A 57,671-nucleotide genomic window follows, 5' to 3' on the forward strand; every position below is an offset into this window, starting at 1 on the left:
TTTTTTGAAGATGTGCTGCAACTATTTTTTCTCGAAGATCGACAGAGTATGACTTCATTTAGAGGTATTTATATTTTAATTTATTGTACCTCATAACAGACGCAAGTGCTGTATTTATTTAGTCGCTAGTTTAATTTGTGCGATCGCCACTAGCAACTTTAGATCACAGCAAAACCCAACATGATCATAAAATCAAGCTGGGTTTTACAAAATTTAACTAACCTAACTATTTGGCGGTGTTGGTTCCGGTGGTGTTTCCGCCGGGGGAGCAAGCACCGCATCAGGCGCAATTTCTTCGACAGGGATGGGTTCTTTATTTTCGTCCTCTGGATGTGCTTGCGCGGCTTCCACCAACTCCGGGGATGGGGGATGGGGTGGAATGACTTCGGGAACCGCCTCCGTTACAGGTACTTCTTCAGGCGCAGTTTCGGGGATGGGTGTAGTTTTGTCAACAATCTCCACAGCAGGTTTCTCTGCTGGTACATTTTTACTGACTGGTGGTTGGACTTTGTTTTTTACACCGCCAAAGGTGCTACTCAAACTTTGTTGTAATTTGCCCAGGCGTTCTGGAAGAGATACCTTTGTCACCTGTGCTTGCAGAGAAGTTTTTACGGCTTCCGAACTGGGTACAGGCGTTTGTTGTAATTGTGGTGTGACTTGGCGACGCAGTGATAAAGTTTGCCAACCAAACCAGAGCAAAAGAGCCACACTCGCCACATGGCCTAGTAATAATCCGCCGCTAATATGGGGGGCAAACACCCATAATACTAAAGCGTAAAACAGCCCAATGCCACTCCAAATAAAATCATTCTTGCGATGGATTTCGGGAAAAAAGAACGCCGATACGTAGAGTAATAAACTACCAATACCGACCACCAAAGCTAGGACGTATGCCAGCATTTTTGGTTACTCCTTAACTATTTGTTATCAGGTATTAGGGACTGGATACGGGAAAATTTATCTTAATTTAAGGAAAAATTATTCTGAATTTAATCCTTTATCCCATCTGCCTAATGCCTAAACTAGATACTCCAATTTTGCAAATTTTGCAGCACAATTGTTGAATTAGATACAATTTAAAACTTGTTATATGTGATGTTAGTTCTGAGCTTTTAGCAATCACGGTAACTCTTAATGTCTTCTTTAGGGGATAAGAGAAACTCTCGGATTACCCTAAAAGATGAAAGAATCTGCAAGAGTTAGCCAAACTAGTTATGACACTACAAAGTTTTGGTGTGATTGGATTAGCCGTTATGGGCGAGAATATCGCTCTCAACGTGGAACGTAATGGTTTTCCAATTGCAGTATACAACCGCTCCCGCGAGAAAACCGATGCTTTCATGGCTGAACGTGCGCCAGGAAGGAACGTTAAAGCGGCCTTTACCTTAGAAGAATTCGTTGCAGCACTAGAACGTCCTCGCAAAATTCTAGTGATGGTGCAAGCTGGTAAACCCGTGGATGCGGTGATTCAACAGCTAAAACCTTTGCTGTCCGAAGGCGATATCATCATTGATGGTGGCAACTCTTGGTTTGAAGATACCCAAAGACGTACCGAAGAATTAGAACCCCTGGGTCTACGGTTTCTCGGTATGGGTGTGAGTGGTGGTGAAGAAGGCGCATTAAACGGCCCTTCTTTGATGCCTGGTGGTACCCAAAGTTCCTATGAGTATCTCTCACCAATTTTCAACAAAATTGCTGCCCAAGTTGATGACGGCCCTTGTGTGACCTACGTCGGCCCTGGTGGTTCCGGTCACTATGTGAAGATGGTACACAACGGCATTGAGTATGGTGACATGCAGCTAATTGCTGAAGCCTACGACTTGCTGAAGAATGCTGGTGGACTTGACCACAATCAACTTCACGAAGTGTTTGCTGAATGGAACACCACCGACGAACTCAATTCATTTTTGATTGAGATTACAGCTAATATCTTCCCTTACATTGACCCAGACACCAGTCTACCTTTAGTAGATTTGATTGTAGACGCAGCAGGTCAAAAGGGTACTGGTCGTTGGACTGTACAAACTGCGTTGGAATTAGGCGTTTCTATTCCTACCATTACAGCAGCTGTAAATGCTCGGATTATCTCTTCAATTAAAGATGAACGGATAGCCGCATCCAAACAACTCACAGGCCCCAGTGGCAAATATAGCGGTACTACCAAAGAGTTTATTAACAAAGTCCGGGATGCGTTATATTGCTCCAAGATTTGTTCTTACGCTCAAGGGATGGCGCTGCTATCTACTGCTTCCAAAACATATAACTGGAATTTGGATTTGGGCGAATTAGCTCGGATTTGGAAAGGTGGCTGTATTATTCGCGCTGGCTTTTTGAATAAAATTAAAAAGGCATTTACCGAAAATCCTGCATTGCCTAACTTGCTCTTAGCTCCTGAGTTTAAGCAAACAATTCTAGACAGACAAGCAGCTTGGCGGGAAGTTATCATTACTGCTGCTCAACTGGGTATTCCTGTCCCAGCTTTTAGTGCATCTTTAGATTATTTTGACAGCTATCGCCGCGATCGCTTGCCCCAAAACCTCACTCAAGCACAACGCGACTACTTCGGCGCACATACCTATCTGCGTCTCGACAAACCCGGTTCTTTCCACACAGAATGGGTTCCCATCGAAGAAGCTAAAAAGTAAACTTTCACTTTTGAGTATGTTGTGAAAGTTTAAATTGCTGTCTGTGGCAAATTAGAAAGTGACTCTGAAATTTCAGAGTCACTTTCTTTTGGTGTCTATAGGAATACGGTTTGATTCTTGAATCAAATAAATTCAGAAATCAAACCGGATTCCTATATTTACTCATAATGTGTCCACATCCGAATTATTTTGACTACTTGCTCAGATTCAATGATTTCATATACTAATCTATGCTGTATATTTATCCTGCGAGAATAAGCACCTATTAAGTCGCCAACTAACTTTTCATAAGGTGGAGGATTTTGCCAAGGGTTTTGTTCAAGGATGGCGAGTAATTCCTCAGCTTTTTCTTTCAAGTTACTAGCGGCTAATTTTTTTGCATCTTTTTGTGCTTGCTTTGTGTAAACTAAACGCCAACTCACCAATTCAATTCCTCATTGCATTCTTGAATAGGAGTTGCTAGTCCTTCTTTGATAGATTCTCGCATTCCAGGAACAGATAACAAGTAGAGAGTTTCTTGAATTGCAGACCAATCCTGTTCTGACAGCAGAATAGCATTACCGCGATCGCCTTGAATAATTACAGGTTTACCTTGTTCTGCAACTTGGTCGATTAGCTGTTGCAACTGTTTTTGAGCTTCGTTGACAGGAAGCGAAGACATGATGATGTTTTTTTTGAAAATCACTTTATTTTATTTTATCTACAAACAGCGATCGCCTACCGCAAAACCATCACACAACTAGATCACCGACTTATTGAATAAATCAACGAACAATCAAGGGTTTTGGCGAGGGTATAGGGGTGTACTGATTCAAAATCCTTACATCTCAAATCCTTTCACCCTTTCACTTAATCTCTACAGATAATCTTTGTGCGTAAGTCCTGAAAGATAGTAGACAATGCCTTGTAGTCAATGCAACACTCGACGAATCTTTCCATTCCATACACCTTAACCCACAATCCTTTGTTAGTTAAGATTCCCACACATGCAGAAAATAAAACATCTGTCAATACTTAACATTTGATTTTTTAGGATATCAGTAGTCATGATTTTGCCAAGGTTGATGCCTTACACCTTTGTACATTTTTGTAAACTATTTTTAACAAAATGTTTAAAACTTTATGTAATAAAAAAATTAAATAAATAAGTTAAGAACTTTCAAAGAATAACTTATGCAATTTATTGATATATTGTGAGACAAGTTACAAATTACGTTGTGTGCAATTTTGTCTTTCGCTGACTACTCGACTAAATCAGCATCCCGCAAAGTCTCTTCTGGTTTGTTTTCTACAAATTGGAAACACAGCAGGAGTGCGGGTGCGGAAATGTAAGCGAGAACGCGCATTTCCATAATTAAACGGATGTAAACGAGAATAACCTCTTACTTTCTGCAAATTAGAGAGTTTTTACTGAGGCTACAAAGGTTTAGCGAGTCAAGAAGAATAGATAAAAGAAATTTTTTCATCCAACGAGGGCGCAAGCGCCAGGATATGCACTCCTGAGCATGAACAGCACTGGTGAGAAACCAAGTGTTAATTAAAGAAGCACTGCTACCCTTTGGCGAAGACGACCTCTAACAACAAATTGTGCCTAACTTTCTCCTCTAGTGATGGGGGTGAAAAAATGGTGAGAGGAAGTTGCACAAAACGTGATTTGATAAGTAAAAAGAGTGACATCTTGGAAGGATAGATATGTCTTACGCTCAAACGAAGACTCAGTCAAAAGCTGGGTATAAAGCCGGGGTTCAAGATTACAGACTAACTTATTACACACCTGATTACACACCTAAAGATACGGATCTTCTGGCGGCGTTCCGTGTTACACCCCAGCCTGGAGTTCCCTTTGAAGAAGCAGCTGCGGCTGTAGCGGCTGAGTCTTCTACTGGTACTTGGACAACCGTATGGACAGACTTATTAACCGATCTAGATCGTTACAAAGGTCGTTGCTACGATATCGAACCAGTTCCTGGCGAAGACAACCAGTTTATTGCCTACATTGCCTATCCTCTGGATCTCTTTGAAGAAGGCTCCATCACCAACGTTTTAACCTCAATTGTAGGTAACGTATTTGGTTTTAAAGCTTTGCGGGCATTGCGTTTAGAAGACCTTCGCTTTCCTGTTGCTTACATTAAAACCTTCCAAGGGCCTCCTCACGGTATCCAAGTTGAGCGTGACAAATTAAACAAATACGGTCGTCCTTTGTTGGGTTGTACAATTAAGCCCAAACTAGGTTTGTCTGCTAAGAACTACGGACGCGCTGTATACGAGTGTTTGCGCGGTGGTTTGGACTTCACCAAAGACGACGAAAACATCAACTCTGCACCATTCCAAAGATGGCGCGATCGCTTCTTGTTCGTGTCTGATGCTATCAGCAAAGCACAAGCAGAAACCGGCGAAATCAAAGGTCACTACCTCAACGTGACTGCTCCTACCTGTGAAGAAATGCTGAAGCGGGCTGAATACGCTAAAGAACTCAATCAGCCCATCATCATGCACGACTACCTAACAGCAGGTTTCACCGCTAACACCACCTTGGCTCGTTGGTGTCGTGACAACGGCGTTCTCCTGCACATCCACCGCGCGATGCACGCAGTAATCGACCGTCAAAAGAACCACGGTATCCACTTCCGTGTATTAGCTAAAGCCCTACGTTTATCTGGTGGTGACCACATTCACACCGGTACAGTTGTAGGTAAATTGGAAGGTGAACGTGGTATTACAATGGGCTTCGTTGACCTGTTGCGGGAAAACTACGTCGAACAAGACAAGTCTCGCGGTATCTACTTTACCCAAGATTGGGCTTCTCTACCTGGTGTATTGGCAGTTGCTTCCGGTGGTATCCACGTATGGCACATGCCCGCACTAGTTGAAATCTTTGGTGATGACTCCGTACTACAATTCGGTGGTGGTACACTTGGACACCCTTGGGGTAATGCTCCTGGTGCTACTGCTAACCGTGTAGCGTTAGAAGCAGTAGTCCAAGCTCGTAACGAAGGCCGCAACTTGGCTCGTGAAGGTAACGATATCATCCGTGAAGCCGCTAAGTGGTCTCCTGAATTGGCTGCGGCTTGCGAACTGTGGAAAGAAATCAAGTTCGAGTTTGAGGCAGTTGATACCGTCTGATCATCAAGTAAAAGGTAAAAAGTTAAAAGGTAAAAGAAATCTTTTTACTTATTACTTTTTACTTTTAACTTAAATTTGGGCTGGGTCAAGCATGAATCTCAAGCAAATTGCGAAAGATACAGCCAGAACGCTCCAAAGCTACCTGACTTATCAGGCGCTAAGGACTGTACTGGCACAGCTAGGCGAAACGAATCCACCATTGGCAATTTGGTTACATAACTTTTCCGCAGGAAAAGTCCAGGATGGAGAAGCTTACATTAAACAACTTTTCCAAGAAAAGCCAGATTTAGCTTTGCGGATAATGACAGTCAGAGAACACATTGCCGAAGAAGTTGTTGAGTTCTTACCAGAAATGGTTCGGACTGGTATTCAGCAAGCTAATACAGAACAACGCCGCCAGCACTTAGAACGCATCACGCAGCTGAGTTTATCTAACCCCAGTCCTGAATCAGAACAACAGAGTTTTTCCGATCCTGACTGGGATAACTTAGCCAGTTAGGAAATTTCCAAGCCGTCACAAAATAGCAAACAGTTATCACCAGTTATGCAAACCCTACCAAAAGAGCGCCGCTACGAAACCCTTTCTTATCTTCCCCCCCTCAGCGATGCTCAAATTGAAAAACAAGTTCAGTACATTCTGAGCCAAGGCTACATTCCAGCAATTGAATTTAACGAAGTTTCTGAACCCACAGAGTTCTACTGGACACTGTGGAAGCTGCCTTTGTTCGGTGCTAAAACCACCCGCGAAGTATTAGGCGAAGTTCAAGCTTGCCGTTCTCAATATCCTACTCACTACATCCGTGTTGTAGGTTTCGACAACATCAAGCAGTGCCAAGTCCTCAGCTTCATTGTTCACAAACCCAACAGATATTGAAAAAGTTACAGGTAAAGGATAAAAGTCCTGATACCTGAGTTGATGAAATTTAAAAAAGAGAGGTAAAATAACAACCTCTCTTTTTTTTGGCTAATACATCACATTCAACTATGCTGTTTGTTGTGTACAATTTCTCTAAAAAGATAAAAGCGGCACAACTGACAGCAGTAATAGCAAAAAATACTGAAAAATATTTGGCACTAGTACAGGTCGGCTTAAATAAACAGACTATTTGGAATTCCTAAAAGGCTTGTGGTATGGTTATTATTTATTTTTACTTTTGCCTTTTTGTACTAGGGCGATTACTCAAATTAACTCTAAAGAACATATACTAGCTTCCAAAAATAAGTTTTTGCTGAAATAGTTCGGTTGTCTGAGAGATAAAATGTCAGAATGCTAGGGTAAGGGCCAACTTATTTTCTCAAGTTTGAGGAAAGTGCTATGACTACTACATTGATAGAGGCTAGTTCTATCGAGTCAGTGTTAGGTAAAGAAGCAGAAGACCTGCTGAACTACAAAGCCAAAGTTTCTCAAGATTTATTGCATTTACCAGGGCCAGACTTTGTAGATCGAGTTTGGTTAAATAGCGATCGCAATCCTCAAGTGTTGCGGAATCTGCAACAACTTTATTCTACAGGTCGTTTGGCAAATACTGGTTATCTTTCAATTTTACCTGTTGACCAAGGCATTGAACACTCGGCTGGAGCATCTTTCGCGCCAAACCCGATATACTTTGACCCAGAAAATATCGTCAAATTAGCAATAGCCGGTGGTTGTAATGCTGTTGCCACAACTTTAGGAGTATTAGGCATTGTCTCACGCAAATATGCCCACAAAATTCCGTTTATTGTCAAAATTAACCATAACGAACTCTTAACCTTTCCCAACCAATTTGATCAAGTCTTATTTGCTAGTGTCGAACAAGCTTGGAATTTAGGTGCAGTTGCTATAGGCGCAACAATTTACTTTGGTTCCGAACAATCAACTAGACAAATTCAAGAAATTAGTCGTGCATTTGAACGCGCCCATGAATTGGGTATGGTGACTATTCTTTGGTGCTATTTGCGGAATAATGCTTTCAAACAAGATAAAGATTATCATCTGGCGGCTGACTTAACTGGACAAGCAAATCATTTGGGTGTAACCATTGAAGCCGATATTATCAAACAGAAATTACCTGAATATAACAATGGTTATGGTGCAGTTGCTAAAGCTACAGGTGAAAGTTACGGCAAAACAAATGAGCGAATTTATACAGACTTAACCACTGATCATCCCATAGATTTAACTCGTTATCAAGTGTTAAATTGCTATGCTGGCAGAGCAGGCTTAATTAATTCTGGTGGCGCGTCTGGTAAAAATGATTTTGCGGAAGCAGTACGCACTGCTGTGATTAATAAACGGGCTGGTGGTACTGGCTTAATTTCTGGACGTAAAGCTTTTCAGCGTCCATTTGAAGAAGGTGTGAAACTCTTTCACGCCATTCAAGATGTTTATTTATCACCAGATGTAACTATTGCCTAAATTTAACCAATAAGATTCTTAATTAAGGAAGGTGAATATTTATCACCTTCCTTTTTATATACAGATAATTAGCCTAGAGGAAGACGTTAATCGCAATTAGTATTTTTAGCATTTAGGCATTTGTTTCAGACATAGGAGAATTTTTCCATGCTAAACATTCCAAGCCTTCTTCGTCAGTTAATTAGCAAAATAGCAGTATTTATCCTCGCTGCTTTGGTGATTTTGATTAGCTTACCGAGTAATTCTGTGTTGGCTGATGGCTATTATTCTGCAAAAAATCATAAAGTAGAAACAGCACCGCCTTATTACACTGCTAAAGACCGCAGAATAGGCAGAAATGAACCTAGTAAACCTTATTACGCTACTAAAGAACGTCAACATTCACAAGCTACCAGAAATTATGAAGATTCCCTCAGAACTGGTAAGCGGGAAAATGAAGTGCGACTGAGAGATTTAGAGACAAAAAATCGTTAAATTAAATCAAACAATAGAGATGTGAATTGTCATACCATTTCACTTTAAAAATGATACAGACATGAAAGCAGCGCCTCGACTTCTCCTGACGGAGACGCTGCGCGAACGCTCGGTACAAGTCTCTCGGCGACCGGAATCTGAGTTGCAGAGGAAGTGATTTGTATCAGTAATTTCGTGAATTGGTATCACATCTCTATTTGAAAAATTTAATTATTTTTAAATAAACTCTTTCGGTGTATCAAAAATAGCTAAATTTACTGATTGATGATATCTCTAGGTGGATATTGCCAGTATCCTTAGATAATATCATAAATGTGTTTCTAGACAATTTGGTTTTTCAGAAATCAAATATGATTCCTATACTATTTCTTAATCAAAACGTAATTTATCGGTTGTTAAAGAGAGGTTGTATACAAACTTTCTACAGGGTTTATTGAGTGTAGTTTCTTATAGAATTAGTATTATCTATCCCTTCCTCTAAAGCCTAGAAACGCAAAGTATGTTGAGAGCCAATGCTGCTCGCTGCATCTACCCAGTTATGAATCTGAAATTTCCTGAGTAGACAAGAAATAATTTTTGGTAGCGAGATTTCTGCTATGAATAAATATTGTCGTGACCAAGCTAGAGATGAACTTTGGTTGATGATGGGAGCAGGAGCAGCAGCTGGAATTGCTGGTGGAACTTTTATGATTGGTGTAGTTACGTTTCAAGCTGGTTTAGCTGGTGTACAGGCGGCTGTTGTTAGTAGAATTGCTCAAGTTTATGGTGTGAATTTAATTCCTGCTAGTGGCGCTGGCGCAACAGCAGCTGCAATCATCGCAATGGGTGGTGGACAAGTTTTATTTGAGATGGGCGGTATGATTGCAGGGTGGGTTCCTGGTATTGGACAAGTTGTGCAACCTGTAATTGGGGCGACTGCTGTGAAGGTATTTGGTGAAGTTGCTATTACTTATTTTGAAAATATGTATCCTAATAAAATCTACAGCCAAAAAATCTTCTAGGCTGTGTGCTTGATTGTCATTTTGCATCCCTAGTAAGCTGAATAAGCGATCGCATTTAGCTTATTCAAACAAATGACATTAATTCTAGCCCTTGATTTTGGTGGTACTAAGTTAGCCGCAGCCGTAACTCAACTTGGTTCGCGTCAATGGTTGCGTTATGAACGTCGTCTCTCACCCACAGGTGCTAATGCTACCACTGATTTAGAAATTATGCGATCGCTCATCTATAATTTACTCCAAGGTGAAACTCCCACAGCTATTGGTGTTAGCTTTGGCGGCCCTGTAGACTTTACTACAGGCACAGTGCGACTTTCGCATCATGTCCCTGGCTGGGAAAATCTACCTCTCAAACACTTGCTAGAACAAGAATTTGGTGTACCTGCTAGTGTAGATAACGATGCTAATATTGCAGCTTTGGGTGAACATCGCTTTGGTGCTGGTCAAGAATACGATAGCTTGTTTTATATCACCATCAGCACTGGTGTAGGCGGTGGTTGGATACTGAATGGTAAACCTTGGCGTGGTAACGCAGGTATGGCTGGTGAAATTGGACATATAGTAGTTAATCCTGCGGGGCCAGTATGTTTATGTGGTAAACAAGGATGTGTAGAAAGACTAGCATCAGGCCCTTATATGGCTCAAGATGCCAAAGAATATTTATTAAAACCAGCAAATCACTTTTCAGGTAAACAATTACGTAGCTTAGTCAATGACGATTTAGATTTAATCACTGGCAAAATCATCAGTGACGCGGTGGCGCAAGGTGATGAGTTGGCAATTAATATTTTGCAAGGTGGCGCTTGGGCTTTGGGTGTGGGTATTGGAAATGTAGCGAATTTGATTAACCCACAAAGGTTTATTTTAGGCGGTAGTGTAACCAAAGCAGGAGAACTTTGGTGGAATACTGTAGAGAAAACAGCCCGTGAAACCGCCTTACCAGAAATAGATTTTGAAATTCTTCCGGCGGCTTTGGGTGATGATGCACCACTTTGGGGTGCGGTAGCTTTAGCAGAATTAGAAATCAGGAGTCAGAATTGAATTTTTTGGTTTACCTATGAGCGCAAGGAAAAGCTTGTAAATCAAAATTTTGGCAATATGTCTATTAATTTTTGATTCTGTATTTTTCTTTAATGTCTGAATAATTTTCTCAATATCTGCCCAGGATAAGCTACAACATCACAAAGCCGAGGAAAAAATACTGGCTCAATTTCCACATCTGCCATAATTCTTTCTAGTTCACGATCACTCAGTGGTTCTTCCCATAATCCATGTTCTACAAGATTATTAGCATGAAAAATGATGCGATCGCGCAAAAAATTTAACTGCTCATTCCGTGGTGCTGCGGGTACATGAATAGTCAAGGGAAAGTTGCCAAAGAAAACCACTACTTTCCCTAAGCGGTGCTTCTGCATATACTTAAGATTTTTTCAACTAGTTTAGGATGTATTTTGAATAGCCACTATTTTTCTTATAACTTTGTTGCATTTTTTTAACATCATCATAAATACTGCAAAAATTGAAATAATTAAGACCTTTGCAGAAATCGAGTTTACAGTGATGCCAGACACCCAGTCTAGGCTAATTTATTTAAGTAATGAGAATGGGTAATGAGTAATGAGTTAAGACTTACGCAATAACTCTCTCAAACGCTTATAACTTTGTTTCCTATCCTGCGGGTTCGCCGTTAGGTATTCTCGTAATACCAATTTTATGTAAATCTGCACAGTATTTTACCCCTCCCTAACCCTCTGACAGGTGTAGGTTTTTTACGTTCTGCCCCAAAAATCTTGATTTAGGGTGTAGGGGTGTAAGGGTGTGAGGGTGATGAAACTCTGATTAAATCGTGATTTTTAGAGTCGCTACTCATCACTCTGTTAAAAACCTACACTTGTGAGTCCCTAACCCTCCCCTTATAAAGGGGAGGGAACTAGATTGTCTTATTTCCCCCCTTTCCAAGGGGGGATTAAGGGGGGTAATTGATTTTTATATGCGTCTTCATATTAAATTGGTATAAGAGTAGTATTACTTACTACTCATTACTCAGCATAATTCTTGTCTATAAAACAGATGATTTATTTTCTGTTTCTTGAATAAATGATTCAAACTGATTATTCGGTGTCCATTGAATTGCACCATCGCGTCCAGTGAGAAAAATTTGGGTTGTGTTTTTATTGAGTTCATTCATAATTTTTGGCTCAAGGTTAGTAGAGGTAGCAATAGCTACTTTTGGCTGAAACAATTTAATTAAATCTTTCAAAGCTTCCGGCGTACACCACAATACTTGAGGACTAGGTAAACTGCCAGATTTAGCTAATCTTTCTATTTCTTGAGGTTCTACATCACCTACTAGTAACCAAGTTTGATTTTGAATTTGTAAATATAAAACAGGTAATTTCTCTTTAATTAATTGAGCAACTGTTAAACCTGTAACTACTTGTTGTCCTGGAACAACAGTTTGATAAATACCTTGATGCTTTTGAATTGCTTGTTGAATTTCTTGATTTGTGGGGTTAGTCTCTGGCTTAAGAGCATATTTGTAGAAATTTTTGATGGGAATGGTTTGGACTACTTCTAACCAAGCATTATTATCGTTATTATCAAAATCACTAGCGATCGCCCAGTCAACTTTATTCACGCCTTGCTGTTGCAAAAATGGTACAATTGTGTAACGTCCAGTACCTTCATCACCACTGTTAATTAAGGTGACATTGCCTTTATCTTGAATGACAACAACTGGTTCTGAACCAGCTTCTAACACAGTAATCCGAAATAATGTATTTGCGGAATGCCAAGCGGGAACGAGTACTAAACCAAATATCATTAGCCCAGCAAACCACCAGCGTTTTTGCCACCATTTAACTAAGCAAACTAAAAGAATCAAAGCATAAACGCCTAACATTTGCCAAGTTGAAATACTCCCCACGACTAATGAGTTTCCTGGCAAGTTACTAAAAAATTCTACCAACTGAATGAGCCAGTTGCTAGGATATTGCAAGACTCCAGCCAGAATACTACCAAGATTAGATGATGCTAATGCCGCGATCGCACTCATAATCCCACCAATACTAATCACGGAAATAAATGGTGTAGTAATCATATTCAGCAACAAACTATAAGCCGGGACTACACCAAATACTGCAAGTTGGACAGGTAAAGTCCAAATTGTGGCGGCTAAAGGTACAGCAATTAAAGATGCGATCGCAGGTGGTAGCCAATTCAATTTTTCTGTGATTGCTGGGACAGTGACAATTAATCCTAATGTGGCTAAAAAACTCAGTTGAAAACCCAAATCCCATATCCACAAAGGATTAAATAACAATAATAATGTTGCGGCTAATAAAAGCGAACCAAACTGTTTGACTTTCCTATCTAATAACAACCCAACTAATGCCGCACCACCCATAATTACGGCTCGTAATACCGCAGGTTGAACCCCTGATAAACCTAGAAAAATCATTAAACCTAAAAAACCGAGTGTAAATTGAATCGCCTTATTTGTGCGTTTTGTTAGCTGTAAAATTACACCCAAAATTAACGAAGTTTGAAACCCAGATGCAGCCAAAGCATGAGCCATTCCAGCTTTGACAAATAAATCCCGAATATCATAAGGCAAATCAACCGCTTTACTACCCAAAACCATTGCACTCACCAGCGTTCCTGCGGGAATGCCTAAACTTTCAACAAATGATTTTAAAATTTGCTCTCGAACTTGCCACCATCCCCATGTATTCTCATCATTGACAATATTGATTTGCCTTCCAATCAAACCAGCAAATGATCCTTCTTGTTTGAGATACTTTTGAAAGTCAAACGCACCAGGGTTAGAAGCAGCTTTTGGTTTATATAAAATCCCTGTGACAGCAATTTCTTGCCCAGGATGTAAGCCAGTTGCTTGCAGCAGTGGTAAAGTTACATACAATTTACCTGTAACACCTTTTGGTACACTGGCTGGGCCATTGCCATTTTTAATTTCATCTAGCTGAGTTGCTGCTAACCACAATTGTCCCCGTTGACTGCGAGTTAACCGGGGACTAGTTTCTACTTCACCGCGCACAATAAATAATTGTTCTTGATTCGCCACATTATCGGCAGGGACAAATTGACTAATATCTTTGACACTGGGTTGAGGCGATCGCAATTGAAAATAAAAGGTTGCTAACAATCCTACCAAACCAGCAACTAACCAAGCTCGCGGATGAGGGAATGATTGCCAAATATTGGGTGTAGCTTTACTTTTGCTGACAATGCTTTCTTTGGGTTGCGGCTGTGTGGTGCGTTTTCGCAAAAAAACTGCCCCCACTATCGCTAAAATTAAAACCCATACCCCACCCCAAGGAACAGCTGTAAACAACAACCCAAAAATATAACCAAGGCAAATAATCACACCACTCGTCTGAAGCATAAGACAATTCAAACTCTCAACTGGCAGCACTCAAATATTGATGCTTTTGGTGAAGTATAGTTTATTAGATTCATACAAACAAAGCCCGCATTTGCGGGCTTCGTGTATCTAAACTAATAAAATTGGCGCAATGATGGGAAAAATTAAGGTATAAAGTGTCAGGATTTTGAATACCTATACCCAATCTCAACCGATTAAATTAACCCCAACACACCGTGAATAACCAATAGCCCCAAAATTCCGCTACCTAAATAGGCATGAGTAGTACGTAAAGCAGGTTTATCACCACCAAAGCCACCTAACGAAAGTAAACTATTAATTAATAAAAGTATTAGTACAAGCGAACCTGTCCAAAAATGGGGACTTTCAAAAATTGGGTGATGCTGCATCACTAAAGATAAAACTCCACCAGGATAACCCGCAGCTAAAAAGAAAAACATCCAAGGCGCTAGGAGACGATGACTCATCCGGTTGTTAAAAGACTCATCTTTATCCTGCGCCAGCCTCCCGCGCCAGCCAGTCCATCCAACATAGCTACCCATCACTAACACAACAATTCCCATCATCACAGGATGTCCCCATTCCACAATCGGTTGGGGTATTCCCAACGAACGGAACCAAGCCGCAAGAGGTTCTAGAGCTTCGCTGACATTAATCATAATATCTTCAACATTTTTTAAGGATTACAGTAACTTTTTTATCACACTTTTAAGTATTGTAAAAAATAATTAATATTTTTGAAGGGCAAGAGCGATCGTACTTCATCTAAACTTCTGTTGCGCTTGAAACTTTTGATAAGCTTAATTATATTTATACGCTTGTGTGCAAATCCAATGATTCTTTCAAGTTAGCGATCCCCTGCATCTGGGCATTTTGCCTAATCTCAATATTGATATAAGTAGAAGAACTAAATTAAACCTAACTTGCGATTAACGGGTTTCGGCTCCGCTCAACCCTCTTTTAGCCAGCATAATGAGCATTGAGCGTTCGCGTAGCGTCTCCCTTGGGGAGAAGTCGAAATGCGTCTTCTAAATTATGCTGTCTATCTACTTAGTCATATCAATGATATTAGAAATTCTTCTCAGTTGTTATTAGTTACTTTGGAGTAATTATGTACCCAAAATGTGCTGTAACTTTAAAAAATCAATAATATTGCTACGGTCTGGTTCTGTCCATGTTTCGAGAAGTACTTTGACAATCTCTCTTGTATCGTGAGTATCTGCTTCTAATAAGCCAGCAATACCTAAACAAGAAATGGAAACTGTACCAATTGTTATAGCAGTCCGGTTTTTAGAATCGTATATCTGCTTTACAACTATGGGAATAAGTTCTTTATTGTCACCAGAAAGCCGCGCAAGAATAAACAATGCACGTCCTCTCTCCAACAACAAACCATTTTCGAGTATTTCTAATAATTTCGTAGTAGGAAATTGATAAAATTCATCATTATGTAAAAAACTTTTATCTTTCATTTACTAAATATCCTTAACGCCTCTGTATCATTAATCCCAGAATTTTTGATCCAGTTATAACTTATCAGGCAAGCACATACAAAGCTAAGGCTTGAAATCTTTTTCTGACTTCATAAGTTATTAGAGAAAAATAAATGTAGGTTGGGTGGAACGAAGTGAAACCCAACAATGACTCCACTAATCCGGTAAAAAATCTTCATCTAAACATTCATCCGTAGTAAATGGAGATTCTACGGGAAAATTCTCAATAGATAAACCAGTTTCATCACTAGCTTGCTTTCTGGCATCTTGATAACAATCAGTAAAAACTTCCTGAAAATATGATTTTAAACTAGGACTATCCTTAAAAGTCCTTGTCAATCTGCGGCGATGTTCTCTGATAGTTCCTTTCCAACTATTAGAGCGTTTTTCTGGCTGATATTTGTATTTTAATAGGTGCATTAATAAAACAACTAAATTACTCTCAAGTGCGCGTTTTTCACTTCTCCCCATACTTTCAATCTCTTCAATAAGATTTTCTAAGTCAACATCAGAAAATCTGCCTTCTTTTAGTTGTTTAACAGTTGTCTCTATCCACAAATAAAAATCTTGGTCGTAAAGACGCGAGTTGGTAAAAACTTTTGATTGAGGCGCAGTCATCAGATTTTTTCACCTCTATAGTTTAAGTTCACAAGCTGTAAAGGTATTGTAGTAAAAGGATTCCTGGATAAAACAAACTTTATATGACCTCTGTTGATTCTAGCAAGCATACAAAAGCCAAAGCCTTAAAACCCGGTAGCCGTCGCCCTGCCAAAGAACTGTGCAGCGAATGTGGGCTGTGTGATACATACTATATTCACTATGTCAAGGAAGCCTGCGCGTTTATCACCCAGCAGATAGACACGCTGGAAACCCAAAGCCACAGCCGTTCTCGGAATCTCGACAACCCCGAAGAACTCTACTTTGGCGTGCATCAAGAAATGATGGCAGCCCGGAAACAACAGCCCATCGAAGGCGCACAATGGACGGGGATAGTTAGCAGTATTGCCATCGAAATGCTAAATCGTGGCTTAGTCGAAGGCGTAGTCTGCGTTCAAAATACCAAAGAAGACCGCTTCCAACCCATGCCTGTGATTGCTCGCACCCCAGAAGAAATACTGGCGGCACGGGTAAATAAACCAACACTCTCTCCCAACCTTTCTATTTTGGAAGAAGTAGAAAAATCCGGGATGAAGCGACTATTAGTCATTGGCGTTGGTTGCCAAATTCAAGCACTCCGGGCAGTAGAAAAGAAACTCGGTCTAGAAAAGTTATACGTCTTAGGTACACCCTGCGTAGATAACGTCACCCGCGCCGGACTGAAAAAATTCTTAGAAACCACCAGCCGATCGCCTGACACAGTAGTACACTACGAATTCATGCAAGACTTCCGCATTCACTTCAAACACGAAGACGGCTCAATTGAGAAAGTCCCCTTCTTTGGCTTAAAAACCAACCAACTCAAAGATGTCTTCGCCCCCTCTTGTATGAGTTGCTTTGATTACGTCAACTCCCTAGCCGATTTAGTCGTTGGTTACATGGGCGCACCCTTCGGCTGGCAGTGGATTTTAGTGAGAAATGATACAGGTAAAGAAATGCTGGACTTGGTAAAAGACCAGATAGACACTCAACCTGTAATGTCCCAAGGGAACCGTAAAGAAGCCGTACAACAAGGGATTCCGGCTTATGACAAAGGCGTAACCTTACCGATGTGGGTAGCAAAAATGATGGGCGTAGTCATTGATAAAATCGGCCCCAAAGGTTTGGAATATGCGCGGTTCTCCATTGATTCGCACTTTACCAGAAATTACTTGTATGTGAAGCGGAATCATCCTGAGAAGTTAGAGGCGCATGTGCCGGAGTATGCTAAACGGATTGTTGGGGAGTATAAATTACCGGAGTGATATTTCACGCAGAGGCGCGGAGGCGCAGAGAGTTTTTTAGAGGTTATTAACTACGCGGGATATTCCATCTTTGATGAGTGTGACGTTGAAGTTGATGAGTAATCCGACTCGTTTATCAGCAAGGCGGAGGTAAGTAAGTAGTTGCTTTTTGTGTACTGGATGAACCGCTTCTACCGATTTGAGTTCAACAATCACCCGATCCTCGACTATCAAATCAGCACGGAAGCCTTCATCCAAATACATACCTTCATAAATCACCGGAATTGCTACCTGTCTACTAACCTTTAACTTTCGCCTCCGTAACTCAAAATCCATAACCGACTCATAAACAGATTCCAGCAACCCAGGCCCCAATGTTGTGTGAACCTTATAAGCAACATTCACCACAGCACCAGTAATCTCATTCTCAATCATTAACTCTCTGCGCCTCCGCGTCTCTGCGTGAGACAATCCTAACTCATGTAACTTCAAGCACTCCCAACTGCTTCAATTGCCGCTTCTAATGCGATCGCTACATGAGTCCAATGAGTCCCCCCTTGGCAATAAACTATATAAGGCTCCCGCAACGGCCCATCCGCCGAAAATTCCAAGGTACTCCCCTCAATAAATGTTCCCCCAGCCATCACAACTTTACTCTCATATCCCGGCATAGCATCAGGTATGGGGTCAAGATAAGAACCCACGGGGGAATTTTGCTGCACCGCCTTACAAAAAGCGATTAATTTTTTCGCTGAACCCAGTTTAATCGCCTGAATCACATCTCCACGCGGTGCAAGGGGCGCAGGATTCACCGGATAACCAAGTTTGTCAAAAACATAACCAGTCAAGAAAGTTCCCTTCATCGCCTCACCTACCATCTGCGGTGATAAAAATAAGCCTTGGAATAACAAGCGATTTTGGTCAAAAGTAGCACCACCATAACTACCGATACCGGGGGCTGTGAGGCGACAGGCGGCAGCTTCTACCAAATCAGCCCGACCAGCTACGTAACCGCCTGCGGTAACAATTGTCCCACCAGGATTTTTAATTAAGGAACCCGCCATTAAATCCGCACCAACTTGGGTGGGTTCTTGGGTTTCGATAAATTCGCCGTAGCAGTTATCCACAAAGCAAACAGTATCAGGATTTTGCTGTTTGACGATATGCACAATCTTGGCGATATCCGCAATTGATAAGCTAGGCCGCCAAGAATAGCCGCAAGAACGCTGAATTAAAACTAAACGAGTGTTATGATTAACGCTATTACTTAAAGCTTGCCAATCGATAGTTCCTCCTAAAGTTAGCTCCAATTGGCGGTATTTTATGCCAAACTCTATAAGGGAGCCTTGGCCTTCACCCCGTAACCCAATCACTTCTTCAAGCGTATCGTAGGGAGAGCCGACCACTGCTAACATTTCATCACCAGGACGGAGTACACCATAAAGGGCGCAAGCGATCGCGTGAGTTCCCGATACAAACTGCACTCGCACGGCTGCGGCCTCTGCACCCATTACTTCCGCAAAAACTTTATCTAAAGTTTCTCGTCCTAAATCATCATGACCGTAACCACTCACACTGGCAAAGTGGTGCGCTCCTACGCGCTGATTACGAAAGGCATCCAGGACTCTTTTTAGATTATGCTTGACCTGAGCGTCAATTCCAGAAAAAATCTCTAACAGTGCCTGTTCTGCTTGCCGCATCTGTTCCAAGCTGTTCATTATTTCCTCATTAAATAAAAAATTATAAATGTGCGGATTGTGCGATCGCGCAGATTAGGCTGAACAATTTCAACACAGGTTACTGCATGACAATTGCTACTTCAACTAAACCTCAAATCAATTGGGTGAATACCCTATTTTTCGTTGGTCTACACATCGGCGCGTTATTTGCCCTTGTTCCTAGCAACTTTAGCTGGACGGCAGTTGGTGTGGGTTTATTACTTTACTGGATAACAGGTGGTTTAGGAATCACCCTAGGTTTTCACCGCCTTGTTACTCACCGCAGTTTCCAAACGCCCAAATGGTTGGAATATCTCTTGGTATTCTTCGGGACATTAGCCTGTCAAGGAGGGCCAATAGAATGGGTAGGGACACACCGCATTCATCATTTATATTCCGATACTGACCCAGATCCCCATGATTCCAATAAAGGCTTTTGGTGGAGCCACATGGGTTGGCTAATTCACAAATGCCCTGCTCATGCTGATGTTCCTCGCTTTACCAAAGATATTGCCGAAGACCCAGTTTATCAGTTTTTAGAAAAATATTTTATTCTCATCCAATTTGCTCTAGGTTTTCTCTTGTTGTTTCTAGGCGGTTGGCCATTTGTCATCTGGGGAATTTTTGTTCGCATTGTCTGGGTTTATCATTGCACCTGGTTAGTGAACAGTGCTACCCATAAATTTGGCTATCGCAGCCATGAATCTGGCGATAACTCAACTAACTGCTGGTGGGTAGCCCTACTAGTTTTTGGTGAAGGTTGGCACAATAACCACCATGCTTTTCAATACTCAGCCCGTCACGGTTTGGAATGGTGGGAAATCGATATGACCTGGATGACAATTCAGTTTTTGCAACTCTTCGGTCTAGCCAAAAATGTAAAACTTGCAGACAAAAAGTCGTAATTCGTTTATCATTTGTCATTAGTTATTGGTTTGCCAATGATTAATGACAAAGGTATTTCTAATATCCATTAGTCAAATATTTTTGGGTTTTAGATTATTAGATGTTGAATTGACCTCATAGATAAATTGGTGATTTTACCATGACACACTGTTGGTCAGTTCTATCTAAAAGCTACTTACTTCTGTGCTTGGGTAGCTAAAGTTGCTATAATCCAGAGCGTTAATTCAAAGATTTTTACTACAAGTTACTTTGATGTGACTTGGTGGAGGAGTTTGTTGTTTTTTAGGTTTTCATGACTACATCAATCATCAAGACGCAAGCCACAAATAAAGACCTTAGTAATTCCCAACTAAGGCTCAAAGATATTATCAAAACTTTGCCAAAAGAATGTTTTCAGCAGAATAGACGTAAAGCTTGGACACAGGTTTTCTTCAATGTTTTGATGGTGGGTTTAGGCTACTATAGTTTGGCAATTTCTCCCTGGTTTCTATTGCCTCTTGCCTGGATTTTTACAGGGACTGCTTTAACAGGTTTTTTTGTAATTGGACATGACTGCGGTCATCGTTCATTTGCCAAAAAGAAGTGGGTAAATGATTTAGTAGGGCATATATTTATGATGCCCCTGATCTACCCTTTTCACAGTTGGCGAATCAAGCATAATCATCATCACAAACATACCAACAAGTTAGATGAGGATAATGCTTGGCATCCCATCCGACCAGAAGTTTTTACCAATTGGGGTAACACTCGTCAATCTGCTTTTAAATTATTCATGAAAAAGCGGCTGTGGTGGGTAGGTTCCATTGGACATTGGGCGGTTGTGCATTTCGATTGGCGCAACTTTAAAGTTAAAGACCAAGGAAGTATTAAACTTTCAGTTGCTGTAGTTGTGGTTTTTGCAGCAGTTGTGTTTCCTACCCTCATTGCTACAACTGGGATTTGGGGATTTATCAAATTCTGGTTTATACCTTGGATGATATACCATTTCTGGATGAGTACCTTCACCATTGTTCACCACACTTTCTCTGATGTGCCGTTTGACAAAGCCAGCAAATGGAATGAAGCAATGGCGCAGCTATTCGGGACTATTCATTGTGATTATCCCCGGTGGGTAGAGTTCCTGTGCCACGATATTAACGTCCACGTCCCACATCACATTTCTACTGCTATCCCCTCTTATAATTTACGCCTAGCGTACAGCAGCATTAAAGAAAATTGGGGAAATTATTTGCATGATGAATTTAAGTTTTCTTGGTCTTTAATGAAACAAATTACAGACCAATGTCAACTTTATGTGACTGATGAGGGTTATCAAACTTTTAACGAATATTACGCAGGTAAGTAAACCAAAATTCAGCTAAAATCTCGCTGAATTAATCTCAGATCCTCAAAGTAGAGCGAAGAGATTATTTGTCTGCACATTAAAGATTTCTGGCAATTCTCTATAAATTTTAGTTATTGCTCAGTGAATTGCCAGATATTTTTGTCTTGCGTCTATATCAGCATCGCAAGTATCCCAAAGGGGAAGGAAAACCTCTAAAACAGTTCGACTTTATTTTTTATCAAAGAACCAAGTGCAATCAACTACTATCCCGTTCGACAGTTCTCGTGCAAATCAAGCTTCTGAGGATGCAACTAAACTGCCATTTACTCTCCAAGATTTAAAAGCTGCTATCCCAGATGAATGTTTTCAACCCAACGTCAGTAAATCACTGTTTTATTTCTTTCGTGACATTCTGATTATTGGTTCACTTTATGCAGTGGCGCATTATCTTGATTCTTGGTATTTTTGGCCTTTTTTCTGGTTAATGCAAGGCACAATGTTTTGGGCTTTATTTGTTGTTGGTCATGACTGCGGACATCAATCTTTTTCCAAGCATAAATGGCTCAATGACTTAATTGGGCATTTATCTCATACTCCTATACTAGTGCCTTATCACGGCTGGCGCATCAGCCATAGGACACATCATAAAAATACTGGTAATATTGATAATGATGAAAGCTGGTATCCTGTGAGTGAATCACAGTATAAAGAAATGCCTTTGGCACAGAAAATAGGTCGATATTATTTATTTTTATTGGCTTATCCAGTCTATTTATTTAAGCGTTCTCCCAACAAAGAAGGTTCGCACTTTTCACCAAGTAGCTCACTTTTCAAGCCCTCAGAAAAATGGGACATTATTACTAGCACTGCACTCTGGATTGGGATGGTAGGTTTGTTAGGGGTACTCACCTATCAATGGGGTTGGATGTGGTTGTTTAAATACTACGCTATGCCCTACATCGTGTTTGTGATTTGGTTAGATTTGGTAACATTTTTACATCACACTGAACCTGATATTCCTTGGTATCGTGGTGATGATTGGACTTTCCTCAAAGGTGCAATTTCGAGTATCGATCGCAATTACGGTTTGGTTAATCATATCCATCACGATATCGGTACTCACGTTGCCCATCACATCTTCTTGAATATTCCTCACTACAACTTGTTGAAGGCTACTGAAGCCATCAAACCTGTAATGGGTGAATATTACCGCAAGTCTGAAGAACCAATTTGGAAGGCTTTATGGCGTTCTTGTGTTAGCTGCCATTTTGTCCCTGACACTGGTGGAAAGGTTTATTACACCTCTAATCATCATTAAAGAACAATAGCCACTCTCACGAAAGTGCAAGATGTGAGTTATGAGGCAATACAGTTAGTGAAGGTTTCGATCCCCCTATACCCCTTGAAAATAGAGGAAGTACAATCAAAGTTCCTCTTCAAAAGGGTGAATTAGGGGGATATTTATAATTTAAATTTCACTAAGCATCGAAACTTTGTATTAAATTTAATAGCAACGTGACAGAAGTCTTTGACCTGTATGGGATTGTATAAAAATCAAACTGGCTGAGTCAAATGAAGAGAATATTCAGCGCGATCGTTGTAATCATTTCTATTATCGCGCGACTTGATGGCGATGAAGTTTCTTGACTTGCTTTAGTTAACAAATATCGTGCTTCTACGGGTGCTTGTTCTTCTTCTAAGGTAGTTAAAACCATCAGTGCTACCCACATAGGTAAAGAGCGAATATCTCCTAATTCATCTAAATACACCCGATGCACTTGTTCACCGTTCAACAATGAGCGATGGGGATGAGTATTTGTTTGCTCAATATTGCGTGATGGATAAATTATCACTGCTTGCCAATCAATAAATCGGGTACTATTACGGTAAAAATATAACGATGATTCGGCAAAAACTCTTTTATACAGATGTTCATCTCTTTGAAACTGCACCTCACAGAAATACACAATTCCTGCGCCTTCAGATTCTGGTGGGAGAAAGCGAAAAGTTTGTGGGGAAGGTTTCCTTCCACAAAACTTTTCAAGACAACGCCATCGATTTCAAATCTAGGTTCTTTAATAGCCACGGAATCAAACCGATAACTTTGAGCATTATTGGGAGGATGTTGCAGTAGCTCAAATAACAAAGGTGGGAATTGTTGAAATAGTTTATAAAATATCGAGTCTCGTCGCATAAAGAATTTTAATAGTTACTGGAAAAATATTTATGTATCTAGATGTTGTATGAGAGTAAGTTATTAGGTTTACATTGATAAATTTCTGATTTTTATCTATGTATCTCTGATACTATCTGGAATTAATTATCCTCTGCGTAAAAAATTTATTAAAATTGTTTGTATTTTTAACAACGAATTTACTTCAGTAAAATTATTGAAACTCTTATATTTCCGCAGAGATGACTAAATTTTTCAGCAAAAATAAACATCAGCTTTTAGGATGATTTTCTAAATTTAATTGTTTGGTTTAATGGGGCGAGTGTTCTGTTTCCGTTGAGGTTAAGTTCATAATGAAGGGAAAATCTCTGTCGTTGATTGGTACAGCTTTGACTTTGGCTTTGAGTGCTAACGTTGCAGTTGCTCAATCCAGTAAATCCCCAATTGCTCAGTCCAGTAGCCCATCCACTAGTTCACCAACGGAAATTCAATTGTCACCAGAAGGTTTAAAAATTCTGTGTGAACGTTTCCCCTTAAATTCCCGTTGTCCCAACGGTCAACCACTTACCCCAAGTTCTTCTGGTACTACCACCGTACCCGAAACACAGCCTTCTAGCACCACAACCAGCCCAGACAGTACAACAACCACACCTGAGTCAACACCTAACAGCACAACAGTACCTGCTGAACCTACAACTCCTGGCAGTACAACTGCACCAGATTCCACAAATCCTACCAATACAATTCCCGCACCTGGTAGCAGCACACCAGAATCTACAACTCCTGCACCAGATTCCACAACTCCTAATCAAATTACACCAGCCCCAGATTCTACAACCCCCGGTAGCACTACTACACCAGAATCTACAACTCCTGGCAGTGTAACTCCTGCACCAGAATCTACAACTCCTAATCAAATTACACCAGCCCCAGATTCCAGCACTCCTGGTAGTGTAACTCCTGCACCAGAATCTACAACTCCTGATAGTGGTGTTCAACCAGGTTCGACATCTCCTTCCAAGTAAAAATACAAAACTTGGTTAGGGAAATTTCTTTATAAGAGAGAGTGCTAGGCGATCGCACTCTCTCTTATAATTTTGGCAACTCAAAACAAAAAGTAACGCTGCGCCATTGGTAAAACTGTTGCAGGTTCACAAGTCAGCAATTCGCCATCAGCCCTGACTTCGTAAGTTTCTGGGTCTACTTCAATGTGTGGTAATGCGTCATTTAGCTTCAAGTCACCTTTACTTAATTGGCGAGTTCCAGTCACCGCCACAGTTGATTTTTGTAATCCCAACTGATGGGGAATTTCTCTTTCTAAAGCTGCTTGGGAAACAAAGGTGAAAGATGTTGCATTCCTCGCACCCGCAAAACTGCCAAACATTGGTTGTATATGAACGGGTTGGGGTGTGGGAATACTGGCGTTAGCATCACCCATTTGCGCCCAAGCTATCATTCCACCTTTAATCACTATCTCTGGCTTGACACCAAAAAATGCAGGTCGCCACAAGCATAAGTCTGCAATTTTTCCGGCTTCTACAGAACCGACATAATCAGCAATTCCATGTGTAATGGCTGGGTTAATAGTGTATTTTGCTACGTATCTTTTGGCGCGTAAATTATCTGCTTGGTTATCTCCCTCTAAACTTCCCCGTTGTACCTTCATTTTATGGGCAGTTTGCCAAGTACGAATTATTACTTCCCCTACTCTCCCCATTGCTTGGGAGTCAGAAGAAATCATACTAAACGCCCCTAAGTCATGCAAAATATCTTCGGCGGCGATGGTTTCTCGGCGAATGCGCGACTCCGCAAAAGCCACATCTTCGGCAATGCTGGGGTCGAGGTGATGACACACCATCAACATATCTAGGTGTTCATCTAAGGTATTGAGAGTGTAGGGACGGGTGGGATTTGTCGAAGAGGGGAGAACATTTGCTTGACCGCAGACTTTGATAATATCGGGTGCATGTCCGCCACCTGCGCCTTCGGTGTGGTAGGTATGAATGGCGCGGTTTTTAAAGGCGGCGATGGTATCTTCCACAAACCCGGCTTCGTTGAGGGTGTCGGTGTGGATGGCGACCTGCACATCATATTCATCAGCCACACTCAGACAAGTATCAATGGTGGCGGGAGTTGTTCCCCAGTCTTCATGCAGTTTTAAACCCATTGCACCAGCTTGTACTTGTTCTGCTAATGCTTGGGGTTGACTGGCGTTACCTTTACCTAAAAATCCCAAGTTCATCGGAAAAGCATCAGCAGCTTGTAACATCCGGTAAATGTTCCAAGGGCCGGGGGTGCAGGTGGTGGCGTTGGTTCCGGTGGCGGGGCCAGTTCCACCGCCAATCATGGTTGTGATTCCAGAGGCGATCGCCACTTCAATTTGTTGAGGACAAATAAAATGTATATGGCTATCAATTCCGCCCGCCGTGAGAATCATTCCCTCTCCAGCTAAGGCTTCAGTTCCAGGGCCAATAATAATATCTACGTTGTCTTGAATATAAGGATTACCCGCTTTCCCAATTTTAAATATCTTGCCATCTTTAATGCCGATGTCTGCTTTGACAACTCCCCACCAATCAAGGATTAACGCATTGGTAATGACTAAATCGACAGCACCATCGGCGTTAGAAATCGGCGATTGTCCCATCCCATCACGAATCACTTTACCACCGCCAAACTTCACTTCATCACCGTAGGTAGTAAAGTCTTGTTCAACTTCGATAAACAATTCTGTATCAGCCAGACGGATGCGATCGCCTACAGTCGGCCCATAGGTTTCTGCGTAGGCGCGGCGAGACATTCTGTAACTCATAACTAATCCTGATAATTATTTTTTATTCCCATCTGAAACACTCCAGCTACTGAAGGCAGATTTGAGTTTTAGGGTATATAAACTGAGGTGGGTTCAATTCCTAATTCGCTGCGCCATTGAGATAGGGGTTTATCCCAACCTTCTTCCCATTTTTGGGCTATGAGGGGTTTAGCTTTGGCTCCCATACGATAGCCTATAGCAATTTGTGTTAATAAATGATCCATTTGTTCTGGTGCATTAATTAATGTTCTCATTAATCCCCCTGCTAAGAGAATGATCGGTAAGGGGATACGAATTTGAGCTAAACAAAATGCTTGTAATCCTAATTCACCATTGACATCAAAGCTTAATCCTGTAACTACATGCCAAATATCATGAGTTTGTCTGAGGCGATGCAAGATATAGCTGGTGTCATCTGTGATTTTTAAACCCCGATAGTAATTGGGATCAAAGCCTGTATCTTTTATATATTTGGCAAAAGCATATCCTAGTGAACCTTCAGGACATTTGCCGATCGCTTCCATATCTGGAGGTGGTGCAATATAACGTTCTTGAATAATTTGTGCTACTTCTGGTTTTGATTTGATATATTCAATTGCTAATTTAGTCGCTTTGATGTTAATCATTCCATCTTCAATATCTGGAGTTGCATCAGCACGACCAGGATCTATAAATAGAGTAATTGCACCTTTTAATGTGTTTAAAAATTCTAGATTTAACCCGCGTAAATCTTTTAAAAACATCTGACCCTGCCTTTATGTATTTGGTATTAAGGCATGAAAGCCTTAACTATAATTGGCCATTTACCTTAGCATTAAAACCGTAAACTTGCCGGCTACCAGTAAAGGGTATTAAAGTGACTTCCTTTTCATCCCCTGGCTCAAAGCGTACTGCTGTACCAGCCGGAATATCAAGGCGCATTCCTTTGGCTTGTTCTCTATCAAAAATTAATGCAGAATTGACTTCATAAAAATGAAAATGTGAACCTACTTGGATAGGGCGATCGCCTGTATTTGCCACTGGCAATTTTACAGTCGGACGACCTGCATTTAGTTCTAGTTCCCCTGCTGCTGTGATAATTTCTCCAGGTATCATAGTAATTTTCTAAAATAAATTTAACGAATTGGATTATGTACTGTCACTAACTTTGTGCCATCTGGAAAAGTGGCTTCTACCTGGACTTCATGTACCATTTCTGCGACACCTTCCATGACATCATATTGGCTTAATAAAGTTGTGCCGTAACTCATCAATTCCGCAACAGTTTGTCCATCTCTTGCGCCTTCTAAAATTGCAGCAGATATATAAGCCACTGCTTCAGGATAATTTAATTTCAAGCCTCTTTCTTTGCGTCTTTCCGCTAATAAAGCAGCAGTAAAAATTAATAATTTATCTTTTTCCTGCGGCGTAAGTTGCATCTTTGCATCCTTTATCGTTTGTTTAAATCTGCCAAACTCTCGGTATACATATACCACGACTTAAAAAAGATGTTCGTAGTATGTGCCAAACAGCTGTAAACCAGTTTCGCACCTCAGATGTGGAAGCGCCGCGATATCTACACAAAAGTCCATGTTCTAGTTGTGTCACTCCTATTAAGTGCTGAGTGCTGAGTGCTGAGTGCTGAGTGCTGAGTGCTGAGTGAGGAGTGGGGAGTGGGGAGTGGGGAGTGGGGAGTGAGGAGTGGTGGGTAAAGAGAGAACGTGCTTGTTTGACAATTTCTGTGGAGACTGGATGACCAAGCCAAAGCAAGCTACCGACGATGGGTTGTCCAAATAAACCAGATGGACTGTGAAAAATTTCGGGGTTCCCTGGTAAAAATTGACGGTCTATCCATAATGGAACACCTTGCTGCCAAATTTCAGTGTGCGATCGCCATTTTCCTTGTAAGAATTTCTCGCCTCTAGCACTGCGACCAAAGCGCGTAATTTCCCAGCTTAAAAAACTCGCTCCGGGTGCTAATTCTACCTGTAAATCTTGGCGATAATCTGCGCCGTTAAACAAAATTGTTTCTTGGGGTAACAATTCTAAACAAGCGCCTGCATCAATTTGAATATCTAGAGTTTGTCTGGCTTGTAAACCATTACTGCGATAGATTTTACTGGCTGCGGCGGTGGTGATTAAAGCTTGGGTATCGGGTTTAAGGTGAAAATAAGATGATAAGCGATCGCCTCCCACCACACCCCCGGCTGTATGTAAAATCACACTATGACAGACTTTTTCACCTTCTGGGTAAAACGGACGTTGCACTTTGAGGGGTGCTTGATGATGGTTATAAATTAGCTGGGTCGAATTTTGGCGATTCTCATATACTAAGTTTAGTTTTCCCTGCCAAGCTGTTGCTGTTTGTGGTTGATCAATCATTGTGAATCAAAGAAGTTGTCACGCTCAAACTTCCACCTCAGCAATTTTAATTGAAGAAGGCAGAAGGCAGTCCAATGAAAAAATTTCACAACCACACATGAAAATGTCACAGTCTCCAGTCAAGATTATTGTCTGGGAAATCGAAATACCGAACATTTGCCTGTTTGGGCTGGAGTTTCCTCTGGGAACTATTTTAATTTTTCTCGTACTAATGTCTCATTTTTGAAACCAGTCAATACGGCTGTTCCATCTTTAACAAACAATGGACGTTTGAGTAACATCGCATCAAGTGTGAATGCGTCTATCCATTGTTGTTCACTCCAAGTCTTTTTTTGTTCGCCTAAAGCGCGGTAAGATTGCCCGGAGGTATTTCGCATCACAGCAGAACCCAGGGACTTTACCCAATTTTCGATTTGCTCACGGGTGGGCGGATTTTCTTTGGTGTTGATAAACTCATAGTCAATTTGGTTGTTTTGCAGCCAAGTTAGAGCTTTTTTGCAAGTACCACAGTTGGGTATGCCGTAGACTTGAACAGACATAATTAAATTTGAGCAACAATTTCCAGATATACCATTTATAGGTTTGAGATGATGCCTATGAATTATTTGCCCCTAGTTGGAGGCTATAAAGATTTGCATAGACTCCTTGTTGTTTTATCAGTTGTGTGTGAGTGCCTTGTTCGACTATTTGCCCTTGTTGAATGACTAAGACTTGATCTGCTTGGGTGACGGTGCTGAGGCGGTGAGCAATGACAAAGCTGGTACGACCTTGTAACAACCGTGCGATCGCACTCTGCACTAATGCTTCTGTACGAGTATCAATACTGCTAGTTGCTTCATCTAAAATCAAAATTCGGGGATTAATCAACACCGCACGGGCAATACTAATAAGTTGTCGCTGTCCTTGACTGAGGGGCGCACCTCGTTCACCTAGTTTGGTGGCGTAACCTTGTGGTAAGGAAGTAATAAACTCATGGACATTTGCCAATTGAGCCGCACTTTCAATTTCGGCTTGGCTGGCGTAAGGAGCGCCAAAGGCAATATTTTCGGCGACAGTGCCACTGAACAAAATATTATCTTGCAAAACAATCCCAATCTGACGGCGCAAACTGGCTTGGGTGACACGCCGCACATCAATGTCATCTATTTTGACTGCCCCGCCAGAGACATCATAAAAACGCAATATTAGGTTAATGATTGTCGTTTTACCTGAACCTGTTGACCCGACTAAGGCAATCATTTGTCCAGGACTAGCGTGTAAGTTCACGCCTTTGAGAACCAGTTGCTCTGGATTATAGCCAAAGGTGACATTCTCAAATCTCACCTCACCTTGAATTGCTGGCATTTCTTGGGCATCCGGCGCATCTTTGAGTTGGGCTGGTTCATCTAACAGCAGGAAAATCCGCTCTAGTCCAGCAAAAGCTGATTGGGCTTGGGTGTAAAACTGACTGAGAATTTGAATCGGGCGGAAAAATTGTTGGACGTAGAGTAAAAATGATGTCACCACACCCACGGTTGCGGCTCCAGTAACGGCGAGATAACCACCGAATGCGAGTACGCCTGCGGTGGCGAGGGTGTTGAGAAAATCAATTGAAGGTAAAAAAGCCGCAGTAATCGCCACCGCCTCGACATTGGCATCCCGGTTAGCTGCGTTGAGCAGGTCAAATTCTTGAATGTTGATGTGTACGCGGTTAAATGCTTGGGCTTCACGCACACTACTAATATCTTCTTCTAATTTGGCTGAGAGGTCGCCAATGGTTTGCCGGGTGACGCGGAATTTAGTTCTTGCCCAACGAGCAAATAAGCTGGTGGTAAAAATCATCAGTGGTACAACTAGGTTACTCAATAAACCGAGTTGTAAATTAATAGCCAACATCGCAATGACAATTCCAACCAAACTAAAAACGTTACCCAACATTTGGGCAACGGTTTGTCCGAATGCTTGATTGACGGTATTGACATCATTTAGTAAGCGACTCATCAAATCGCCTGCTTCACTGCGGTCAAAAAAGCTGAGTGGCAAACTCTGAATTTTCAGAAAGATATCTTGGCGCAGTTGTGCCAATAATCGCTGCATAATCCAGCCGACACGCACAATTTGACCACGGGTTGCCGAAATACCAAGTACGTAGAGTAATGCTAATAGTCCTAACAGCAGCAACAACCCAGATAAATTACCTTGGGCAATTAGATGGTCAACTGACCAACCAAGTAAAAAAGGTGCGATCGCCTGAGTTGATGCACCAATTAGTACTAATGTCAAGGCAATGGGAATTTCTTTGCGATATGGTCGCAGGTATTGTAAAAATCGCCTGACGGTTGAGAGTTGCTGAGTTGCCAGTTGCTCAGATGCAACAATTGGGCTTGTAGCTCTCATAAGAATTTTGGATTTGGGATTTGAGATTTTGGATTGGGAATGGCTGTCTGCGGCTGGTGGCAATTATGGTTTCAATTGCGACAATTTCTATTGTATTTAATTCTGGAACTAGAAAATTCAACGCTGACAACCAGTCATGTTTATGTTGACTGAAACATCACCAAACCAAATTCTTCGCCAGTGGGACGAAAGCCAATCGCCTGGTATGCTGCTAGGGCTGGATAATTTTCTCGATTGGTGAATAAGATAGCACGTTCAACTCCGTGCGATCGCGCTTCTAATAATGAGCCAGCTACTACACATTTGGCGTAACCTCTACCCCTTAAAGCTGGTGGTGTCCATACGCCACCAATCTGCACAATATCAGGTAGCCAAGCATTAAAAGTTGTATAAGCGATGGGCATATCTTGGGCGACTAAAATCCAATGTCTCGCCCTGGCTTGGCGTGCTTCTAACTCACGGCGACAATTCACGACTAAATCAGGGGTGTGGGGGTGTCCCAAGGCTTCTATATTGTAGTCAGCACACCAATGGCTAAGTAAGTCAAATTCTTCTGGGTAAGGCAAGCGACATTCAACTTCTCCTGATGCTAAAGCTGGAGGTACTTGTAAATTTGGCAAGGCTAAAGACAACAATATTTCACTGTCATCAAGTTGAGTTGGTTGTTCAACTAGTCCCAAAACTTGCTTAGTGGCTGTAACTTGCACTGTAGGGCCGGCAATTCCCGAAATCTGGCGATGGGACTGGTTGACTACTGCTTGTACCACTTCCGCCAGATGCGCTGGTGCTTGAACTATGAGCATCCCATTCCAATAATGTGCGGCGACTGCAACTATAATTTCATTAGCGATCGCGGCTATGTATGTTCCCTGAAACCTTGCACCTTGGTCGAGTAACCCTGCTTCACGCCAATTTGAGCGCAAAAACATTGAAGTATCGGCGTGTTGCAACAAAAAGTTTTCGAGCAATGCTTCATCGCCAGGTTCCAAGGTTTTTAAGGTAGCCACACAAAACTCCGCTAGTTGAGTTAGAAAGCCATGTTGATAAATGATTGCAAGGGTTAATCAGACATTGCTGTTACTCTAACTTAGTCAACCAGAAAATACTACATTTAATTTGGTGGATCAAAGCGATTCACTACCGTAGCCCACAAAATCATAGGTGAACCTACCGCTAAACAAAACAACCACTGTGACAAGTCCAAAGGTGCTGTTTCAAACACTTCATTAATTAACGGCACATGAGCAAAGGCAATTTGCAAAATAATTGCGCCTACAATTCCTAATCCAATGGCAGGGATATCAACGTTTTCTTTGATTGTGCCGTCCATTTTGGCAATCAAGTTGGGAATTAATTGGCTGATACTCAATAAATAAAATATGCGTCCAGCAATTAGAGAGTTAATTGCCATTGTTCTCGCTAAATCTATATTGCCTGTGGTTTGGCGGATATATTCAAATACCCCAAATATCACAATCCAATTAAACAAAGAAATTGCCAAAATTCGTTTTAACCTGCTGCCAGAAAGTAGAGGTTCATTAGGATGGCGGGGCGCTTGCTGCATAACACTTTGGGCTTTTGGCTCAAAGGCTAAGGGAACCGTCATCGTGATGGAATTGAGCATATTGAGCCAAAGAACTTGTAAGGATAAAATTGGCAAATCTCTGGCTAGTAATGTGCTAATTAAAATTGTCATTGATTCCCCGCCATTAACAGGCAAGATAAAGCAAATTGCTTTGAGTAGATTTTTATAAACGGCTCTTCCTTCTTCTACTGCCGCTTCAATGGAGGCGAAATTATCATCGGTAAGTAGCATATCTGCGGCTTCTTTGGCGACTTCTGTACCAGCACCACCCATCGCAATCCCAATATCTGCTTGTTTTAAGGCTGGAGCATCGTTGACACCATCTCCTGTCATAGCGACAATTTCGCCTTTTGATTGCAAGGCTTCGACTAAACGCAGTTTTTGTTCTGGGGCGACACGGGCAAAAACTACACCTTCTTCGGCAACTTGGGCGAGTTCGGCTTGATCCATTTTTGCGAGTTCTGTCCCGGTGAAAGCCAGAACAGAGCCATTTTTATTAATGCCCATCCGACGAGCGATCGCTTGGGCTGTGATTGCATGATCACCAGTAATCATTTTTACCTGAATCCCGGCTTCTTGACAGGCTTGTACTGCCTTAATGGCACTTTCACGCGGTGGATCAATCATTCCTTGCAAGCCGATGAAAGTTAACCCAGTCTCAATATCTGGATGATCAACTGTATTCTGCTCGTCGGGGACTGCCTTTTTTGCCAAAGCTAAAACCCGTAAGCCTTGCCGCGCCATAATATTAACTTCGCGCTCGATGCTGGTTTGTCGTAATGTTTCTACACAATCCAAGGGGCGGAGTTGTCCCTCAGTATTTAACATCAAGGTGCAGCGTTGGAGTATTGCTTCTACGGAACCCTTAACATAAATAGTTTTACCTTGAGGTGTGACGTGCAGAGTCGCCATGTATTGAAAGTCTGATTCAAAGGGAATTGCATCTAGTCTGGCCATTTCTTGGGCGAAGATTGACTGATTAAAACCGCCTTTGTGGGCTGATGTAATCAACGCTCCTTCTGTGGGATCTCCCATGACTCCCCACTTGCCATTTTTCTTTTCTAAATGAGAGTCGTTACACAACAAGCCGGCAATTAAGCATTCTTGTAAACCTTTATCGCTATTGAGGTTCACGGGTTTGTCATCAATTAAGATTTCCCCATCTGGTGCGTAACCTATGCCACTGACAGTATATTGATGTCCTCCAGCGTAAATTGCTTGTACTGTCATCTGGTTTTCTGTCAAAGTTCCAGTTTTATCGGAACAAATTACAGTTGCACTCCCTAAAGTTTCAACGGCTGGTAATTTACGAATAATTGCGTTGCGCCTAGCCATCCGGGAAACACCTATGGCTAAGGTGACTGTAACTACTGCTGGTAATCCTTCCGGGATGGCACTGACTGTTAAAGCGACAGCTGCTTCTAAAGCTTCTTGAAAACCGCGAAAGCTTAATCCGACGACGAAGCAGAGGGTTGCTAAACCTAATACCATATACAGCCAATTTTGGCTGAATTTATTGAATTTCCTAGTTAATGGTGTGGAAATATCTGTGTGTTGTTCCATTAACTGGGAAATCCGCCCTGTTTCAGTGCTGTTACCCGTAGCAACTACAATCCCAGTACCTTGCCCAAAGGTAACAAAGCCACCTGCGTAAGCCATGTTTTTGCGTTCGGCTAAGGCTGTATCTGGCTTGATAGTTTGTATATTTTTTTCTACTGCTACAGACTCACCAGTTAACGCTGATTCATCAATTTGTAAATTTTTAACTTGAATTAACCGTAAATCTGCTGGGACTTTATCACCGGAAGTCAGTAAAACAAGGTCTCCTGGGACTAACTCTCTAGAAGGAATGCGGATTTTTTGACCATCACGGAGGACTGTCGCTTCTGTGGTAATGGCTTGGGCTAATGCCGCGATCGCACCTTCGGCTTTTGATTCTTGCACAAACCCAATGATGGCGTTGGTAGTAGTCACACCCCAAATCACACCAGCATTCACCAAGCTGCCAGTTAAGGCTTTGACTAAACCTGCACACAGCAAAATAATCAGTAGTGGTTGGTTAAATTGCAGTAAAAATTTTAACCACCAAGCTTTGCCTTTCTTGCCTGTCAGTTCATTTGCCCCGATCTCGGATAGTCGCTGCTTGACTACTGCACTACTCAAGCCATATTCGACATCAGTTTGTAATTGGGCGATCGCATCGGCAATCTCTAACGTATGCCAAACACTAGGCTGTTGTTCTTGAGGTGCGGTGAAAGTTACTGCCTGTGCCATACTCAATACCTTTATTTTGGTGTTTGAATATATTTAACACTAAAAAATAGTGCAGAAGTAAAAATGACACTAATTAAAATTGATACAAATCATAGTTATGTTCAATGGTTGCGAAGTGAACATCGAAGTGAGTATGCTTGCCCTTACAGTGGGGATAAAAACTCAAGGCAAAAAGTACGTGAATTTAGATTTGTCTACGCCTTTACAACTAATTGGGCGATCGCTAGAATTTCAGAGGATTGTAGAAGTATTAGCCCAAGATGGAGACTTGCTAATTACTGGGGTTCCTGGTAGTGGAAGGCGAACTCTGGTACGAACAGCAGCCCAAGAAGTTGGGGCGATAGTTTTGGAGATAGACTGCATCCGCGCTACTGATGGGGATAGATTTATCCAACTGCTGGCGGAAGCGATTAGTCAAAACTGGCAAGCAACAGCAATTCAAGACTGGGTAAACAACTTTGGCAATGAGTTTTTCATCTATCATCCAGAAAGGAAGCTCAAGCTATTGCGTTCTTTAAACCAAAAGCAACAATGGCAAGCATTTGAAATTTTGCTCAATTTGCTGCAAATCATGGCTGTGAATTTAAATCAGCGTGTGGTGTTGATTTTGCAGAGTTTTCCCCATATTCGTTCTTGGGATCGGAATGGTTTGTGGGAGGGTACATTTAGGAGAGAAATTAATGTGCATACTCATGTCAGCTATGTTTTAGTAGCAACCATCGCTGAGAGTAGCCATCATACAGATGAGACCAACTATCCTTTAGAAACTATCCAGTTAGCACCTTTACCTAGAGAAGTTTTAGCATTATGGGCGCGAGAAACATTACATACACAAGGACTGAAATTTGATTCTCGTTCTCAGGCACTGCAATTATTTTTAGATGCTGTACAAGGACATATTGGTGATGCAATGGCGATCATTCGTCGCTTACAAACTTTTTCTGGTAATGATGCTTTAATTAGTGAATTTGCTGTGCAGCAAGCAATAGAAGGTTTACTGAAAGATTTATCTTTAACTTTTGAATCTTTAGTGATGTTATTGCCAGCAAATCAGTTACATCTTTTAGAATCTTTGGCTTTAGATCCTACAGATAAGCCACAAAGTAAAGAATACATTCAAAAACATGGTCTGTCTAGAGGTGGTAGTCTGCAAGGTTCCCTAATTGGATTGCAGCACAAAGGTTTAATTTATAATGCTGAACATGGTTATAGACTAGCGTTACCTTTATTAGCTTTATGGTTGCGACATAAATTAAGTTAGAGATGTATACAGCGTTTCTCAGCTAGTAGTAGCGTGACAGGACTAAAATAGTGCATTAGTAAAAAGTGGAAAACATTGATTTATCTCAATTGAATCCAAAATATATTGCAACATTTAAGGCTAGACAGTCCACTAGTTTATACCAATTCGCAATTCGCAATTCGCAATGACGCGACGCTCATTCCTCGCTAACGCAATTAAGAAATCTAGCTCCAGTAGACTTTCCTAATTTCTATCTGTCGCATTCTTTTCTTAAATTGGTGTTATGTAGGCTTTGAGTCATAAAGTTATGTCAAAGTGCTGAGTCACAAGACAAAATTTCATGCTTCAGACTTGATAAAGTTTTTCCCAATTAGGAATAGCCTCACGTTGAGCAATTAATAATTGTTGAATACCTTTTTCGGCAAAATCTAACAACTGATTTAACTGAGTGCGAGTAAAACTACCTTCTTCTGCTGTTCCTTGAACTTCAATAATTCCCAGGCGATTATCCATAACAACGTTGAAATCGACTGTAGCGGCCACGTCTTCTGGGTAGTTTAAATCTAGATATGGTTCACCGTCTAATAAGCCTACAGAAACGGCTGCTACTTGTCCAGATAAAGGCGATCGCTCTAACACCCCGCGCTGTAATAATTGCGAAATTGCCTGCGCTAAAGCCACAAAACCACCTGTAATGGCTGTGGTTCTGGTTCCTGCATCGGCTTGCAAAACATCAGCATCTACAGTGATGGTACGTTCTCCTAAAGCTTCAAAATCTAAGGTAGCTCTTAAGCTACGTCCGATTAACCGTTGAATTTCTTGCGTCCTTCCCGACAATTTCAACAATTCCCTTTCCTGGCGTTGCTGGGTGGCGGCGGGTAACATTCGGTACTCAGCCGTTAACCAACCTTTGCCACTTCCCGTTAAAAATCTCGGTACTCCCTCAGTCACGCTGACATTACAAAGTACCTGAGTATCGCCGCATCTAGCTAACACTGAACCAGGCGCAAAGCGAGTAAAGCCAGACTGAAAGCTTACAGGACGGAGTTCGTAAGGTTGTCTGCCATCGGGACGCTGCCATGCCATTGAATTTGCCTCAAGATTTTCCTATTAGAATACTGTGGGAAGTGTGAAGTCTGAAATTTGCAATCTGAAATTTTATCTTTTGACTCAAAATGCACACTGAGCGAAGTCGAAGTTTACGACACTCAGCACTCAGCACTCAACAGCAAATTCAAAATATTCTGTTCGACCATATCGGGTGGTTGATCGCCGTTGATGGTTAACAGGCGGCGGCGACGATCGTAATATTCTAGGATGGGGATAGTGCGATCGTAAAAGAGTTCTACACGACGCTGGACGATTTCTGGTTGGTCATCTGGAAGAGAACGCCCCAAGGAACGGCTAACCATGACGGCTTGTGGGACTTGTAAATAAATTGCCCAGTCGAGTTTCTGTCCTAGAGTATCCAATAAAAAATCTAGTTCTTCCGATTGAAAGGCAGTGCGGGGATAACCTTCTAATATCCAACCACAACCAACATCAGGCTTGGTCAGGCGCAGGCGCATTAATTCAATCATCATTTCATCGGGAACTAACTCGCCTCTGGCTACGTAGGGTTGTGCATGGCGACCAAGTTCGCTATAGTTAGCGATCGCTTCCCGTAAAATTTCACCCGTAGAAATCTGAGGTATATCAAAGTGTCTGCCCAGCCTTTGCGCTTGAGTGCTTTTACCTGATCCTGAACCTCCCAGAATCACTAATTTCACTTGATTTCACTCCTCATCTGGTAAAATTCACAACATTCTACTCTGTTTTTTCCAAATTCAGAGTTCTGATGAGACTCGGCTAATTTCATTCATGGCTCCAAATTTTGCGATCGTGTTGCGACTAGTTTCATCCAAAAAACAAAAATGTCAATAAGTAGTAGTACAAAATTAAATTCATTATTGGAGGTAAGGAACAGGGAACAGGGAAAGAAAGTGTGTGATGAACGCTGGGTGAGTACTTATCTCATCCCAATGTTGGATTTTGGATGACTTTTCCGTTCCAGCCTTACCCATTCCCTACTCTCTACTCCCTATTTCCCTTTCCTCAGAACACCCTTGTCAAAATCAGGTTAATCATATAAATAGATTTGAACCACTCTCAACAGAACATATTTATTTTTTTGTAATTTTCTAAATTTTCCTTATGGTTGCCCAGTTAGAATCTTTCAGCACCAATTCGACCATTTCCTTACCAAATCCAGTAGAAGGGCTTGTGCAGGTTTTCACCAGTTCTCACCGTAACTTTTTCACTACTGTTATGGCGCAAGCCTTGAGAATTGCTGGTCAAGGCACATCTGTATTAGTAGTACAGTTTCTTAAAGGCGGTATCGGTCAAGGACAGGACAAACCAATTCAGTTAGGACAGCATCTCGACTGGATACGCTGTGATTTGCCTCGCTGTATCGATACACCACAACTAGACGAAGCCGAAAACCAAGCTTTACAAAAATTATGGCAACATACTCAAAATGTCGTCTACGAAGGTAAATATTCCTTGGTAGTTTTAGATGAGTTAAGTTTAGCCATCAACTTTGGCTTGATTCCTGAAGCCGATGTTTTAGAGTTTCTGGCAAAACGTCCGCCCCACATCGATATCATTCTCACAGGCCCAGAAATGCCCAAATCCTTATTAGATGTCGCTGACCAAATCACCGAGATTCGCCGGAGCGATCGCCCCTAAACAAAATACTCCGTTCACGATATTCTAGTAGTTCGGTTGGAATTACCTGTGAACTTGTGATTAAGAACGATAAATGGATTACCGAAATGGCTCAACAAGGGATGATTTCACCCTTTGAGCCAAGCTTAATCCGAAAAGTGCAGAAAGAAACATCTGTAGATGCTCAACCCGTTATCAGCTACGGTCTTTCTTCTTATGGCTACGATATTCGCCTCTCCCCGGCTGAGTTTCGGATTTTTCGCCACATACCGGGAACTGTGGTTGACCCCAAAAACTTTAATCCGCACAATTTAGAGTCAACACCACTGCATACAGATGTCAATGGCAGTTATTTTATTTTGCCTGCTCACAGCTATGGGCTGGGCGTTGCTTTAGAACGACTAGAGGTTCCAGATAATATTACAGTAGTTTGTATAGGTAAAAGCACGTATGCAAGGTGCTTTAGAGGTGATACTCGTGTAGCTCTAGTGGATGGCACATCCCCAACGCTAGAAGAAATGGCTGAACGCTCTGAAAATGGAGAAAAATTTTGGGGCTATAGTATTGGTCAACACGGAAGAATAATAGTCACTTTACTAGAAAATCCCAGATATATTGGGCGAGATTCTTTATTGGAAGTAACTTTAGACAATAACGAATCAATATTTTGTACACCAGATCATCTTTTTATGACTAGAGATGGTCGAATGGTTGAGGCTCATACTCTCAAACCACAAGATTCTTTAATGCCTCTTTACCGTCAGGTTGCTCGTGGTTATGAGATGGTGTATCAACCGCTTAACGGTCATCTTTATCCGACTCATCGATTGAGTGATGAGTGGAATTTATATTACGGAATTTACGAGAATACGCCTAACACTCACCGCCATCATGTTGATTTTAATCGTTTAAATAATAATCCTTGGAATATTGTGAGAATGGATGCCTCGGCACACATTCGATTACACAATCAGGAAAACTATGGCGATGAATTTGACCCTGATGAACATGGAGAATCTATCAGAGAAGCTTTTACCAGACTCAAACAAAATGCTGATTGGAATGCAATGTTTTCTCAACAGCAAAAAGAAAAAGCTTTCAATTTCTGGCATGATGCCAAATATGAAGAAATCCGCCAAAGAGTAATTGAAGGGAGAAGAAATTGTTCTGATGATACTCGGCAAGCACATCGTGATGCGATGATTGAGTATTACAAAAATCCCACAGCTAGAGCTTTAACAGGAGAACTGAGTAAACAAGCTTGGGCAAAAGATGACGGTACAAGACGTTATCAGCAATCCCAATTGATGAAACAACTAGCAGATGCTTCCAAGACTCGTCATGAAATTACTGCTGATGTTGTGCGTTCGGCGCTAGATCAAACAGGTTCTATTCGTGGTGCGGCTCGATTACTTAATTGCGATCGCTCTGTATTTAGAAGATTTCCAGACGTTATACAATCGTTTAGAGGTTTATCACAAACTCATTCTGTCAAAAACCACAAAGTTACCTCTGTAAAAGAAGTACCTGGTATTCACGATGTTTATTGTTTAACAGTACCAGAAGCAGGTAATTTTGCCTTAGAAGCAGGAGTTTTCGTGCATAATTGCGGCATAATCGCCAACCTAACTCCTGCGGAAGCGGCGTGGCGCGGTCATTTAACCTTAGAATTTTCCAATTCTTCTAGTGCTGACTGTCGTATATATGCTAATGAAGGTGTAGTACAATTGCTCTTTTTAGAAGGAGAACCCTGTGCGATTAGTTATGAAGCAAGACAGGGTAAATATCAGGATCAGTTAGAAATTGTCACCATAGCTCGCGTCTAGTTTAAATTCACAACCACAGGTTACGGTTAATTTTACCTGTGGTTTTTATGTTTGTTGTGTGCGTAGATGCAAAGCGGCTTGTCACCAGATATCGCATCATTAATAGACCTCTTGCATAAATATTTTTTTGTCTCGCGCATAGACGCGATAGCGGCTTCCCGCAGGGTAGGCGCAAAAGCGCAAAGAAAAGCTCGCAAATAATAACTTTTACAAAAAGTTTAATCTTAAATATATTGCCTCATCCAAAATCTAGGATATAACTATCAATAATAATTTTTGATAGATACTAGATTAGGAGTTAAATATAAAATGGGCGCAGAACCTTGGCACTATTTTGTGCCTTACGAAGAAAATGTAAATTTTACATTACAAAATTTGCGTCAGCAAGAATTTAAAGCTGGAAACTACTATGGTAGTGAATTTAATCCAAAGAGTATAGATGAAGCCGTTGCTAATGTAGAACCTGATGGAACAGCTTCTATTTTAGATATGTTTGCGGTTACAGATCATCCTGAAACATTTGCTGTTTGTCCAGTCTCTACCGATGATTTAATCAGATGGTTTGGCACTGATAAACCAACGCTTCAAATGGTGCAATCAATTCTTGTAGAAGAAGAACAGCCAGATGCTTGTGAAGAGTTTTGGGATAGTATTGGACGAGGTGAAGGGAGATACATAATCATTTACGATGAAGACGAACCATTTGAAATCTTCTTCGCAGGTTATTCTTTTGACTAGCTTATAATCTTGTACTAAGAAATCTTTGCGTCTACCGTGCGGGAAGCCGCTACCGCGTCTATGCGCGAGACTAAAAATTCTGGTTTTCATCGAGGTCAGCTTGTAACAATAATTCCAACTAAAACCCTTAACAATTCCTCCAATTCTTCAGGAACCCTATAAAGTTTCAAATCTTGCGAAATTATCTTTTCTTGACGGTGTAATATTCCAAATCGCCAGTCTTCTCCTGTAGTCACTGCACCATATAAAATTGGCGTTGTTGATTCTATCCATTGGTCAAGTGCAATTAATTCAACTGCTAATTGAGTAAAGCCCCGTCCTAAATCAGATTGTTTAGCTTCAACTACTAACATTCCCACATCACCGTTGATGTAGTAATCAAAGCTTCCTTTTAATTTTTCATTTACATTAACAGGATATTCAATATTTAATTGAGCGTGAGTTTCGGCACAAATTTCTAGTAGTGTGGGTGCAATTAATACTTCTCGTCTTGCAGTTTCACTAATTGGGTTGACGTAGGTTAAATTACGTTGCAAATAACGACTCAAAAATTCTAAACAATTCAGTTTCTCTTCATATCTTGGTAAGTCCAGCTGCTTGCGTTCGTATTTAAAATCAAATTCTGCAAGAATGTCGGCTGGCGCGTAAGGTAATTCAAAATATTTGCTAAAGGTATAGCTTGCACCAGGTTGAAGAATTGGCGGGCGAGTCATATTAGTATTTAATTATGGGCGATCGCACATCATTATCTAAGAGTATCGGGCGAATAGAATTCACTACTACACAAACAAAGTCCGCCTGCGCGGACTGAAAAAAATCCTTGGTTTTTAACCCGCGCAGGAGGTCACTGAGCTTGTCGAAGTGTGGGTTTTGCCTGTGTAGCTGCGATTTCCAATCGCCGAGGATAGTATTAATTTAGACTAAAACATCCTGTAATTTTGCTACCATTTCCGCCCGTGCTGATACTTCTAGCTTGCGAAACATCCGCTTTAAAGCTTGCTTAACTGAGTTTTGCGTAATCCAGAGTTTTTCACCAATTTCGGCGTTAGTTAAACCTTGGGCTACCAATTCCGCGATTTCTAACTCGCGTGGTGTCAGGCGGCTAACTAAAGGCGAAATTGTGGGTTTTGCCCTTAAAGTGGCGAGTTTAGCAGACAAATGCAAGCATACAGCACTCAAATCAGCTAAATCGTTGCCATCAAAGGCAGGCTTGCCGCGATCGCGTGCTAAGTGTAAAGTACCAACTAACTGACCATCGCAAACAATCGGCCCTGTCATGACGTGTTCGTGGTCAGAACGAGAGCAAAAATTTTTCCAGTCGCCTGGAGACAATAATAATTGCTCATGGGCGGGAGCGTGACGCTCAACAACATAGCGTCCGACAGGGTTCCCCTCTAAACATACTGAGGGAATAGCGGGAATATCAATTTCGGTTGGTGCTGTTTCATCTAAAAGATAAATACCCCAATGCTGCACGCCAAAATGGTCGCTAATTTTATCCTTGAGAGCTAGATGTAATTCTTGCTCATTACGGACACTAGCGATCGCACCAAATACAGCATGAAGAGAATTAGCCATAAGTGTACCCGATTGGGGACTATGCTCTGCTCGACAATTACATCTATGCTAATACCAGCAAGAATAAAACGCTATTATCACTGGATACGCTAGGAGAAGCACATGACAGTTACCAAACTCTCTGCTCAGGAACTTTTCCGGGCTGCTTATGAAAACCGTTACACATGGGATAATAATTTCCCTGGTTATACCGCAGATGTTACCTATAAGTATGACGATAAAGTTATTACAGGTAAAGTCATCATCAATGCTGAACTCAAAGCAGAAGTTCTGGGAGTAGAAGACGAAGCCGTTAAAAAAGCTATCCACGGTCAAGCTTGGGAAATTGCCATTCACCGTGTCCGTCGTAGTTTTGAACAAACCCACGGCGAAAATACTTTTAGCTATGGTGACACCGACTTAAGCGATGCAGTCGAAATCATCCTTGGTGGTAAAGGTACTGGCGATAAATATAAAGTCCGCAATAACGAAGTTAGCTTAGTTCACCGTCACATTCATGGCGTGGTCGTGACTATCAACACTTTCAGCAGTCATGACACTGGCGAAGGCTACTTATCCCACACTTATGACTCTGTTTACCATGACCCCAACACTGGCGAACAGAAGGGTGGTAGAAGCGAATTTACCGATGAATATGAAAAAGTAGGTAAATACTTTATTCTCAACCGTCGAGAAATTCGCACCGAAACCAATGGACATCTGAATATTCAAGAATTTATTTTCTCGAATATTCAATTGTTGGAACCTGCGGCTTAAGTTATCTGGGCTTACGCACCAAGGTTGGGTGTGAGGGTGTAAAGGTTTTGGATACACCCCTAAACCCCCACACCCTCCTATAGACCCTTGATTTTTTCTCATTGCGTCAGTCATATTAAAACTAAAAGCGATCGCCCTAACATCGTACAGGCGATCGCTTTTAATCTTTGGGTCAAGTGATGCAGTGGATTGCTTGCAGGATTCACCATTTCCGCATTTTCGTTATGTCTTAGCACTGATGCAAAGCCGATCCCAATCCAAAATCTAAAAAGAGATTACCCCAAGGAGGGTAGATGCAATCACACCATTTGTGCTGTACTTTCAATAACTATTAACCAGTAATAATTCCTGAAGTCACTGACTCTTGGGATGACTGATTGTTCAATGGGGTGCGCTGTTGCTGAGATTGGCGCATTTTATCAGGATTTAGCTGCTTTTTTATTTAACTGTTGAAAAGCAGCTGTGCTGAACTGAAAAAGTGCTGAGTACTAAGTGCTAAATGCTGAGTAAAAATACTGCTCTTTTGTCTCCAGCCTCTAGTACTTAGTCTCTAGTCTCTCTTTCATGAGTACTAGCTGATATACCAGCTTTCAGCTATCAGCAGTCAGGTTAAACAGTCAAAAGCTGACGGCTGAATGCTGAAAGCCTTTTAAGCCATTTGGTTTTCAATCGCCCACCGCGCTAATTCAGTGCGGTTATGGAGATTGGTTTTGCCCAACATATTGGACACATGGCTTTCAACGGTACGCTGACTAACGTTTAATTCTTCAGCAATTTCTCGGTTCGCTAAACCCCTGGCTACGAACTGTACTACTTTCAGTTCGGTTGGAGTTAGCTGCACATCAAAAGGAACTTGAATACGAGAACCGTTTTCCCCGCCTTTGGCTTGGTGTTCCTTCCAACGGATAGTTTGTTTCAGCGAAGATTCTACTTGTGCTACGAGTTCTTCTGGCTCAAAAGGCTTGACCATATATACGTCAGCGCCTTTATTTAAACCTTTAACTCGGTCTGCACTTTGTCCCTTGGCTGATAGGAATAAAACAGGAATCCAACTAGTACGTTCGTTTTGCCGGACTTGTTCCACAAAAGTGTAACCGTCCATTTCCGGCATCATTACGTCACAGATGATCATATCTGGAACATCATGCTCTAGAATTTCCAGAGCTTCGCGTCCATTTTCAGCAGTGACGACTTCATATCCTCTAAATTCCAAGTAATCCTTTACCAGCAAGATGAGGTTAGGGTCGTCATCAATTAGTAGAAGGCGTTTGTGATCTTTCATGCTGGGCTCTTTCATAGCAGTGGCACTTGTCGCGCTTCGATCCATCAAGGTCTTGAATGGTTATCCTTAATAATGGTGGATTTATCGAGATGTTGTCTTTTTTCCCACTTAACTTGCCTTTGCGTCCTCGAAGTCTCAAAAGCGGTTCTCACCTTATTTAAGACCACTAACTCATTGGCAAAAGTCCGGTAAGGATACGTAGAGCAGTAGTAATTATAATGCGCTATTATATATCGCTTTGAAAGGTACGGGTGAAAAAACACTGATTGAATAATAATCATCTGCCATTCACTAGTAAGTATTGGCTTGTGATGACCCCAGCTTTATAACAACCTGCACTTTCATCAGCGTACTGCTTTACTATATCCTGCGGATGTGAAGCCTTATCAGATGTTAACAAGCAAGTAGGGGAATTTCCGGCAAAGATGGGTTAAAAATGCAAATCTTCTACCACCATTATGCCGATCAAGTATGTTTGGATGATCCTCTCAGTAACTTGCAAATTTGCTTGGCGATACCAGACACCACCATCCGAGCAGAAAACCATTATCTGTCTAGAACAACAAAGTGGCAAGCAATTGTCTTGAATTGTCAAGATGCAGAGGGGTAAACTTTTATCGCTTTTCACCAAGTTTGAGTTCTTGATTAGCTGATTTAAGCCTTCCCAGAACTACCAAATAACTTGCTGTTAACCAGAGTTAGCAACTGTGTGGTCAGCACACATAAAAATATGTCGCTGATTTTTGGCAATTCCTAAAATTTTTACACAATTACTTAAGGTTTTCTTGTGGTCTACATATTTAATGGTTTGGTCGATGTGATAGTTGTTGAATCTTGGTATTGTTACTCATTTGTAGCTCCCTGTTTACTGTTCTATAACAATTTCCAAGCTTTGCAAATAAAGTTGACCATATAAAAATATTCGTAACTTACGGATGGAAATCAGAAAATTAAACCTAATTAGGTACTAATACTTAAGTGAACTTCCGATTACTGAGGGTTAGGGAGTGGGGAAAGGAGGGGTTTAGGGGTGTAAGGGTGTGGGGAAAAGAAGGGCAGAGGGGCAGGGGTGCAGAGGAGATGGGGAGTAGTGTGCAGTGAAACAAAGAGAAATTTTTATAGAAAGTTTTCTCCTCCGCTCCCTTGCTCCCCTGCTTTCTTCCAAGAGTTCGGAAACCCGTACATCACAAAATGTTGCCATTGCAGGCTTTTCTTCGGTAAATTAGCACTCAGGAGTTGAGAGTGCTAACTCTGGAGAAATTTGTATGGCAGCTGTATCTTTAAGCGTATCTACAGTTAAACCTTTAGGCGATCGCGTTTTTGTCAAAGTAAGCGCATCAGAAGAAAAGACCGCTGGTGGTCTTTACTTACCCGACACCGCCAAAGAAAAACCCCAAGTAGGGGAAGTTGTTGCTCTTGGAGCTGGCAAACGTAACGATGACGGTAGCCGTCAAGAGTTAGAAGTCAAAGTTGGAGACAAAGTGTTGTACTCCAAATATGCTGGCACAGATGTGAAACTCGGCACGGAAGAGTATGTACTGCTCTCTGAAAAAGACATTCTAGCAATCGTTTCCTAGTCAAAAGTCACAAGTCACAAGTCAAAAGTCCCTGGACAAATGACAAATGACAAACAACCACTGACAAAAAATAACTGACACAGGAAGATTAACAACTATGGCAAAGCGCATTATTTACAACGAAAACGCACGTCGCGCCCTAGAACGAGGCATTGACATCTTAGCTGAGGCTGTAGCTGTGACCCTCGGCCCCAAAGGTCGTAACGTAGTTCTAGAGAAGAAATTTGGCGCACCACAAATCGTCAACGACGGTGTGACCATCGCAAAAGAAATCGAATTAGAAGATCATATTGAAAACACTGGCGTTTCTTTGATTCGTCAAGCGGCTTCTAAAACCAACGACGCTGCGGGTGATGGTACCACAACCGCAACCGTATTGGCTCATGCGATCGTGAAAGAAGGCTTGCGGAACGTAGCAGCTGGCGCTAACGCCATCCTGTTGAAGCGCGGTATTGATAAAGCTACCACCTTCTTGGTAGAAAAAATTGCCGAACACGCTCGTCCTGTAGAAGATTCCAAAGCTATTGCTCAAGTTGGTTCTATCTCTGCCGGTAACGACGATGAAGTCGGTCAGATGATTGCCCAAGCAATGGATAAGGTGGGTAAAGAAGGTGTAATTTCCTTGGAAGAAGGAAAATCCATGACCACCGAATTGGAAATCACCGAAGGGATGCGCTTTGACAAAGGCTATATCTCTCCTTACTTCGCAACTGATCCTGAGCGGATGGAAGCAGTATTTGATGATCCTTACTTACTGCTGACCGATAAGAAAATCGCTTTAGTACAAGATTTAGTACCTGTTCTTGAGCAAGTTGCACGTCAAGGCAAGCCCTTGGTAATTATTGCTGAAGATATTGAAAAAGAAGCTTTAGCAACCTTAGTTGTTAACCGCCTGCGTGGTGTGCTGAACGTAGCTGCTGTAAAAGCACCTGGATTTGGCGATCGCCGCAAAGCTATGCTAGAAGACATCGCTATCCTCACCGGTGGTCAACTCATCACCGAAGATGCAGGTCTGAAGCTAGAAAACACCAAGCTTGATGGTTTAGGCAAAGCTCGCCGCATCACCATCACCAAAGACAACACCACAATTGTTGCTGAAGGTAACGAAGCTGGCGTTAAAGCTCGCATCGAACAAATTCGCCGTCAAATGGAAGAAACCGAATCTTCCTACGACAAAGAAAAATTACAAGAACGTCTGGCTAAATTGGCTGGCGGTGTAGCTGTAGTCAAAGTTGGTGCAGCCACCGAAACCGAAATGAAAGACAAGAAACTCCGCCTCGAAGACGCTATCAACGCTACCAAAGCTGCGGTAGAAGAAGGTATCGTTCCTGGTGGTGGTACAACTCTGGCTCACCTCGCTCCTCAACTCGAAGAGTGGGCTAAAGCTAATCTCAAAGATGAAGAGTTGACTGGCGCTTTGATTGTCTCTCGCGCATTACCAGCACCTCTGAAGAGAATTGCTGAAAACGCAGGTCAAAATGGCGCTGTCATTGCTGAACGTGTTAAAGAACAAGAATTTAATGTTGGTTTCAACGCAGCTACCAACGAATTTGTTGATATGTTGGCAGCTGGTATCGTTGACCCCGCTAAAGTAACTCGTTCTGCACTGCAAAACGCTGCTTCTATCGCGGGTATGGTGTTGACAACCGAATGTATCGTTGTTGACAAACCAGAACCCAAAGATGCTGCTCCTGCTGCTGGCGCTGGTATGGGCGGCGGCGACTTCGATTACTAATACTCTGTAGTCAAATAAATTAAAAACAGCTGCTTCTCTCGTGGGGGCGGCTGTTTTTTTGTCCTAGCAATATTTGGCTTGTTCCAATGATGTTTCACGCAGAGGAGCCACTGCGTGAAACATCATTGGCGTGCGCGGAGGCGCAGAGAGTTGTTAGAGATTTTCAGGACTTATGCACCAAAATTGTCTGTAGGGATTGGGCATGGGGGTGTAAAGGTTTTGAATACTTACACCCTCATACCCCTGCACCCTGTTCTAAAACCCTATTTTTTCGTTTTTTGCGTAAGTCCTAATTTTGTTCAATTAAGTATAAATCCTCCAACCTCCTGCTCACTGAGCGCAGTCGTTCGCGTTAGCGTCTCCGCAGTCGAAGTTTGGTCACTGAGCGCAGTCGAAGTGATGTTTACGGTGTTCCCACCGCGCCAGAGTAAATTAACCCCCGTTGCACATCCAAGGTTAAAATCGCCCCATCACGAATGACTTGGGTGGCTTTCTTGACACCAACAATCACAGGTACACCCAGGCGTAAGCCAATCACGGCGGCGTGACAAGTCAAGCTTTCTTCCTCAGTGATAATACCAGAGGCTTTGCGGATGGCATCGACAAAATCAGCACCAGTGCGGGGCGCGACTAAGATATCGCCGGGGTTAAAGTTGCTGACATCCATTCCTGTTTGAGCAACTCTGGCGCGACCACTGACAGAACCTTGGCCCAGTCCAATTCCTTGACCTAATATAGCTGTAACTACTTCAACTTTAATTAAGTCTGTGGAACCAGAAACGCCTTGCAGTGTACCAGCAGTCATCACGACCAAATCGCCTTCAAACAGTAATTTATGTTCTTGAGCGACGTTGATGGCTGCTTGGAAGGTTTGACCAGTGGAAGGTAGTCCCAATACTAGTAGTGGTTTTACACCCCAAACTAGTTGTAATTGTCGCGCTACGTTGACATGGGGTGTCACCGCCAAAATAGGGGTATGGGGACGGAATTTAGACACGTTACGCGCCGTCGCCCCAGTTTGGGTTAAGGTCATGATTGCGGCTGCGCCAAGGTTTTCAGCAATTTGACCGACAGCTTGGCTAATAGCGTTGGGAATGGAACGTCTACTATCTCGGAGTTGGCGTGTGGCTGAGTTCCGTTCTTCTTGTTCTATCCGTTCAGCAATCCGCGCCATTGTAGCGACTGCTTCCACCGGGTAGCTACCAACGGCAGTTTCGTTGGAAAGCATGACTGCATCAGTACCATCTAAAATGGCGTTGGCTACGTCTGATACTTCCGCACGGGTGGGGCGGGGATTGCTCACCATGCTATCTAACATTTGGGTAGCGGTGATAATCGGAATCCCCAAGCGGTTGGCTGTGGAAATTAACCGTTTTTGTAATACAGGGACATCTTCGGCTGGTAGTTCAACCCCTAAGTCTCCTCTAGCAACCATTACGCCATCACACAAAGCTAGAACAGCTTCCATTTGTTCAATAGCTTCATGCTTTTCAATTTTGGCAATGACTGGTACTTGCTTGCCTGTGCTAGAAATCAATTCTTTGATTTCGATCACATCTTGGGGGTTGCGGACAAAGGAAAGTGCTACCCAGTCTACGCCTTGGTCGAGACCAAACATCAAGTCCTCGCGGTCTTTGTCGGTCATGGCTTTAATGGACAGGTAAACCCCAGGAAAGTTTACACCTTTGTTGTTAGATAGTTTGCCACCGACTGTTACACGGCAATGCAAATCACCTTTTTCCCGATTGGTTTCTTCCACCACCATCTCGACTCGTCCGTCATCGAGGAGAATTTTCGCGCCGGTTGGGACTTCTTCTGCCAAATATTCGTAGGTTACACAGCTAATTTCTTGTGTACCTACAACTTGGCGATTAGTTAAGATGAAGCGATCGCCTTTTGCTAAAACTATAGACCCATCTTCAAACCGCCCTAAACGAATTTTTGGCCCTTGCAAGTCTTGCAAAATTGCCACTGGCTGATTAAGTTCAAAAGCAGTTTGCCTAATTAAGCGAATATTGCGCTGGTGATCAGCATGAGTACCATGAGAAAAGTTAAGGCGCAGCGTGGTTGCTCCTGCTTCGATAATCGCTTTGAGCATTTCTGGGCTGCTGGTAGCGGGGCCAATTGTAGCGACAATTTTTGTCCGACGTAGAGAATCTCTTAATTGCATAGGGGCTGATTTTAGGGAGCTTATTAAGCAGTCATAGTAAGTTAAGGGAGATGCTGTGTTCAGTTACTGCCACATCAATTTAAGCAGTTAGCGTGGGGCAGATAAAAGGTAGATTTGGGGAAAGATTGTGAATTTAAATCGCTGGATTTCCCTTGGATTATTCCTAGGAACTAGGGAACAGAATAGTTATCGTACACTAAACTTGATGCCCTCTCTCCCCAGGAATATATTTTCTCTCTACTCTTGAATAACTGAGGGACACACCCTAATCATCAGCAAATACTTGGGTTTCGTTTGGAATCATAGCGTTATTCATCTGCTGTGAAGCAGATGTTTAGATAAAAAATTGCTATACAAAACTTCATTAAACTTTATTTTTTACTAATATTGATCGTATATTCGTAATGTTTGAGCAGGTAAGGAGTAAAGAATGCTGGCGTTGGAGGCAGAACAGAAAGTATTGAAAATCCCACCCAAGGAATTCTTAGAGCCTCCTGGTAATTTCAGCCCGACAATGTTAATTTTTTTGTCTGCTGTCACAATGCTGGTGCTATCAAATTTTGGCTACTGGTTGTGGGAATGGCCGCACTGGTTATGCTTTTCGATTAATACCCTAGCTTTGCATGGCTCTGGGACAGTAATTCACGATGCTTGTCACCAGTCTGCACATCGTAACCGGATTATTAACGCGATGCTGGGTCATGGTAGTGCTTTAATATTGGCTTTTGCGTTTCCTGTGTTTACGCGCGTACATTTGCAACATCATGGTAATGTCAATCATCCCGAAGATGACCCGGATCATTATGTCTCTACAGGGGGGCCTTTGTGGTTGATTGCAGTGAGGTTTTTATACCATGAGGTGTTTTTCTTTAAAAGAAAACTGTGGCGGAAATATGAATTGTTAGAGTGGTTTATCAGCCGCTTGATTGTTGTGACTATTGTCTATATTTCCGTTCAGTATGGATTTTTAGGTTACATTCTCAATTTTTGGTTTATTCCTGCCTTTATAGTTGGGATAGCATTGGGATTATTTTTTGATTATCTGCCACATCGGCCGTTTGTAGAGCGCGATCGCTGGAAAAATGCCCGTGTCTATCCCAATCCCATTCTTAATCTCTTGATTATGGGACAAAATTATCACCTAGTGCATCATCTTTGGCCTTCAATTCCCTGGTACAATTATCAACCAGCATATTATGTGATGAAGCCACTTTTAGATGCAAAAGGCTGTTATCAAACTTCGGGATTATTACAAAAAAAAGATTTTTTTGAATTTGTTTACGACATTTTTTTAGGAATCCGCTTTCATCATCACAAGCCAACTGATAACTAAAAGTTGGGAATTTGCTCTAATTAAGTCGGTGGGAAAAAACAAAACTATATTAAGAAAAACCCTCCTGCCTCCTGCCTTTTCCCAACTATAAATATTTACGTAGCTCTACTTCAGTTAGGAATTCAGGATTTCAATTGCTGGCTGTGATGTATGTAAAGTCTGGGGTAAACTCCAGTCGGGACGTAAATTAGAAGCGTGACGTAAATAAATGTGGTGAATTGGCGCAGAGACTGGCAAATAAGCATGAATTAAGAAGCGGACGCAACGTTGTAAACTACCTTCAACGTACATTTGCTGCACATCTAACATTGCAACATTATCCCAACCAGAGCGTGTGCGGGCGATCGCGGCGGGGAAAATCGCATCTAAATCGCGTGTGACTGAAAAAGTCACGCTAATCATGTCTTGTGGTTGAATTTTATTGCGTTGTTCTAGTTCATCTAGCAGTTCTGTAACTGCTTCTCGCATAGCTTCAATTGTATTTTCTGAAACAGTTGTTGCTCCACGAATTGCTCGCATTTGCCATTCCACGCCAAAAATCCTCCTTAATTTATTTGTCCTTTGTCCTTTGTTATTAGTCATTTGTCCTTTACTAATGACTAATGACCAATAACCAATGACATTTATGGTCTATATAACCACAATGGCAGACCACTAGTAGAAATTTCAAATTCTAGCCAGTCAGCACCAGCACCTAATCTTGATGAAACCTGACGACTCCCCGGTAGAATCCGACTTAACAAAGGTTTGGGTTCTTCGAGGGTAAAGTATGGGGTTTTTTCGGGGTCAAGACCGACTAGTTCTGCTGTCCACCGACGCGCATCTTCTTCTGTTCCTAGGCGGTCTACAACACCCAATTCTAAAGCTTGCTGCCCGGTAAAAATCCGGCCATCGGCGAAACTTCTCACAGTTTCTACGGCTAAAGAACGACCCTCGGCGACAGTTTGGACAAACTGCTGATAACTGGTGTCAATCAATTCTTGCAGAATGTGTTGTTCTGGTTCTGTTAATTCCCGATCAAATGCCAAAATGTCTTTGTAAGGCCCTGACTTAATGACTTTGAAAGAAACACCGATTTTGTCGAGCAAGCGTTCTAAGTTATTACCACGCAGAATTACACCAATGCTACCGGTGATGGTTCCGGGGTTAGCCATGATGTGTTCGGCTCCCATACCGATGTAAACTCCACCGGAGGCGGAAATATTACCAAAACTAGCAACAATTTTGATTTTTTCGCGCAGTCGCTTCAGGGCGCTGTATATTTCTTGGGAATCGCCTACTGTTCCCCCAGGGCTATCGATGCGTAAAAGCAAAGCTGGAAATTTCTTTTCTTCTACGGTCTTGAGGGCTTCTAATACACGTTTGCGAGTTGCACTTGCGATCGCACCTGTAATTTCAATCCGCGCAATTTGTTTACGAAACTTGGATTTAAACGGCCAAACCATGAGCAGTCAAAAAACCTCGTATATTATCCCACTATAAAATGCCCAGAGCTTAAAATAAATGGGCATTCCGCTATTCAAGCATAGTTTATCTAGCCCCAAACTTCAGTCTGGGGGCTATGGGCTTTTTTGTGAACAATTTTGCGATCGCAGTTGCTAACTTCTGCCCAACTCCGACTGTGATGATTAATAATTAAGTAATTAATTTTACAAGTTAAACTTATAATGCCTATTCTGAATAGGATGGGATTTAAAATCTCAAACGCTTATTCTAGTTGATTTTTAAACTTTTCCCTAGCCGATTTAAACCTGATGATTTACGCAATTTTTTAAGAATCTATGCGAAGAATTTGACAACGATAATACGCATAAGAATCAAATAATGCGCCGACAAAACTCCAGGTTAAACCGATGATTACTAGCCCGCGTAGGGGTGTACCATTACCAAAAATCGCCAGAAAATGTAATATGCTGGCGGCACTAGCTTCTGTGATTGTTTGTAATCCTGGCAAATAACCAATCACAGCTAAAAGTAACAAGATACCGCCTACGAAAAATATTGGTGCAACAAAGCTAAAAATAACCGTCACTAATAAGGAACGCAGAAAGTTCAACAAAAAAGCCATGAAAGACAACCTCCAGGAAGACAACGCACAACAGCCCAATAACTATCTTTCATCTTCTACAATACGTGCGATCGCCCCTTGGAGGCCAATCTGTCAAAAATCTTAAGTTTTCATTAAAAAAACAGACAGTAACAACACAAGCTGCTTCACGTAAAAATTAACTTGAGCAGCGATAAAATCTTTGCTAATTCAGGGTTTGAGCTTATCTCTACTAAATACCACACATTGTAAACATATATAGGTAAAGCTTTATTTTATGAGAGTAACTTTAAAGTAAGTTAACGTTCACAGAGGGAGTGGGGAGTTTGGGGGGTGGGGGGGGGGGGGGGGTGTGGCTCACAGTAGGTTTTTAACAAAGTGATGAGTAGCGACTCTAAAAATCACGATTGAATCAGAGTTCTATCCCCCTCACACCCCTACACCCTAAATCAAGGTTTTTGGAACATAACGTAAAAAACCTACACCTGTCAGGGGGGGTGTGGGAAGTGTGGGGAGTATTAAGAAATTACTATTGACTATTGGCTATAAACTTTCGCTATTCTTAAGGCAATTACCGAGTTAGCTACAGAACATTGAGCCAGATTACATCTAATTCCAGTTTAGCAGCGTGGGGTCAGCGATTGCTGGCAGCGATTTTTCTGGGTGGACAAGTAATAGTTCACCTGCTGCGCGGCAAGATTCATTGGCGTAACACTTTAGAGCAAATGGCAGCCGTAGGGCCAGACTCTTTATTTATTGCTTTGTTAACTGCAATTTTTGTGGGTGCTGTGTTTACCATTCAGGTAGCGCGAGAGTTTATTAACTTTGGTGCGGGTAATCTTGTGGGTGGTGTATTGGCGGTGGCTTTAACCAGAGAACTTTCACCAGTACTCACAGCCGTGATTTTAGCGGGGCGGGTTGGTTCTGCCTTTGCCGCAGAAATCGGTACAATGCGAGTGACAGAACAAATTGATGCGCTGTTGGTATTAAAAACAGACCCCATCGATTATTTAGTGATTCCGCGCATGATTGCTTGCTGTTTAATGTTGCCAGTTTTAACACTTTTGTCGTTAGTCACCGGGATGTTCGGCGGCTTGATCATTGCCACTCATATATACGGACTGGCTGATACAGTATTTTTAGACTCTGCCCGCAACCTAATAGACACTTGGGATATTGGTAGTGCTTTAGTAAAAGCTGTATGTTTCGGCTTATTAATAGCGGTTGTTGGTTGCAGTTGGGGTTTGACAACCACAGGCGGCGCTAAAGGCGTAGGACAATCAACAACAACTGCTGTAGTCACGGCTTTGCTGCTGATATTTATTAGCAATTTCTTTTTGTCGTGGTTAATGTTTCAAGGTGCGGGTAGTGCGTTTGTCAAAGGGTTTTAAGCGTCAGTAGTCATTGGACTTTTGGCACAAATTTTATGAAATATGAATTTTAAGCTTGAGTCAGTGATTTTATCAGCTGACATAAGATAAAAAAGTTACGGAGTGTTTGAATTGGTTTGAATCCTCCGTGAACACTTCTTTTTGCTCCAAAGTTCAATACAAAACATATTAGACAAACTAACTTAATTGTATTGATTTAGTTACTAAATTGAGGAGAAAGATTACGCACAAGGTTAATAGTGTTATTGCTAGTTAAATGTTCAACTACTTATAAAAGATTAAAAAATATTGAATTCAAGACTTTTTAGGTTGTGGTGAAATCATAAATCTTTGTGATAGCTGATTCAGAAGCATTTGTTAAACAACTAAAGATTCATCCCAACTAATTGGAAAGACTGTTGAATACTTGTGGCGAAAGAGGATTTTTGTTGATGTGTGTATAGTTCACTAGCTTTGCGATAAACCGACAACATTTCCCGCAAATTCTCCACTTGACCATCTTGATTTTTAATATTTAGTAAAACCCAACCTAAATTATGATATGCTTGGGCATAGTTTGGGTTTAAATGAATTGCTTTTTCTAGATGTATGCGTGCTTGCGTCCATTGCCCTAATTTTCCGTATAAAGTACCTAAACGAAAGCAAACAAAAGCATGAGGAGGTAACTTTTGATCGTAAATTTGATAAATTTGGATAGCACCTTGAAGATTTTGTAGATTTTCTTGAGTGATACCATAGTTTATTAGCACCCAGCTAGGAACTTGTGTTTTACGGCTTGCTTGTTCAAAACTAGAAAGAGCATCATTCCATAAACCATACTTTGCTTTTTTCCAACCGCTTAAGCCCCAGGCTACAGAACTATCAGGGACTTGAGCAAGAAATTCTTGAATGCGTCTTTCTACATCGTTAGCTTGTTGAGTAATTACTGCTTTTTCTAAGGCAAAAATTAGGTATGGGTAAATCCATTTTTGTGATTCCTTGGAGTTAGTCAATGGCGCTTGCTTTAACTTAAATACTGCTTGGGTAGCAGCACGAACTGCGGGTTTCCATTGCTGCTGTTTAACATATATCCATGCTTGTAAACCTAAAGCAAAAGTGCAATTAGCATCTATTGATAATGCCTGATTTACAGCTATTTTCGCCTGTTGCCAATTACCCGACTTACCTAAAGCCCAAGCTAAATTAGCTTGTATCCATGATTCCTGCGGAGATAAATTAGCAGCTTGTTGCAAATATTTTACAGCTTCTACCCAATTTGTCCGGCGGCAACTAACCAGCCCTAATACTCCATATCCTCTGCCGTCTTGTTGTTGTAATTGAATCGCTTTCTGAGCAGCTAACTCAGCTTTTTTATCATCAATATACATTTGTATTAATGCCAATTCAAGCGCAGCTTGTCCATTATTTGGTTCATTGTTGAGTAATTTTTCATAAGATTGAACAGCATCAACTAATTTCCCTTGTTTGACTAACTCATGAGCTTTCCTCTGAATGGGAGAGATAAACTTCCCATTTAAAGCATTTATTAATTCGTCAGCAGTTTGAAAACGGTCTTCAACCTTAAACTGCATTCCTGTCATGATGACTTTTTCAATTAAGGGACTTAGGTTAGGGTTTAATTGTCGAGGCGAAACAAAAGGATCTGGTCTCTTATTTATTAAAGCATCTGCTCTTTCTCCTGCTTCTGCTGGTAATTTTCCAGTTAATAATTCATACATTGATGCACATAAAGCATAAAAATCAGTTGCAGGAAATCGTTGAGCTTTTGATAGTCGCTGTTCATAAGGAGCATATCCTGCTGTTAATATTCCAGTCATACGTGCAGTTTTTCCAGCAATAATGAATTCTCTAGCAGCACCAAAATCAATTAATACTGCGTTATCTGGAGGTACAATTATAATATTTCCTGGTTTTATGTCTCTATGAAGTAAGTTATTAGCATGAATAACTTTTAAAGCATCAGCGATTTGCAACAAATAATGCTTGGCTCGATTTTCTTCTAAAATACCTTCTTCTTTTAATATCTTGTCTAATGGTTTACCAGAGAGTAAATCCATTACCATGTAAGCAGTATCATTCTCTTGAAACCAATCATAAACTTTGACAATATGAGGATGAGAACATTTCTGAACATTACTAGCTTCGTTCTGAAATTCTGTAATTTGTTTTTGTTTGTCAACGGGAGCAATTGAATTAGGCCAAAATACTTTACTCCCTTGTCTAGCACCAGCTTCAGGCCAAAGTTCTTTAATAGCAACATGTACAGAATTTTGCAGATAAATTCCTTTATATGTAATCCCAAATCCACCTTGATCTAAGACTTTCTCTATTTTATATTTTC

General features: G+C 41.6%; 53 protein-coding genes and 1 pseudogene (1 of these 54 running past the window's edge). 23 read left to right on the plus strand and 31 right to left on the minus strand.

The annotated features are described in order from the left end of the window. Positions 1–222 precede the first annotated feature (222 nt). Positions 223–900: a Ycf66 family protein gene (locus tag H6G79_RS23705; protein ID WP_190592428.1), complete on the minus strand. Its 678-nt coding sequence runs from the start codon at positions 898–900 to the stop codon at positions 223–225. 314 nt (positions 901–1,214) lie between these two features. On the opposite strand from H6G79_RS23705, the gene gndA reads away from it, so the two are divergent. Beyond that, on the plus strand, positions 1,215–2,645 hold the full coding sequence (gene gndA, locus H6G79_RS23710; RefSeq protein WP_190592427.1) for an NADP-dependent phosphogluconate dehydrogenase: 1,431 nt from the start codon (positions 1,215–1,217) through the stop codon (positions 2,643–2,645). A gap of 158 nt (positions 2,646–2,803) precedes the next feature. Here the strand turns inward: gndA and H6G79_RS23715 are convergent, their stop codons facing one another. Together H6G79_RS23715 and H6G79_RS23720 are read right to left on the minus strand one after the other, a co-directional pair. Next, positions 2,804–3,067 (minus strand): Txe/YoeB family addiction module toxin, encoded by a 264-nt coding sequence (locus H6G79_RS23715; protein WP_190592426.1) that lies wholly within the window; start codon positions 3,065–3,067, stop codon positions 2,804–2,806. Further along, a complete protein-coding gene (locus H6G79_RS23720) occupies positions 3,064–3,306 on the minus strand; it encodes a type II toxin-antitoxin system Phd/YefM family antitoxin (RefSeq protein ID WP_190592425.1) in 243 nt (80 codons plus the stop codon). Before H6G79_RS23720 ends, H6G79_RS23715 begins: the two co-directional genes overlap by 4 nt. Positions 3,307–4,337: 1,031 nt before the next feature. Between H6G79_RS23720 and H6G79_RS23725 the strand changes: the two genes are divergently transcribed. The 7 genes from H6G79_RS23725 to H6G79_RS23755 all read left to right on the plus strand — a co-directional run bounded on the left by H6G79_RS23725 (position 4,338) and on the right by H6G79_RS23755 (position 10,679). Beyond that, positions 4,338–5,768 (plus strand): form I ribulose bisphosphate carboxylase large subunit, encoded by a 1,431-nt coding sequence (locus H6G79_RS23725; RefSeq protein ID WP_190592424.1) that lies wholly within the window; start codon positions 4,338–4,340, stop codon positions 5,766–5,768. Positions 5,769–5,859: 91 nt separating this feature from the next. Continuing rightward, a complete protein-coding gene (rcbX, locus tag H6G79_RS23730; RefSeq protein ID WP_190592423.1) occupies positions 5,860–6,267 on the plus strand; it encodes a RuBisCO chaperone RbcX in 408 nt (135 codons plus the stop codon). Between the two features lie 45 nt (positions 6,268–6,312). Continuing rightward, positions 6,313–6,642 carry a ribulose bisphosphate carboxylase small subunit gene (locus H6G79_RS23735; protein WP_190592422.1) on the plus strand — a complete coding sequence of 110 codons (330 nt, stop codon included), beginning with the start codon at positions 6,313–6,315 and terminating at the stop codon, positions 6,640–6,642. A gap of 441 nt (positions 6,643–7,083) precedes the next feature. After that, entirely contained in the window at positions 7,084–8,166 is a 1,083-nt protein-coding gene (locus H6G79_RS23740) for a class I fructose-bisphosphate aldolase (protein WP_190592421.1), read from the plus strand. A 147-nt stretch (positions 8,167–8,313) separates the two neighbouring features. Then, positions 8,314–8,640, plus strand: coding sequence for a hypothetical protein (locus tag H6G79_RS23745; protein WP_190592420.1), 327 nt, complete (start codon positions 8,314–8,316; stop codon positions 8,638–8,640). 596 nt (positions 8,641–9,236) lie between these two features. Further along, a complete protein-coding gene (locus tag H6G79_RS23750; protein ID WP_190592419.1) occupies positions 9,237–9,641 on the plus strand; it encodes a hypothetical protein in 405 nt (134 codons plus the stop codon). A gap of 72 nt (positions 9,642–9,713) precedes the next feature. Next, on the plus strand, positions 9,714–10,679 hold the full coding sequence (locus tag H6G79_RS23755; protein WP_190592418.1) for an ROK family protein: 966 nt from the start codon (positions 9,714–9,716) through the stop codon (positions 10,677–10,679). A gap of 89 nt (positions 10,680–10,768) precedes the next feature. Here H6G79_RS23755 and H6G79_RS23760 read toward each other — a convergent pair whose 3' ends face one another. From H6G79_RS23760 to H6G79_RS23780, 5 genes are all read right to left on the minus strand, one after another. Continuing rightward, positions 10,769–11,053, minus strand: coding sequence for a hypothetical protein (locus tag H6G79_RS23760; RefSeq protein ID WP_190592417.1), 285 nt, complete (start codon positions 11,051–11,053; stop codon positions 10,769–10,771). Positions 11,054–11,697: 644 nt separating this feature from the next. Beyond that, the gene (locus H6G79_RS23765; RefSeq protein ID WP_190592416.1) at positions 11,698–14,043 is read right to left on the minus strand and encodes a ComEC/Rec2 family competence protein; all 2,346 of its coding nucleotides are present in this window, start codon (positions 14,041–14,043) and stop codon (positions 11,698–11,700) included. A gap of 194 nt (positions 14,044–14,237) precedes the next feature. Beyond that, positions 14,238–14,702 carry a DUF4079 domain-containing protein gene (locus H6G79_RS23770; RefSeq protein ID WP_190592415.1) on the minus strand — a complete coding sequence of 155 codons (465 nt, stop codon included), beginning with the start codon at positions 14,700–14,702 and terminating at the stop codon, positions 14,238–14,240. Positions 14,703–15,152: 450 nt separating this feature from the next. Then, positions 15,153–15,515 (minus strand): hypothetical protein, encoded by a 363-nt coding sequence (locus H6G79_RS23775; protein WP_190592414.1) that lies wholly within the window; start codon positions 15,513–15,515, stop codon positions 15,153–15,155. 177 nt (positions 15,516–15,692) lie between these two features. Beyond that, the gene (locus tag H6G79_RS23780; protein ID WP_190592413.1) at positions 15,693–16,154 is read right to left on the minus strand and encodes a DUF29 domain-containing protein; all 462 of its coding nucleotides are present in this window, start codon (positions 16,152–16,154) and stop codon (positions 15,693–15,695) included. Between the two features lie 83 nt (positions 16,155–16,237). Here H6G79_RS23780 and H6G79_RS23785 point away from each other — a divergent pair, with 83 nt between their 5' ends. After that, on the plus strand, positions 16,238–17,437 hold the full coding sequence (locus H6G79_RS23785; RefSeq protein WP_190592412.1) for a Coenzyme F420 hydrogenase/dehydrogenase, beta subunit C-terminal domain: 1,200 nt from the start codon (positions 16,238–16,240) through the stop codon (positions 17,435–17,437). Positions 17,438–17,473: 36 nt separating this feature from the next. Here the strand turns inward: H6G79_RS23785 and H6G79_RS23790 are convergent, their stop codons facing one another. Then, positions 17,474–17,851 (minus strand): GxxExxY protein, encoded by a 378-nt coding sequence (locus tag H6G79_RS23790; RefSeq protein WP_190592411.1) that lies wholly within the window; start codon positions 17,849–17,851, stop codon positions 17,474–17,476. Between the two features lie 53 nt (positions 17,852–17,904). Further along, positions 17,905–19,134: a methionine gamma-lyase family protein gene (locus H6G79_RS23795; protein WP_190592410.1), complete on the minus strand. Its 1,230-nt coding sequence runs from the start codon at positions 19,132–19,134 to the stop codon at positions 17,905–17,907. An 86-nt stretch (positions 19,135–19,220) separates the two neighbouring features. Between H6G79_RS23795 and H6G79_RS23800 the strand changes: the two genes are divergently transcribed. The 3 genes from H6G79_RS23800 (at position 19,221) to H6G79_RS23810 (ending at position 22,682) form a co-directional block, all read left to right on the plus strand. Then, the gene (locus H6G79_RS23800; protein WP_190592409.1) at positions 19,221–20,039 is read left to right on the plus strand and encodes an acyl-CoA desaturase; all 819 of its coding nucleotides are present in this window, start codon (positions 19,221–19,223) and stop codon (positions 20,037–20,039) included. 293 nt (positions 20,040–20,332) lie between these two features. Next, on the plus strand, positions 20,333–21,385 hold the full coding sequence (locus tag H6G79_RS23805; RefSeq protein WP_190592408.1) for a fatty acid desaturase: 1,053 nt from the start codon (positions 20,333–20,335) through the stop codon (positions 21,383–21,385). Between the two features lie 229 nt (positions 21,386–21,614). Next, the gene (locus H6G79_RS23810) at positions 21,615–22,682 is read left to right on the plus strand and encodes a fatty acid desaturase (protein ID WP_190592407.1); all 1,068 of its coding nucleotides are present in this window, start codon (positions 21,615–21,617) and stop codon (positions 22,680–22,682) included. A 274-nt stretch (positions 22,683–22,956) separates the two neighbouring features. Here the strand turns inward: H6G79_RS23810 and H6G79_RS23815 are convergent. Then, positions 22,957–23,558, minus strand: a pseudogene (locus H6G79_RS23815) (Rpn family recombination-promoting nuclease/putative transposase); the annotation flags it as partial. A gap of 332 nt (positions 23,559–23,890) precedes the next feature. Here H6G79_RS23815 and H6G79_RS23820 point away from each other — a divergent pair. Beyond that, the gene (locus H6G79_RS23820; protein ID WP_190592406.1) at positions 23,891–24,562 is read left to right on the plus strand and encodes a hypothetical protein; all 672 of its coding nucleotides are present in this window, start codon (positions 23,891–23,893) and stop codon (positions 24,560–24,562) included. Between the two features lie 80 nt (positions 24,563–24,642). On the opposite strand, the gene ureC is transcribed toward H6G79_RS23820, so the two are convergent. The 9 genes from ureC to H6G79_RS23865 form a co-directional block, all read right to left on the minus strand. Beyond that, positions 24,643–26,349, minus strand: coding sequence for an urease subunit alpha (gene ureC / locus H6G79_RS23825; protein WP_190592405.1), 1,707 nt, complete (start codon positions 26,347–26,349; stop codon positions 24,643–24,645). 68 nt (positions 26,350–26,417) lie between these two features. Continuing rightward, positions 26,418–27,092: a Coq4 family protein gene (locus H6G79_RS23830; protein ID WP_190592404.1), complete on the minus strand. Its 675-nt coding sequence runs from the start codon at positions 27,090–27,092 to the stop codon at positions 26,418–26,420. Positions 27,093–27,138: 46 nt separating this feature from the next. Beyond that, positions 27,139–27,444, minus strand: coding sequence for an urease subunit beta (locus tag H6G79_RS23835; protein ID WP_190592403.1), 306 nt, complete (start codon positions 27,442–27,444; stop codon positions 27,139–27,141). 20 nt (positions 27,445–27,464) lie between these two features. Further along, positions 27,465–27,767, minus strand: a complete 303-nt coding sequence (ureA, locus tag H6G79_RS23840; protein ID WP_190592402.1) for an urease subunit gamma — start codon at positions 27,765–27,767, stop codon at positions 27,465–27,467. 22 nt (positions 27,768–27,789) lie between these two features. Next, the gene (locus tag H6G79_RS23845; RefSeq protein WP_190592401.1) at positions 27,790–28,710 is read right to left on the minus strand and encodes an urease accessory protein UreD; all 921 of its coding nucleotides are present in this window, start codon (positions 28,708–28,710) and stop codon (positions 27,790–27,792) included. 188 nt (positions 28,711–28,898) lie between these two features. Continuing rightward, on the minus strand, positions 28,899–29,249 hold the full coding sequence (locus H6G79_RS23850) for a Spx/MgsR family RNA polymerase-binding regulatory protein (RefSeq protein WP_190592400.1): 351 nt from the start codon (positions 29,247–29,249) through the stop codon (positions 28,899–28,901). A gap of 55 nt (positions 29,250–29,304) precedes the next feature. Continuing rightward, entirely contained in the window at positions 29,305–31,086 is a 1,782-nt protein-coding gene (locus H6G79_RS23855; RefSeq protein ID WP_190592399.1) for an ABC transporter ATP-binding protein, read from the minus strand. Positions 31,087–31,226: 140 nt separating this feature from the next. After that, complete coding sequence (locus H6G79_RS23860) at positions 31,227–32,093, minus strand: GNAT family N-acetyltransferase (protein WP_190592398.1); 867 nt, start codon at positions 32,091–32,093, stop codon at positions 31,227–31,229. 104 nt (positions 32,094–32,197) lie between these two features. Beyond that, entirely contained in the window at positions 32,198–34,945 is a 2,748-nt protein-coding gene (locus H6G79_RS23865) for an HAD-IC family P-type ATPase (protein WP_190592397.1), read from the minus strand. Between the two features lie 133 nt (positions 34,946–35,078). Between H6G79_RS23865 and H6G79_RS23870 the strand changes: the two genes are divergently transcribed. Further along, positions 35,079–36,206, plus strand: coding sequence for an ATP-binding protein (locus H6G79_RS23870; RefSeq protein ID WP_190592396.1), 1,128 nt, complete (start codon positions 35,079–35,081; stop codon positions 36,204–36,206). A gap of 327 nt (positions 36,207–36,533) precedes the next feature. Here H6G79_RS23870 and rph read toward each other — a convergent pair whose 3' ends face one another. Both rph and H6G79_RS23880 read right to left on the minus strand, forming a co-directional pair. Beyond that, the gene (gene rph, locus H6G79_RS23875; protein WP_190592395.1) at positions 36,534–37,274 is read right to left on the minus strand and encodes a ribonuclease PH; all 741 of its coding nucleotides are present in this window, start codon (positions 37,272–37,274) and stop codon (positions 36,534–36,536) included. Positions 37,275–37,396: 122 nt separating this feature from the next. After that, complete coding sequence (locus tag H6G79_RS23880; protein WP_190592394.1) at positions 37,397–37,957, minus strand: nucleoside monophosphate kinase; 561 nt, start codon at positions 37,955–37,957, stop codon at positions 37,397–37,399. A gap of 424 nt (positions 37,958–38,381) precedes the next feature. Here H6G79_RS23880 and H6G79_RS23885 point away from each other — a divergent pair, with 424 nt between their 5' ends. The 3 genes from H6G79_RS23885 to H6G79_RS23895 all read left to right on the plus strand — a co-directional run bounded on the left by H6G79_RS23885 (position 38,382) and on the right by H6G79_RS23895 (position 41,461). Next, positions 38,382–38,918 (plus strand): P-loop NTPase family protein, encoded by a 537-nt coding sequence (locus H6G79_RS23885; RefSeq protein ID WP_190592393.1) that lies wholly within the window; start codon positions 38,382–38,384, stop codon positions 38,916–38,918. 56 nt (positions 38,919–38,974) lie between these two features. Beyond that, positions 38,975–40,723, plus strand: coding sequence for a dCTP deaminase domain-containing protein (locus H6G79_RS36925; protein ID WP_190592392.1), 1,749 nt, complete (start codon positions 38,975–38,977; stop codon positions 40,721–40,723). Positions 40,724–41,032: 309 nt separating this feature from the next. Then, positions 41,033–41,461: a hypothetical protein gene (locus tag H6G79_RS23895; RefSeq protein ID WP_206757512.1), complete on the plus strand. Its 429-nt coding sequence runs from the start codon at positions 41,033–41,035 to the stop codon at positions 41,459–41,461. Between the two features lie 95 nt (positions 41,462–41,556). On the opposite strand, the gene H6G79_RS23900 is transcribed toward H6G79_RS23895, so the two are convergent. Continuing rightward, the gene (locus tag H6G79_RS23900; protein ID WP_190592390.1) at positions 41,557–42,174 is read right to left on the minus strand and encodes a hypothetical protein; all 618 of its coding nucleotides are present in this window, start codon (positions 42,172–42,174) and stop codon (positions 41,557–41,559) included. Between the two features lie 202 nt (positions 42,175–42,376). Next, a complete protein-coding gene (locus tag H6G79_RS23905) occupies positions 42,377–43,039 on the minus strand; it encodes a LuxR C-terminal-related transcriptional regulator (protein ID WP_190592389.1) in 663 nt (220 codons plus the stop codon). Positions 43,040–43,141: 102 nt separating this feature from the next. Between H6G79_RS23905 and H6G79_RS23910 the strand changes: the two genes are divergently transcribed. Beyond that, positions 43,142–43,795, plus strand: a complete 654-nt coding sequence (locus tag H6G79_RS23910; protein WP_190592388.1) for a DUF3386 domain-containing protein — start codon at positions 43,142–43,144, stop codon at positions 43,793–43,795. 110 nt (positions 43,796–43,905) lie between these two features. Here H6G79_RS23910 and H6G79_RS37445 read toward each other — a convergent pair whose 3' ends face one another. Then, a complete protein-coding gene (locus H6G79_RS37445; protein WP_277877317.1) occupies positions 43,906–44,031 on the minus strand; it encodes a hypothetical protein in 126 nt (41 codons plus the stop codon). Positions 44,032–44,444: 413 nt separating this feature from the next. Continuing rightward, on the minus strand, positions 44,445–45,122 hold the full coding sequence (locus H6G79_RS23915) for a response regulator transcription factor (protein WP_015113911.1): 678 nt from the start codon (positions 45,120–45,122) through the stop codon (positions 44,445–44,447). Between the two features lie 391 nt (positions 45,123–45,513). Here H6G79_RS23915 and H6G79_RS23920 point away from each other — a divergent pair, with 391 nt between their 5' ends. The 3 genes from H6G79_RS23920 (at position 45,514) to groL (ending at position 48,389) form a co-directional block, all read left to right on the plus strand. Further along, the gene (locus tag H6G79_RS23920; RefSeq protein WP_190592387.1) at positions 45,514–45,687 is read left to right on the plus strand and encodes a hypothetical protein; all 174 of its coding nucleotides are present in this window, start codon (positions 45,514–45,516) and stop codon (positions 45,685–45,687) included. Between the two features lie 655 nt (positions 45,688–46,342). Next, entirely contained in the window at positions 46,343–46,654 is a 312-nt protein-coding gene (groES, locus tag H6G79_RS23925; RefSeq protein WP_190592386.1) for a co-chaperone GroES, read from the plus strand. A gap of 97 nt (positions 46,655–46,751) precedes the next feature. Next, positions 46,752–48,389, plus strand: coding sequence for a chaperonin GroEL (gene groL / locus H6G79_RS23930; RefSeq protein ID WP_190592385.1), 1,638 nt, complete (start codon positions 46,752–46,754; stop codon positions 48,387–48,389). A gap of 403 nt (positions 48,390–48,792) precedes the next feature. Here the strand turns inward: groL and pyk are convergent, their stop codons facing one another. After that, positions 48,793–50,559, minus strand: a complete 1,767-nt coding sequence (gene pyk / locus H6G79_RS23935; protein ID WP_190592384.1) for a pyruvate kinase — start codon at positions 50,557–50,559, stop codon at positions 48,793–48,795. A gap of 430 nt (positions 50,560–50,989) precedes the next feature. Here pyk and crtR point away from each other — a divergent pair, with 430 nt between their 5' ends. Beyond that, positions 50,990–51,892, plus strand: coding sequence for a beta-carotene hydroxylase (crtR, locus tag H6G79_RS23940; RefSeq protein WP_190592383.1), 903 nt, complete (start codon positions 50,990–50,992; stop codon positions 51,890–51,892). Positions 51,893–52,006: 114 nt separating this feature from the next. On the opposite strand, the gene aroH is transcribed toward crtR, so the two are convergent. From aroH to H6G79_RS23955, 3 genes are all read right to left on the minus strand, one after another. After that, the gene (aroH, locus tag H6G79_RS23945; protein WP_062287729.1) at positions 52,007–52,423 is read right to left on the minus strand and encodes a chorismate mutase; all 417 of its coding nucleotides are present in this window, start codon (positions 52,421–52,423) and stop codon (positions 52,007–52,009) included. Between the two features lie 92 nt (positions 52,424–52,515). Beyond that, positions 52,516–53,337 (minus strand): signal peptide peptidase SppA, encoded by an 822-nt coding sequence (sppA, locus tag H6G79_RS23950; protein ID WP_190592382.1) that lies wholly within the window; start codon positions 53,335–53,337, stop codon positions 52,516–52,518. A gap of 326 nt (positions 53,338–53,663) precedes the next feature. Next, positions 53,664–53,960, minus strand: coding sequence for a hypothetical protein (locus tag H6G79_RS23955; protein WP_190592381.1), 297 nt, complete (start codon positions 53,958–53,960; stop codon positions 53,664–53,666). 572 nt (positions 53,961–54,532) lie between these two features. On the opposite strand from H6G79_RS23955, the gene H6G79_RS23960 reads away from it, so the two are divergent. Continuing rightward, positions 54,533–55,330 (plus strand): MlaE family lipid ABC transporter permease subunit, encoded by a 798-nt coding sequence (locus tag H6G79_RS23960; RefSeq protein WP_190592380.1) that lies wholly within the window; start codon positions 54,533–54,535, stop codon positions 55,328–55,330. Between the two features lie 365 nt (positions 55,331–55,695). Here the strand turns inward: H6G79_RS23960 and H6G79_RS23965 are convergent, their stop codons facing one another. Beyond that, a protein-coding gene (locus tag H6G79_RS23965; RefSeq protein ID WP_190592379.1) for a serine/threonine-protein kinase crosses the window boundary here: on the minus strand, positions 55,696–57,671 show its 3' portion. 133 nt of this gene lie beyond the right edge of the window; only the last 1,976 of its 2,109 coding nucleotides appear in the window; its start codon lies off the right edge, out of view — the gene reads right to left on this strand; its stop codon occupies positions 55,696–55,698.

The sequence above is a fragment of the Anabaena sp. FACHB-83 genome, from assembly GCF_014697485.1.
In the GTDB taxonomy this organism is placed as follows: Bacteria; Cyanobacteriota; Cyanobacteriia; order Cyanobacteriales; family Nostocaceae; genus Nostoc_B.

Bases quoted from the DNA above. Each gene is read 5' to 3' on its own strand.
- H6G79_RS23705 (WP_190592428.1), bottom strand. From the start codon at position 900: ATGCTGGCATACGTCCTAGCTTTGGTGGTCGGTATTGGTAGTTTATTA.
- gndA (WP_190592427.1), top strand. From the start codon at position 1,215: ATGACACTACAAAGTTTTGGTGTGATTGGATTAGCCGTTATGGGCGAG.
- H6G79_RS23720 (WP_190592425.1), bottom strand. From the start codon at position 3,306: ATGTCTTCGCTTCCTGTCAACGAAGCTCAAAAACAGTTGCAACAGCTA.
- H6G79_RS23725 (WP_190592424.1), top strand. From the start codon at position 4,338: ATGTCTTACGCTCAAACGAAGACTCAGTCAAAAGCTGGGTATAAAGCC.
- rcbX (WP_190592423.1), top strand. From the start codon at position 5,860: ATGAATCTCAAGCAAATTGCGAAAGATACAGCCAGAACGCTCCAAAGC.
- H6G79_RS23735 (WP_190592422.1), top strand. From the start codon at position 6,313: ATGCAAACCCTACCAAAAGAGCGCCGCTACGAAACCCTTTCTTATCTT.
- H6G79_RS23740 (WP_190592421.1), top strand. From the start codon at position 7,084: ATGACTACTACATTGATAGAGGCTAGTTCTATCGAGTCAGTGTTAGGT.
- H6G79_RS23745 (WP_190592420.1), top strand. From the start codon at position 8,314: ATGCTAAACATTCCAAGCCTTCTTCGTCAGTTAATTAGCAAAATAGCA.
- H6G79_RS23750 (WP_190592419.1), top strand. From the start codon at position 9,237: ATGAATAAATATTGTCGTGACCAAGCTAGAGATGAACTTTGGTTGATG.
- H6G79_RS23755 (WP_190592418.1), top strand. From the start codon at position 9,714: ATGACATTAATTCTAGCCCTTGATTTTGGTGGTACTAAGTTAGCCGCA.
- H6G79_RS23760 (WP_190592417.1), bottom strand. From the start codon at position 11,053: ATGCAGAAGCACCGCTTAGGGAAAGTAGTGGTTTTCTTTGGCAACTTT.
- H6G79_RS23765 (WP_190592416.1), bottom strand. From the start codon at position 14,043: ATGCTTCAGACGAGTGGTGTGATTATTTGCCTTGGTTATATTTTTGGG.
- H6G79_RS23770 (WP_190592415.1), bottom strand. From the start codon at position 14,702: ATGATTAATGTCAGCGAAGCTCTAGAACCTCTTGCGGCTTGGTTCCGT.
- H6G79_RS23775 (WP_190592414.1), bottom strand. From the start codon at position 15,515: ATGAAAGATAAAAGTTTTTTACATAATGATGAATTTTATCAATTTCCT.
- H6G79_RS23780 (WP_190592413.1), bottom strand. From the start codon at position 16,154: ATGACTGCGCCTCAATCAAAAGTTTTTACCAACTCGCGTCTTTACGAC.
- H6G79_RS23785 (WP_190592412.1), top strand. From the start codon at position 16,238: ATGACCTCTGTTGATTCTAGCAAGCATACAAAAGCCAAAGCCTTAAAA.
- H6G79_RS23790 (WP_190592411.1), bottom strand. From the start codon at position 17,851: ATGATTGAGAATGAGATTACTGGTGCTGTGGTGAATGTTGCTTATAAG.
- H6G79_RS23795 (WP_190592410.1), bottom strand. From the start codon at position 19,134: ATGAACAGCTTGGAACAGATGCGGCAAGCAGAACAGGCACTGTTAGAG.
- H6G79_RS23800 (WP_190592409.1), top strand. From the start codon at position 19,221: ATGACAATTGCTACTTCAACTAAACCTCAAATCAATTGGGTGAATACC.
- H6G79_RS23805 (WP_190592408.1), top strand. From the start codon at position 20,333: ATGACTACATCAATCATCAAGACGCAAGCCACAAATAAAGACCTTAGT.
- H6G79_RS23820 (WP_190592406.1), top strand. From the start codon at position 23,891: ATGAAGGGAAAATCTCTGTCGTTGATTGGTACAGCTTTGACTTTGGCT.
- ureC (WP_190592405.1), bottom strand. From the start codon at position 26,349: ATGAGTTACAGAATGTCTCGCCGCGCCTACGCAGAAACCTATGGGCCG.
- H6G79_RS23830 (WP_190592404.1), bottom strand. From the start codon at position 27,092: ATGTTTTTAAAAGATTTACGCGGGTTAAATCTAGAATTTTTAAACACA.
- H6G79_RS23835 (WP_190592403.1), bottom strand. From the start codon at position 27,444: ATGATACCTGGAGAAATTATCACAGCAGCAGGGGAACTAGAACTAAAT.
- ureA (WP_190592402.1), bottom strand. From the start codon at position 27,767: ATGCAACTTACGCCGCAGGAAAAAGATAAATTATTAATTTTTACTGCT.
- H6G79_RS23845 (WP_190592401.1), bottom strand. From the start codon at position 28,710: ATGATTGATCAACCACAAACAGCAACAGCTTGGCAGGGAAAACTAAAC.
- H6G79_RS23850 (WP_190592400.1), bottom strand. From the start codon at position 29,249: ATGTCTGTTCAAGTCTACGGCATACCCAACTGTGGTACTTGCAAAAAA.
- H6G79_RS23855 (WP_190592399.1), bottom strand. From the start codon at position 31,086: ATGAGAGCTACAAGCCCAATTGTTGCATCTGAGCAACTGGCAACTCAG.
- H6G79_RS23865 (WP_190592397.1), bottom strand. From the start codon at position 34,945: ATGGCACAGGCAGTAACTTTCACCGCACCTCAAGAACAACAGCCTAGT.
- H6G79_RS23870 (WP_190592396.1), top strand. From the start codon at position 35,079: ATGCTTGCCCTTACAGTGGGGATAAAAACTCAAGGCAAAAAGTACGTG.
- rph (WP_190592395.1), bottom strand. From the start codon at position 37,274: ATGGCATGGCAGCGTCCCGATGGCAGACAACCTTACGAACTCCGTCCT.
- H6G79_RS23885 (WP_190592393.1), top strand. From the start codon at position 38,382: ATGGTTGCCCAGTTAGAATCTTTCAGCACCAATTCGACCATTTCCTTA.
- H6G79_RS23895 (WP_206757512.1), top strand. From the start codon at position 41,033: ATGGGCGCAGAACCTTGGCACTATTTTGTGCCTTACGAAGAAAATGTA.
- H6G79_RS23900 (WP_190592390.1), bottom strand. From the start codon at position 42,174: ATGACTCGCCCGCCAATTCTTCAACCTGGTGCAAGCTATACCTTTAGC.
- H6G79_RS23905 (WP_190592389.1), bottom strand. From the start codon at position 43,039: ATGGCTAATTCTCTTCATGCTGTATTTGGTGCGATCGCTAGTGTCCGT.
- H6G79_RS23910 (WP_190592388.1), top strand. From the start codon at position 43,142: ATGACAGTTACCAAACTCTCTGCTCAGGAACTTTTCCGGGCTGCTTAT.
- H6G79_RS23915 (WP_015113911.1), bottom strand. From the start codon at position 45,122: ATGGATCGAAGCGCGACAAGTGCCACTGCTATGAAAGAGCCCAGCATG.
- H6G79_RS23920 (WP_190592387.1), top strand. From the start codon at position 45,514: ATGCAAATCTTCTACCACCATTATGCCGATCAAGTATGTTTGGATGAT.
- groES (WP_190592386.1), top strand. From the start codon at position 46,343: ATGGCAGCTGTATCTTTAAGCGTATCTACAGTTAAACCTTTAGGCGAT.
- groL (WP_190592385.1), top strand. From the start codon at position 46,752: ATGGCAAAGCGCATTATTTACAACGAAAACGCACGTCGCGCCCTAGAA.
- pyk (WP_190592384.1), bottom strand. From the start codon at position 50,559: ATGCAATTAAGAGATTCTCTACGTCGGACAAAAATTGTCGCTACAATT.
- crtR (WP_190592383.1), top strand. From the start codon at position 50,990: ATGCTGGCGTTGGAGGCAGAACAGAAAGTATTGAAAATCCCACCCAAG.
- sppA (WP_190592382.1), bottom strand. From the start codon at position 53,337: ATGGTTTGGCCGTTTAAATCCAAGTTTCGTAAACAAATTGCGCGGATT.
- H6G79_RS23955 (WP_190592381.1), bottom strand. From the start codon at position 53,960: ATGGCTTTTTTGTTGAACTTTCTGCGTTCCTTATTAGTGACGGTTATT.